47 protein-coding genes (2 of these 47 only partly in view) are annotated in these 57,671 nt (G+C 48.2%); 15 read left to right on the top strand and 32 right to left on the bottom strand.

Annotation, left to right across the window (positions count from 1 at the left end; genetic code table 11):
• Together HNQ56_RS21880 and HNQ56_RS21875 are read left to right on the top strand one after the other, a co-directional pair.
• On the top strand, nt 1-889 hold the 3' portion of the coding sequence (locus HNQ56_RS21880) for a helix-turn-helix domain-containing protein (protein WP_429150428.1). 362 nt of this gene lie to the left of the window's left edge; 889 of the gene's 1,251 nt are visible here — the last part of the coding sequence; its start codon lies off the left edge, out of view; it ends in the stop codon at nt 887-889.
• A 54-nt stretch (nt 890-943) separates the two neighbouring features.
• Complete coding sequence (locus HNQ56_RS21875; RefSeq protein ID WP_429150427.1) at nt 944-2,818, top strand: GNAT family N-acetyltransferase; 1,875 nt, start codon at nt 944-946, stop codon at nt 2,816-2,818.
• A gap of 285 nt (nt 2,819-3,103) precedes the next feature.
• Here the strand turns inward: HNQ56_RS21875 and HNQ56_RS21870 are convergent, their stop codons facing one another.
• From HNQ56_RS21870 to HNQ56_RS21815, 12 genes are all read right to left on the bottom strand, one after another.
• Nucleotides 3,104-3,784, bottom strand: coding sequence for a hypothetical protein (locus tag HNQ56_RS21870; protein WP_429150425.1), 681 nt, complete (start codon nt 3,782-3,784; stop codon nt 3,104-3,106).
• 85 nt (nt 3,785-3,869) lie between these two features.
• A complete protein-coding gene (locus HNQ56_RS21865; RefSeq protein WP_429150423.1) occupies nt 3,870-5,192 on the bottom strand; it encodes a glycoside hydrolase family 140 protein in 1,323 nt (440 codons plus the stop codon).
• Nucleotides 5,193-5,207: 15 nt separating this feature from the next.
• Nucleotides 5,208-7,325: a beta-galactosidase gene (locus HNQ56_RS21860; RefSeq protein WP_429150421.1), complete on the bottom strand. Its 2,118-nt coding sequence runs from the start codon at nt 7,323-7,325 to the stop codon at nt 5,208-5,210.
• A gap of 59 nt (nt 7,326-7,384) precedes the next feature.
• On the bottom strand, nt 7,385-9,973 hold the full coding sequence (locus HNQ56_RS21855; protein ID WP_429150419.1) for a hypothetical protein: 2,589 nt from the start codon (nt 9,971-9,973) through the stop codon (nt 7,385-7,387).
• 208 nt (nt 9,974-10,181) lie between these two features.
• Entirely contained in the window at nt 10,182-11,225 is a 1,044-nt protein-coding gene (locus tag HNQ56_RS21850) for a glycoside hydrolase family protein (protein WP_429150418.1), read from the bottom strand.
• 25 nt (nt 11,226-11,250) lie between these two features.
• Complete coding sequence (locus HNQ56_RS21845) at nt 11,251-14,673, bottom strand: glycoside hydrolase family 2 protein (RefSeq protein ID WP_429150416.1); 3,423 nt, start codon at nt 14,671-14,673, stop codon at nt 11,251-11,253.
• Nucleotides 14,674-14,698: 25 nt separating this feature from the next.
• Nucleotides 14,699-17,452 (bottom strand): glycoside hydrolase family 2 TIM barrel-domain containing protein, encoded by a 2,754-nt coding sequence (locus HNQ56_RS21840; RefSeq protein ID WP_429150414.1) that lies wholly within the window; start codon nt 17,450-17,452, stop codon nt 14,699-14,701.
• Between the two features lie 123 nt (nt 17,453-17,575).
• Nucleotides 17,576-20,845: a type 1 glutamine amidotransferase family protein gene (locus HNQ56_RS21835; protein WP_429150412.1), complete on the bottom strand. Its 3,270-nt coding sequence runs from the start codon at nt 20,843-20,845 to the stop codon at nt 17,576-17,578.
• A 355-nt stretch (nt 20,846-21,200) separates the two neighbouring features.
• Nucleotides 21,201-23,849 carry a family 78 glycoside hydrolase catalytic domain gene (locus tag HNQ56_RS21830; protein ID WP_429150411.1) on the bottom strand — a complete coding sequence of 883 codons (2,649 nt, stop codon included), beginning with the start codon at nt 23,847-23,849 and terminating at the stop codon, nt 21,201-21,203.
• 337 nt (nt 23,850-24,186) lie between these two features.
• Entirely contained in the window at nt 24,187-25,986 is a 1,800-nt protein-coding gene (locus HNQ56_RS21825) for a type 2 periplasmic-binding domain-containing protein (RefSeq protein WP_429150409.1), read from the bottom strand.
• 139 nt (nt 25,987-26,125) lie between these two features.
• On the bottom strand, nt 26,126-27,040 hold the full coding sequence (locus HNQ56_RS21820; RefSeq protein ID WP_429150407.1) for a carbohydrate ABC transporter permease: 915 nt from the start codon (nt 27,038-27,040) through the stop codon (nt 26,126-26,128).
• 13 nt (nt 27,041-27,053) lie between these two features.
• Nucleotides 27,054-28,010 (bottom strand): ABC transporter permease, encoded by a 957-nt coding sequence (locus HNQ56_RS21815; protein WP_429150405.1) that lies wholly within the window; start codon nt 28,008-28,010, stop codon nt 27,054-27,056.
• A gap of 238 nt (nt 28,011-28,248) precedes the next feature.
• On the opposite strand from HNQ56_RS21815, the gene HNQ56_RS21810 reads away from it, so the two are divergent.
• The 9 genes from HNQ56_RS21810 to HNQ56_RS21770 all read left to right on the top strand — a co-directional run bounded on the left by HNQ56_RS21810 (nt 28,249) and on the right by HNQ56_RS21770 (nt 37,826).
• Nucleotides 28,249-30,063 carry a sensor histidine kinase gene (locus tag HNQ56_RS21810; RefSeq protein WP_429150404.1) on the top strand — a complete coding sequence of 605 codons (1,815 nt, stop codon included), beginning with the start codon at nt 28,249-28,251 and terminating at the stop codon, nt 30,061-30,063.
• A 25-nt stretch (nt 30,064-30,088) separates the two neighbouring features.
• Nucleotides 30,089-30,895, top strand: a complete 807-nt coding sequence (locus tag HNQ56_RS21805) for a response regulator transcription factor (RefSeq protein ID WP_429150402.1) — start codon at nt 30,089-30,091, stop codon at nt 30,893-30,895.
• Nucleotides 30,896-30,936: 41 nt separating this feature from the next.
• A complete protein-coding gene (locus HNQ56_RS21800) occupies nt 30,937-32,583 on the top strand; it encodes a type 2 periplasmic-binding domain-containing protein (RefSeq protein WP_429150401.1) in 1,647 nt (548 codons plus the stop codon).
• 101 nt (nt 32,584-32,684) lie between these two features.
• Nucleotides 32,685-33,383 carry a VanR-ABDEGLN family response regulator transcription factor gene (gene vanR, locus HNQ56_RS21795; protein ID WP_429150400.1) on the top strand — a complete coding sequence of 233 codons (699 nt, stop codon included), beginning with the start codon at nt 32,685-32,687 and terminating at the stop codon, nt 33,381-33,383.
• Nucleotides 33,373-34,485: a sensor histidine kinase gene (locus HNQ56_RS21790; RefSeq protein ID WP_429150399.1), complete on the top strand. Its 1,113-nt coding sequence runs from the start codon at nt 33,373-33,375 to the stop codon at nt 34,483-34,485. Before vanR ends, HNQ56_RS21790 begins: the two co-directional genes overlap by 11 nt.
• A 161-nt stretch (nt 34,486-34,646) precedes the next feature.
• Complete coding sequence (gene vanG, locus HNQ56_RS21785) at nt 34,647-35,696, top strand: D-alanine--D-serine ligase VanG (protein WP_429150398.1); 1,050 nt, start codon at nt 34,647-34,649, stop codon at nt 35,694-35,696.
• On the top strand, nt 35,693-36,457 hold the full coding sequence (locus HNQ56_RS21780; protein ID WP_429150396.1) for a D-alanyl-D-alanine carboxypeptidase family protein: 765 nt from the start codon (nt 35,693-35,695) through the stop codon (nt 36,455-36,457). The genes vanG and HNQ56_RS21780 overlap by 4 nt, the downstream gene beginning before the upstream one ends.
• Nucleotides 36,454-37,641: a serine racemase VanT catalytic subunit gene (gene vanT / locus HNQ56_RS21775; protein WP_429150394.1), complete on the top strand. Its 1,188-nt coding sequence runs from the start codon at nt 36,454-36,456 to the stop codon at nt 37,639-37,641. The genes HNQ56_RS21780 and vanT overlap by 4 nt, the downstream gene beginning before the upstream one ends.
• Before the next feature lie 17 nt (nt 37,642-37,658).
• Nucleotides 37,659-37,826, top strand: coding sequence for a hypothetical protein (locus HNQ56_RS21770; RefSeq protein WP_429150393.1), 168 nt, complete (start codon nt 37,659-37,661; stop codon nt 37,824-37,826).
• A gap of 115 nt (nt 37,827-37,941) precedes the next feature.
• On the opposite strand, the gene HNQ56_RS21765 is transcribed toward HNQ56_RS21770, so the two are convergent.
• Together HNQ56_RS21765 and HNQ56_RS21760 are read right to left on the bottom strand one after the other, a co-directional pair.
• Nucleotides 37,942-39,402: an alpha-L-fucosidase gene (locus HNQ56_RS21765; RefSeq protein ID WP_429150480.1), complete on the bottom strand. Its 1,461-nt coding sequence runs from the start codon at nt 39,400-39,402 to the stop codon at nt 37,942-37,944.
• A gap of 49 nt (nt 39,403-39,451) precedes the next feature.
• Nucleotides 39,452-40,882, bottom strand: coding sequence for a sialate O-acetylesterase (locus HNQ56_RS21760; protein WP_429150392.1), 1,431 nt, complete (start codon nt 40,880-40,882; stop codon nt 39,452-39,454).
• Nucleotides 40,883-41,236: 354 nt separating this feature from the next.
• Here HNQ56_RS21760 and HNQ56_RS21755 point away from each other — a divergent pair, with 354 nt between their 5' ends.
• The gene (locus HNQ56_RS21755) at nt 41,237-42,106 is read left to right on the top strand and encodes a DegV family protein (protein WP_429150391.1); all 870 of its coding nucleotides are present in this window, start codon (nt 41,237-41,239) and stop codon (nt 42,104-42,106) included.
• 120 nt (nt 42,107-42,226) lie between these two features.
• On the opposite strand, the gene HNQ56_RS21750 is transcribed toward HNQ56_RS21755, so the two are convergent.
• The 3 genes from HNQ56_RS21750 to HNQ56_RS21740 all read right to left on the bottom strand — a co-directional run bounded on the left by HNQ56_RS21750 (nt 42,227) and on the right by HNQ56_RS21740 (nt 44,078).
• Nucleotides 42,227-43,141 (bottom strand): N-acetylmuramoyl-L-alanine amidase, encoded by a 915-nt coding sequence (locus tag HNQ56_RS21750; RefSeq protein WP_429150390.1) that lies wholly within the window; start codon nt 43,139-43,141, stop codon nt 42,227-42,229.
• Nucleotides 43,142-43,558 carry a phage holin family protein gene (locus HNQ56_RS21745; protein ID WP_429150388.1) on the bottom strand — a complete coding sequence of 139 codons (417 nt, stop codon included), beginning with the start codon at nt 43,556-43,558 and terminating at the stop codon, nt 43,142-43,144.
• 130 nt (nt 43,559-43,688) lie between these two features.
• Nucleotides 43,689-44,078 carry a hypothetical protein gene (locus HNQ56_RS21740; protein ID WP_429150386.1) on the bottom strand — a complete coding sequence of 130 codons (390 nt, stop codon included), beginning with the start codon at nt 44,076-44,078 and terminating at the stop codon, nt 43,689-43,691.
• Between the two features lie 173 nt (nt 44,079-44,251).
• Here HNQ56_RS21740 and HNQ56_RS21735 point away from each other — a divergent pair, with 173 nt between their 5' ends.
• Nucleotides 44,252-44,425: a hypothetical protein gene (locus HNQ56_RS21735; RefSeq protein ID WP_429150385.1), complete on the top strand. Its 174-nt coding sequence runs from the start codon at nt 44,252-44,254 to the stop codon at nt 44,423-44,425.
• A gap of 4 nt (nt 44,426-44,429) precedes the next feature.
• Here the strand turns inward: HNQ56_RS21735 and HNQ56_RS21730 are convergent, their stop codons facing one another.
• From HNQ56_RS21730 to HNQ56_RS21660, 15 genes are all read right to left on the bottom strand, one after another.
• Entirely contained in the window at nt 44,430-47,135 is a 2,706-nt protein-coding gene (locus HNQ56_RS21730; protein ID WP_429150383.1) for a pyocin knob domain-containing protein, read from the bottom strand.
• Complete coding sequence (locus HNQ56_RS21725) at nt 47,135-47,671, bottom strand: putative phage tail protein (RefSeq protein ID WP_429150382.1); 537 nt, start codon at nt 47,669-47,671, stop codon at nt 47,135-47,137. The genes HNQ56_RS21730 and HNQ56_RS21725 overlap by 1 nt, the downstream gene beginning before the upstream one ends.
• A 1-nt stretch (nt 47,672) precedes the next feature.
• Nucleotides 47,673-48,689 carry a baseplate J/gp47 family protein gene (locus HNQ56_RS21720; protein ID WP_429150380.1) on the bottom strand — a complete coding sequence of 339 codons (1,017 nt, stop codon included), beginning with the start codon at nt 48,687-48,689 and terminating at the stop codon, nt 47,673-47,675.
• A complete protein-coding gene (locus HNQ56_RS21715) occupies nt 48,682-49,071 on the bottom strand; it encodes a DUF2634 domain-containing protein (RefSeq protein ID WP_429150379.1) in 390 nt (129 codons plus the stop codon). Before HNQ56_RS21715 ends, HNQ56_RS21720 begins: the two co-directional genes overlap by 8 nt.
• A complete protein-coding gene (locus HNQ56_RS21710) occupies nt 49,055-49,300 on the bottom strand; it encodes a DNA helicase (RefSeq protein ID WP_429150377.1) in 246 nt (81 codons plus the stop codon). The genes HNQ56_RS21715 and HNQ56_RS21710 overlap by 17 nt, the downstream gene beginning before the upstream one ends.
• Nucleotides 49,297-50,238, bottom strand: a complete 942-nt coding sequence (locus HNQ56_RS21705) for an XkdQ/YqbQ family protein (protein WP_429150376.1) — start codon at nt 50,236-50,238, stop codon at nt 49,297-49,299. The genes HNQ56_RS21710 and HNQ56_RS21705 overlap by 4 nt, the downstream gene beginning before the upstream one ends.
• Nucleotides 50,235-51,116: a LysM peptidoglycan-binding domain-containing protein gene (locus HNQ56_RS21700; RefSeq protein ID WP_429150374.1), complete on the bottom strand. Its 882-nt coding sequence runs from the start codon at nt 51,114-51,116 to the stop codon at nt 50,235-50,237. The genes HNQ56_RS21705 and HNQ56_RS21700 overlap by 4 nt, the downstream gene beginning before the upstream one ends.
• Nucleotides 51,116-52,996, bottom strand: a complete 1,881-nt coding sequence (locus tag HNQ56_RS21695; protein ID WP_429150373.1) for a tape measure protein — start codon at nt 52,994-52,996, stop codon at nt 51,116-51,118. The genes HNQ56_RS21700 and HNQ56_RS21695 overlap by 1 nt, the downstream gene beginning before the upstream one ends.
• Nucleotides 52,996-53,160: a hypothetical protein gene (locus HNQ56_RS21690; RefSeq protein ID WP_429150372.1), complete on the bottom strand. Its 165-nt coding sequence runs from the start codon at nt 53,158-53,160 to the stop codon at nt 52,996-52,998. The genes HNQ56_RS21695 and HNQ56_RS21690 overlap by 1 nt, the downstream gene beginning before the upstream one ends.
• Nucleotides 53,161-53,201: 41 nt before the next feature.
• Entirely contained in the window at nt 53,202-53,603 is a 402-nt protein-coding gene (locus tag HNQ56_RS21685) for a phage tail assembly chaperone (protein ID WP_429150370.1), read from the bottom strand.
• A 57-nt stretch (nt 53,604-53,660) separates the two neighbouring features.
• Complete coding sequence (locus HNQ56_RS21680; protein WP_429150368.1) at nt 53,661-54,131, bottom strand: phage tail tube protein; 471 nt, start codon at nt 54,129-54,131, stop codon at nt 53,661-53,663.
• Between the two features lie 18 nt (nt 54,132-54,149).
• Nucleotides 54,150-55,202: a phage tail sheath C-terminal domain-containing protein gene (locus tag HNQ56_RS21675; RefSeq protein ID WP_429150366.1), complete on the bottom strand. Its 1,053-nt coding sequence runs from the start codon at nt 55,200-55,202 to the stop codon at nt 54,150-54,152.
• A gap of 15 nt (nt 55,203-55,217) precedes the next feature.
• Nucleotides 55,218-55,745, bottom strand: a complete 528-nt coding sequence (locus HNQ56_RS21670) for a phage tail terminator family protein (protein WP_429150364.1) — start codon at nt 55,743-55,745, stop codon at nt 55,218-55,220.
• 40 nt (nt 55,746-55,785) lie between these two features.
• Entirely contained in the window at nt 55,786-56,199 is a 414-nt protein-coding gene (locus tag HNQ56_RS21665) for a DUF1492 domain-containing protein (protein WP_429150363.1), read from the bottom strand.
• Nucleotides 56,200-56,283: 84 nt separating this feature from the next.
• Nucleotides 56,284-56,490, bottom strand: a complete 207-nt coding sequence (locus HNQ56_RS21660; RefSeq protein WP_429150361.1) for a DNA-binding protein — start codon at nt 56,488-56,490, stop codon at nt 56,284-56,286.
• Nucleotides 56,491-56,725: 235 nt separating this feature from the next.
• Between HNQ56_RS21660 and HNQ56_RS21655 the strand changes: the two genes are divergently transcribed.
• Together HNQ56_RS21655 and HNQ56_RS21650 are read left to right on the top strand one after the other, a co-directional pair.
• A complete protein-coding gene (locus HNQ56_RS21655; protein WP_429150359.1) occupies nt 56,726-57,025 on the top strand; it encodes a helix-turn-helix domain-containing protein in 300 nt (99 codons plus the stop codon).
• A gap of 16 nt (nt 57,026-57,041) precedes the next feature.
• A protein-coding gene (locus tag HNQ56_RS21650) for an ImmA/IrrE family metallo-endopeptidase (RefSeq protein WP_429150357.1) crosses the window boundary here: on the top strand, nt 57,042-57,671 show its 5' portion. The gene runs 66 nt beyond the window's last position; 630 of the gene's 696 nt are visible here — the first part of the coding sequence; the start codon lies at nt 57,042-57,044; the stop codon falls past the right edge of the window.

The following is a 57,671-nucleotide window of genomic DNA, read 5'->3' as shown; positions in this document are numbered from 1 at the left end:
CTATTTCTATTTTTATCCCTTTGCTGTCAATAAAATCAGCCTTACAGTTAAGGTCGGCACAGAAACCATACCCAGATGTAAAATCATACAATTTTACGATCCCTGCCTGATGGGTATTGAGGATAAAGCGATTGCCGCATTGGGTGAAACCGCTGGCCGGGTTTTCGGCCGGAATGGGCAGCAGACCGGAGGTCAGTTCTGCTATGAAGTAATGACCGAAACTGTTGGCACAGGCGAAACAGATTTATACGCCGCCTGTGTGGTAAATTATAACGAGCCGGAGATCAGCGACGGCTGGAACTATCTCTACAACATCTGGCTTTCTGCCAGTATGTTTGAAGAAGCGGATAAAGGGTATTTTGAAGAGTATCTCTTTGAAAACGGAATACCGCGCAAATTGAAGTTATACCTCCCCGTTAAGAAGCGGAAAACAGAAAAGCATATTGCCATTCTATCTGTTTCCGAAACAGCATTTATTATTTCACGGGAGAAAGGATATAACGCAGAGCGGAAAGCCGCGGAAAAAGTTATGGCTTTTTTACAGGAGCGGCACCTGACACTGCTTCGAACTGCGCAAAGATTTTATGTTTGTATTTATGACGATATTGGTGTGTGCGGCGTAGAATGCGGAGAGGACTTCGATCTCCCTGATGACAGCGGCTTGGAACTCCTGCGCATTCCTGGGGGACGATATGCTGTGCTGCCGGATGATTGTTTGGGTGATATTCGTATAGGCGGGGCAAAAATAGAATTGTGGCTGCAAAATAACAGTATTGCTCACGAAAAGGAGCCTGTTTTCGCAGTTTATGAAACTCTGAACGGCAAATATGACAACGAAAATATCCGCATGGAATTGTTCAAACGGCTGAGAAATGACAAAAACGGATAACGCAGCGTGTTGTTTATGAGGTAGAATAAAGCCGTCTGGAAGGAGGACGAAAACATGAGCAAGCCATTAAAAAAAATTGAAGTAGAAAAACTTCCTCAAGATTATTCACCTTCTACGCTCCCCGAAATATTAAAGCTGGTGAAAAAGATAAAAGGCGATTCCGCTTTTGTTTATGAACACTTGAACAAACCGTTCTTCATGGAAACCGATAGGCTTATTATCCGCCATTTCACGCCTGATGACGCTGAAGCGGTGCTGGCATTGTCGCTTGACAGAATGGGGTCATCCATGAAAAACTTTGATCATCAATGGCCCACTGATATGGAAGGCTGTATGGGGGCAGCTGCTTATTTTGCCAGTAAGGATATTTATTATGCTGTTTGTCTGAAACCGTCTATGAAGCTAATAGGGTTTATTGCATATAACAATGTAAATGAAGACGGCATTATGGATTTGGGTCATGTCTGGCACACTGCACATCAGGACAACGATCTGGACACCGAAGCCCTGTCACTAATGACGCAGTATGCTTTTGAGAAACTGGGAGCAAACGGCTTAACTTCCGGTAATCCGCTGGAATGCGAGGAACAGATCGCCCCGCTGAAAACCATCGGCATGAGTATTGTGGAAACGATAAACAATGTTTCGTTTGTGAAGGATGAAAACGGAAAGCCCATTGAGTTTACAGGCTGTAAAATGTTGATTACGAAAGAACAATGGGACACAAGCCATCCCGAAAGTTATTTTCCAAAGGATAAACCGGAGATTTTAAGCATGATGGGAGAGCATGCGGACAGAAGCTTTCCCGAGAGCTATATGCTGGAAAGAATCATGCAGAACGGCGAAGAATACCCTGGATCCAGATGTCCTGAAATGCAGCCATTCACCACTTCAATTCGTGCCTTTTTAGATTATACGGGACAAAATTATGGGTATATCGGCTATGATTTCGGACGGCTTGATGTGGGGTTTATGTTGGTTTGCAATTTGAGCGGAGAAGCATACGTTGATGACCTTCATATGTGCGACGGAAACGCAACTGCTGCCGATTATGAGAGTTATAAAAATATGTTCCGGTATTTAGGGTATGAGAACTACGAATTGGTTTATACAAAGGATAGTTCAGAAAAAGAAATGAAAGCCCGGATAATGAAATGTCTTGTCAATGAAAAGACACCGGTTATTGTCGATAACCTTGCTGAGTGTCCCATTGGCTGTGCAGTGGTCGGCTATGAAAAAAACGGTGATATCCTCATCGGTTGGAATTATCATGTCTTTGATTTCAGCCCCAATCCGCAGCCCCAGTTATTTAGAAAAGAGAACTGGTATGAAGAAGCCGCTTATGTTGCTTTTATCGGAAAGCGGACAAATACTCCTGAGCTGAAGGAATTATACCGTCAGGGAATCCTTTCGGCATACAATACTTTGACCGATGGATTGTCCATGAAAAACGCAAGATATTTTAATGACTGGAAGCGGTACTTTACCCAAACGGAAGAGGAATGTATCGAGGAAGCAAAGCGCACCCATTACATTATAGGATATGGAACGCCGCCCGAAAGTATTTTTGCCGATGATGAGACAATACGGCAGGAGCTGGTTCGCACCATTGATCCTGCATGGAGTGCATATTCCGAGCGGCGATATTATGCCAAGTTCTTTATGCGGCAGGCACAGAAGTACTTCCCAGGGCAAGCGCAGACGCTTGAAGAAATAGCTTGCTGCTTCGAGAGAATAAGCCATGTTCATATGGAAGCTTTTATTAGAAAAGCAGGTCACGATCCCGTAGATAGGGACAAACTGCGCGATCCTGTTATAAGGCTCGAAATGGCTGAAATGATAGATCAATGCAGGGCCGAGGAAGAAAAAGCTATCCTTTTATTAAATCAGATTATTAAAGCAATGAAAGCGGAGAAGCTATTCAAATGAAAACCATGATGAAAACCCTGCCAATGTGTAAAAAGGGAATTCCCGGGGATATATTGCCTTTGTTTGAAAACATTGTTCAGACTTGTAAAGGAGTGGAACAGCTGTTTTGAATGACGATAATAGTTGATTGCTAATAATACCATAAAGATTGAGGGTGTCGCAAATCACTAAATATAGAGTGATGGGGCGATACCCTCAATGTTTGCTCCGCAGGATGCATATGCCGCGCGTAAGGGGAATATTGCCTGAAGGCAATTGTGCGTCAGCGTAAGCGAGCTCTTTATTTTAAAGAAGCTGGATACGGAAGGCCGTAGTCTGAGGAGGAATACTCGCCGTCTGGAAGTTGGCATGCTCTATTCTTACCATCTGGCCCGGGCGGATTGCTTCCAGCCTGATGGGACGGCCATTCCGGTCAAGGATGGAGGTGGCATTGGTGACAACAAACCGTATCTGGTCAGTTGTATCGTAGGGATTACCGGTAAGCAGGAATCTGTTTCTGGCATTCACATCAACGACCCGATCGGTTGTCACACTGACAGAAGCGCTGTCTCCGCGCACGACGATCCGGTATGCCGCGGACTGCGGAGGAATACTTCTGGTCATAGCAGAGGAAAACTCCGCGTCAATCCACATTCCGGTTCTGATTTCACACAAGCATAATTCCTGGTCAAATTGATTGGTAATTACGGTGGCCTGGTCTACATTCAGCCGAAGCGTCTCAATTCTAGCCAAACCATTCTGGCCGTCTATTCTATAGGATATTAAAATATTGCCGGTTCTTCTGTTATTTGTAAATACCTCTTCCACCAAAGCATTTTCGATCCGTAAATTACGGCCGTGCTGTGTTATCGTTCCTCTGGAATCCGCAGCCTTATTCGCCATATGAACCTCTATCCTGCCATCAGCTGGGGCAAGATCAATCGCTCCCGTTCTGCCGGGCACTTCAATGCTCTTTTGCTTGCCCACCGCTGAAGATCATTTTAATTCCATTATATGCCGGTTCCCTGGAATGTTCCGCAAAAAAAGGCCGTTTCAAAATGAATCTATCCTGTTACCGTATTACCAGGACAACATCCTTACTGTCTTCCCTCTCCGGCGGCTGGAAGGTCACCTGTTCCTTCCCTGTTACATTGCAGATGTAGCTCTGCAGCCCTGTCACCGGATCCATCCAGTAAGCATCCAGCGTTACTCCTTCATAGTCCCTCAGGGAAAGACTGATTTCCCTTCCTGTATAGGTATAAGCCAACAGATACTTGGCTCCGGCAAATACGCTGATGTAATCGTACTGCTCTCCCTGACTGCTGAGAAGATATTCCTGAGCAGATCTTCCATTGATATAATCTACGGATTCCATTAACCTCACCAGATGAATCATCTGGCTCCCGCCGGGATGATGAAGGGAATCCGACCACAGATATTTTGCCCCGAAGGCTCCCTTCACTGAGGTATCCCGATAAAACTGCATAATGGAATTATGTCCGTAGGTATGCCCTGCGGCACCTGCAAACACGCTCCAATACGCATAGCGGCGTACATCCGCCGCCTTCCAGTAAGGCTGGGTATCATCATGCAGTCCCTGGACTACCCATTCATAGGAGGGCTCGCCATCCAGAACCGGCTTGGGAGGAGTCCTCCCGTAATCACGTTCCACATATCTCCAGCTGTCTTCTCCATAGCATCCTTCCGCCTGACTGTTATCATCCCATGCATCCAGCCGCGTCTGGTCATATCTTCGGTGTCCCGACTGGAACATATTGAAGTCCAGCCATTCCTCACCGTGAAACCAAAGGCCGGAGCTGGTTCTGCCAAAAGGATGATATCCTACCAGCCGGTCCGGCCTGTCCTGCTTCATCCTGCGTCCCATTTTTGAGAAAAGCTCCGGATTCACATCTCCCCGGACATCACCGCCTACAATCCAGACCAGATTGGGCAGATGATGATAACGGCTAAGAATGAAATCCATATATCCATCCATATTTTCTTCCGTCAGATCACCGCCATTTACCACACTGCTGCCCCATACAGGAAGAATTCCCATATAAAGCCCCAGCTCTTTTGCCATCTCAAGCACCTTATCCACATGGTTCCAGAAACCGCCGTCCTTATTGATCTTGGAGAAATCTCCGTCTATCAGAGCGGTTTCTCCTTCCAGATTGCGCTGCTTCGCAGTATGAATAAAATCAGCCAGAATAATATTGTATCCCAGCTCCTTGCGATTCCTGAGATAGCAGTAGCTTTCTTCCGGGGTCAGCTGATGAAACAACAGCCAGGCGGTATCCCCCATCCAAAAGAAAGCCTCCTCTCCGATGCTGAAATACCTGCCGTTATCTGTGACCCTTAATTCTCCCTGCTCCCAGGGCTTGCTATATCTCATCCTGTCTTCCTCCTTCTATTTACGAAGCACTGCTACGCTGTAGGCGCCCAGCTCAAGAGAGCCCTCCACTGCATTACCGGTTATGAGATCCGCTCCGTTCAAGCCCTCCAATGTTACCGCTTCTGTCCGGCAGTTCAGATAGAACTCATAACTTCCTTCCTCACCTGTTCTGCTATGGTATTCAATGCCCTGAGGAAGCTTCTTTATCTCAATTCCCGCATCCTCCAGCATTTTGGCAAATAGAACGCTCATTTGCCGGGGGCAGCTTCTGGCAGCAACATAGTATGCCCTGCCCTGTTTTACCGGCATGTCCGATCCTGCCGGCTCACTTCTCTCATAAGTTTTACAGGTTACAGCTGCCGTTCCTTTATAGAAATCCTCTTTATAGCAGGCCAGTACCCTGGCATCCTTGACCCTCAGGATCTCCGCATAGTCCTTCACTTCCCAGTTCCACTGTTCTTCCGCAGCAGAAGCTGTTCCTGCTTCGGCACTTACCTCCTTCACCCAATCCTCTGTAAAATGAATCTGATTCCGATCCGAGGGATAAAGGGTATCAATCTCCTCACTGACGATGCCAAAAAGCTCCGAAAGTCCATCTCCAGGAAAGCCTCCCAGATGGCACAGCAGATTCTGATCCACATATCCGGTGAAATAGGTAGCCAGCAGCTGCCCTCCCTGCTCCGTAAAGCTCTTCAGCCTTGCAGCAGTCCGGGGCTGCAGAACATACAGCATGGGTGCGACAATTACGCTATATTCTGAAAAATCTCCGTCAGAAGGGATAACATCCATTTCTACGCCCAGCTTCAGAAATTCCTTCCAGATTCCAATGCAGGTTTCTTCGTAACGCTTTGTCTCATCACTTAATGCTTTCACATCCTGAATCGCCCATCGGTTATCCCAGTCGAATAACAGAGCCGCTTTGGATTTTACAAGGGTTCCCGCTGCCGCAGATATCCGGCTCAGCAGCTCTCCCACCTCCGCCACCTCGAGGAAGACTCTGGTGTCATCCGTACCCAGATGATCCACCACTGCGCCATGGTACTGTTCAAAGGACCCCCGGCCCTTACGCCACTGGAAATACTGCACCGTATCGGAGCCGCAGGCAATTGCCTGAAGACAGGCCAGCCTGTGCACACCGGGACGTTTCAATTTGTTATAGGGATGCCAGTTCACAAGGCCCGGCGCACTTTCCATCAGCATGAAGGGCTTCTCCTTCTTCATGGAGCGCATCACCGCATGGTGAAAGGCATACTCCGCCATGGTATCATATAAGGATTCCCGGTCGTTATGGAACCTGGGATAGCTGTCCCAGGAGATGACATCCACTTCCTCCGCCATTTTGCGGTAGTCCAGTCCGTTGTACAGCATCATGAAGTTGGTGGTTACCGGGATGTCCGGTGTTACCTCCCTCAGAGCAGCAATCTCAAATTTCATAAAATCAGTCATATTCCAGGTGGTGAAACGCTTCCATTCCAGGTTCAGCCCCATAATACTGCCCTCCCCATTGGCAAAGGGCGGCTCGATCTGCTGAAAATTATTATACCGGTGGCTCCAGAAGGCCGTCCACCATGCCTGGTTCAGCTTTTCAATATCGTGGTCGAATTTCTCCGCCAGGTAGCTTTGGAAACGCTCCACACACAGAGGGCAGTAGCAATCTCCCCCCAGCTCATTGGAAATATGATACATCAGCAGACCGGGATGGGAGCCGAATTCTTCCGCCAGCCTGCGGTCAAGGATTGCCACCTTCTCCCTGTAACGCAGGGAACTCATGCAATGGTTGTGCCTGACACCGTGATGGTTGCGCACATCCTGTTTGCTGACCCGCATCGCCTCGGGATATGCCGCGTCCAGCCAGGCGGGACGTGCTCCGGAGGGGGTGCCCAGGATTGTGTAAATTCCGTTCTCATACAAGCGATCGATTATCTCTCTCAGCCATCCAAACTGAAATTCCCCTTCCACCGGCTCCAAAAAGGACCAGGAGAACATGCCCAATGTGACACTGTTCACTCCCGCCTTCTTCATCATCCGGATATCCTCCGCTAAGATATCCGGACGGTCCAGCCATTGCTCCGGATTATAATCACATCCGTGAACAAAACCACCTGTTTGGGGAAATAAAATTGATTTTTCCATGTTAATTACCATGTCCTTTCTCATTGTCTTCAAATGACCCGCAGGAAGCAGATCTCCTCTTATCGATACCACTCCAGCACGGGCTCTTTGGTAATTCCGGTTGCCGGGATCTGCAAATGGGTGGAGGCCCCGTCCTTTCTCTTCCATACCAGGGTCGTGGTCACCTCCAATATCAACCGGTTTTCACCGTCACAAAGTTCTTCCGTTATATCAACTCTGCCAGGGAATCCGGCGAGATAGCCCCGATCCGTACCATTTATCCAAACTCTCACACAGTCCGATGCCTCCGGAAGCATTAGCATATAACGCTGCCCCGCGGCTTTTTCCTGTACAAAGGCTCCTTCATACCGGTAGGTTCCGGTAAAGGCGGGCCAATAACCGGGCCCGTTAAGATTAGGAAGCTCTTCTCCTGCTTTCAGCAGAAGCTCTTCTGCAAATTCCTCTCCCAACTCCCCGCGCCTGGACACTCTCCAGTCCAGACACAGAGTCTTCTCGCCGGACCGCCCGGGAAAGCTTCCCTCCGCCGTTTTTTTCTCCAGGCATAGAAAAACAGCTTCTCCCGGCTCGAGGCAGAGCGGAATTCTGTGTTCCTCTATCCCATACTCATCTGCCCTGTGATTCCATGGATCATATACGGTCACACACCCATATTCTTTATTCCGGACCAGAAGCTGTGCCTGCACCTTCCGGGATACGCTCTCGTTGAAATACATGGCGGTCAGGCCATCCGGCCGGCGAATCACCATGCTGCGAAGCTCCGGTATCCCGCCGGTTACCGTAAGCTCCCTGCTTCCCAATCCTGTCTCCAGCTTCGCCACTTCCTCCGCGATACTTTCCAGGCCTACCACCCTCACCTTCCGGTCCCAGCCTGCAGGAAGCGCCTCTCCCCTGGTATCTCCTTCCGGCAGGGCATCAATCACAAACACCCTCAGCCCCTGAGGCGCTGCGGCGGCGACAAACCGAACCACTTCCGCATCCAGGTACTGGGCATAGGGCAGTATCAAGCAGGGATAGTTCTCTCTCCGGATCACCAGCTGCCCTTTCTCCACCGCCGCCGATCTCAGCGCATCCGCCGGAATAACATCATAATCCAGCTGATGCTCCATCAGCCGGCGGCCCGGCTTCTGAAAATACATCGTCCTGCCTCCGCTCCATTCAGCCTCCGCATGGTACAAAATAGCCGCATCCGCCAGATGGATGCCTCCGCTTAACAGATGGGCGCCGCGGTTCATATATTTCATCAGCTGGGTAAAGCAGCCGAAGCCCGGATTATTGCCCCTGGCATAAAAATGAGGCGGGCAGTCCCGATCCGGATAGCTCATGGAAAACGCATGGGGTGTAAACTCATTGATACCCCTGACCAGCATATGGTTCGTCAGCCATTTCATAAAGGAATTCCCCTCGGCCCATCCATAGTTGCCGAAGATCTCACAGAGTGCCCGATCCTTTTTATTTTCCTGGATATGCGCCGCGGAGCTTCCCAGCTTGGCCAGCCCGTAATGGAAGAACTCGCCGTCCCGGTCCCCGGCAATCCATTGATGCACCGGCTCGGTGAATCCGGGCACAATCTGATGATGCACCACATCAATCCCGGCCATATGCTGCCCTTCCATCTCCCGGAAATAATGTCCGATGCTGCAGGCCATCCTGGCATGGGCATTGTCATCCTCAATAATATGTCCGATGTACTCTACCCCGCGCTCTTCACACCAGCTTCCCAGCTGGCCGGAAAAACAGATTTTCACCAGCCTCGTCATCTCATCCATATATTCGGAGCGGACCGATACCGTCTTTTCTCCTGCTTCATACCAAAGCGCCGGGAGTAAGCTCAGAAAATCCTCTCCCCATCTGCCCCGCAGCGCTTCTTCCAGCTGCCTGCTCCAGGGAAGCCGCTTATCCTTCTGTCCCAGAACATCATCAAAAGGGTAGCCCTGTACATTGCCCAGCTCCGGCTCATCAGAGAAAAATCCTGCAATGGTACTCCCGAAATACTCTTCATAACGCTCATAATGCTTCTCATATACTTCATCAATCAGTACTCTGACGGAATCAGAATCAATTAAGTTCATGTAGTCTTCCCGTCCGCCGCCCTTCTGGGTGGTGAACAGAACAAACAGCCGGTAGGCTCCCTCCGGCAGATCAAAATAGACGAAACCGTTCTCATATTGGTGGGTCAGATCAATTCCGCCTTCCCGGCTGACAGCCAGGGTCTCCCCGTCCGGCTTGGGGAGAGCCAGTATTCCCAGCAGCTTTCCGTCCAGCTGCATAAAATTCTCTACCAGCACCGCACCGCTGCGGCAAGGCCCCATAATATCCATATGGCGCTCCGCCAGATAGACTTTCTTTTTTTCAGGATGCTTAATAAAGCCCCCGTTGGCATGTCCGGTAGGAAACTTATCATCATCCAGAATCCATACCTTCATTCCTCTTTTTCTGGCCTCCGGCATAATGAAGTCCAGATTCTCCCACCAGCCCTTGCCGCAGAAATCCGGATGGGGCCTGGACTCCAGGCAGATCTCCCGGATACCGCATTCTTCAATTTTATCCAGCTCTTCCCGAATGATGGCATTGTCTTCCCCTTTCATCCAAAGGAAGGGCAGAATGTGGCTGGTAACATTCCCTTGTAATAATGTTTGTAATCGTTCCATGGCTTACCTCATCTTTCCATCGTATCCCATATTGTTTCCGCGGCATGTTCTGTCGAATAAAACCATTGTTATCCTTCCGCAATGTTTTTTCATTGAGATTGTGCACTGCTTTTTCATTGAGATTGCGCACTGCTTTCTTCATTAAGGAATACGCTCCCCTCCCTCTATGCGGGAAAGGAACGTATTCCTTTTGTCCTCAGCCGGACCGTTATTTTATCTCCCACACCGGCTTACTGGCCGCGACACAGATGGTCCGGTATTCCCCGTAAGCCTGCGTCGGATCGCCCTCTTTTCCGGGGCGTGTGGCACAGTAGAAATGATACAGCACATCCTTATAATACACGATGGATGCTTTATGAATGTGGCCGCTGTCAATGCTGCCGGGCTCTCCGTAAGCAAGGATTGGCTCTCTTACCTTCTCCCAGCGGATCAGGTCGGAGGAGAGGGCAAGCCCTTCCTGGGCGTGGGTATGCCCGTCCTCATAGACCTTTCCGTATCCAAAATAATAGTTCACCCAGATGTTGCCGTCTCTTACAATATAGGGATCTGATACAAATCTTTCATCCCAGGATTCCCGGTTCACCCGCAACAGGGGATTGGCCTCACAGCGGGTCCAGTTCTTCAGATCGGCCGAATATGCCATGCCTGTCTGCTCTATCCAGCGCTCTGCTTTGTCCTTGGCATTGTAGAACATATACCAGGTTCCTTCCTTTTCAATAATGCAGGCCTTATAAAGCCCTCCGGCTTCCCAGTCCGCACCCTCTCTCCAGGAGAAAACCGGCCGCTCCGGGAAATTCCAATCCAGCAGCTCTTCGTCCTCCGTCCAGGCAAGGCCGATTTCTGCCGGGCCATTCTCATATCCGGTGTTGGGATAGGAATGATATACCATCCAGTACTTCCCGTCCACCTTTCTTAGGCGGGGAAGCTCCCACAAATCATCACTTTCCTTGATCATCCAGGTTGCGGCTCCGCCGATTCGGTCCCATCGGTCACTGTCCGGGTTCTTCTTCAGAATTACCCCCTTATGGGTCCAGTGAAGCAGATCCTCACTGACTGCCAGAGCAGACTGGTAGCCCTTTCCGTCAAATCCGGTGTACAGCATATAAAACTGCCCGTTATGCCAGAATACAAAGGGAATATCCACCGCCATCCGGTCAAAGGCTCCTTCCTCTCCCGATCCATGGAGAACCGGTTCGGGACAGCGGTACGGTGTCAGGTACTTCTGAATTCGTTTATCTGATAATTCAATCATTGCTTTTCTCCCTCCTTCGAAGCCCTTAGACGCTTGCGGACCGGCGAATTGCCGCATCAATTCGGTCTCTTACAGATCCCTCCCGCAGGTTTACTAATTTCATAGTTACCGTTCCTGCGGTTCCGTCCTTTATTAAAATAGGCGGCTTCACATAGTTGCCCCAGGACAGGTGCGGGAAGGAATATTCCTGGTTCATAATCAGCTTCACCGGCTCCGTCCGTTCTCCGTTCAGAACCCGCAGGTAATCGATGACGATATAATAATCCGAAGCATCCTCGGCCTTCTCACCGCATACCTCGATGCGGATGGTATGCACTCCGTAAGGAAGGTCTGTAACGGAGAAAATGGGAATGTGGTATTTCTTATCATACCCTACGGAGGAACAGGAGAAGTCCACTCCCGGAACACGCTGACTGAGCTTTTCTGCTGCCAGCTTTCCGTCAATATACACATTTGCCATGCCATAGGTGGTATCCTGGGGACCATACCAGACAATTCCGGTTCCCTCAAAGGTACACTCGGCATAAGAGCCCTTATCCCGGCTCCACATCTCCGTGCCGTGGTCGCTTTCCTTCTTATCCTCCACCGGATACCAGGTACCGGTATAGCGGATCCGTTCATCCCGATCCGTAATCTTTAACTCTTCCGGCTCCACGGTCTCCACACGGATATGGGTGCCGGTACCGGTCACGCCGATTGCCGCCCTGTCCTGTCCGCTGTAGAGATAAGCTTCCTCTGCATTTTCCTTAGTGCTCCTGAAATCATTGGTTCCCTTATATTCTACATCATAGTATCCGTTAAGGATATCATTTTTCATATCCATGCCCCAGGAAACATTGGGCTGCTCTCCCCAGATGCTTTCCTGGGAATAGCGGTCAGCCGTTCCTGTATTTCTGGAGATATGATCCTCCGGGTACCAGGTATAGCTTCCCTCCTGATCCGCATTCACACTTCTTCTCCAGGAAAGGGTATCCATGGAAGGATCGGCAAGATAGGCTACTCCCAACTCATCCAGTCCGCCGCAATCCACACCCACACGGAGCTTCAGCTGCTTCGGGAGCCCCTTCTCCAGCCGGTCGATGTGATACTGGGTGGTGAATTCGCCGCTTGGCATAACGGTTATCTTCCAGGTCATCTCTATAGAGCCGCGGTAACCGCCGCGAATGATCACCTCGGCTCCCTGGGAAGTTTCTTTGCAGTCCATGGAGATCAGATACCATTCTCCCAGCTTCAGGTAGGGTACATTCAGAATTGGCCCGCCCATGAGAAGACGCTTCTCCCCGATCCACAGGCCCTTCAAAAGACCCTCCGCATTGCTGAAGGACATGGTAAAGTCTTTCCCTGTCAATACGGTCTCCTGCTCCAGACGCTGTACGGTGATTCTTTCGGTGCAGCCATCCTTCTGTCCGTGCTCCTTCTCTTCCACTAACAGTTTCTCTTCCTTGTTTCCTTCTGTAACTATCATTTCATCTACCGAATCCTTGCAGGCATCCAAAAAGGTAAGCTTTACCGGTCTGCCCTCGGAGAGAATTCCCGGCTTCAGGCTGATGACCGCCTTGACCGTCCGGCCCGGCCCGGCTGCGGGAAGACTGCAGCTTCCTTCATGCTCCCCGCTCTTCCACACCACCTGTACCTCGGATAAATCGGTGTGGGAGAAGCGGTTTTCAACAATAAGAAGCAGTTTGTCTTCCTCCGGCTTCCCCTGATAATGCAGCACCTTGATGGGGGAATAGGCCTTCCTGGTCATGTAGAATTCCGGCTTTTTTCTGCGCCAGACATCAATAATTCCCCATTCCAGCTGGGTATTGCCGCCGTCGTAGATATCCGTTTCATCAATTCCGGCCCAGATGGCTCCGCCGAGAGCGCCTTCCGTATTCCAGATGTTATCCCAGAAGATTCGGATTCCCTCTCCCCAGAAGCTGCGCACGGAAGGATCTCTCCTAAGCTCTTCCCGGTTGTAGCAGGCTACGTGGACATATTCGTCGTGAAGCACCGGCATATCCTTTCCCGGCGCATAGCCCACGCTTACATTATCCCTCTTTTTCGCCAGATCCGTGTCATATTCGGAATAATGGATGCTCCAGATATCCGGCATCTCATGCTCCTCCCGCATGGTCATGGGATAGCTGAACTTCGTCATTCTGGTGGGGTCAAGCCGGTGTACATATTGGTTCAGCAGATCAAAATTGTGGCCGCCGAAGGACTCGTTGCAGAGTGACCAGATGATCACGCTGGGGTGGTTATAATCCCTTGCCATGCATTCCGTAAAATGGCTGAGATACCGTTCGGTCTCCTCCGGATCTCTCTGGGTATAGGGCAGTGTTCTTGCGATAAATGCCAATGCCAGCTCGTCCTCCACATAGATTCCCTTTTCGTCGCACTGATCCAGAAAATATTCGCTGGGCGGATAATGGGAGGTTCTGATATAGTTACAATTGGCTTCCTTGAACAGGTCAACATCCTGCTCAATTAGCTCTCTGGTAAGGGCTCTGCCGCATCTGGGTGAGATTTCGTGACGGCATACCCCCCTTAGCTTCACTTCATGCTTATTCACAAAGAGACGGTTTCCCTTTCTCTCCAGCCTACGAAGCCCTGTTCTCCGCTTCACTGTCTCCAGCCTCTCTCCGTTCCTGTACAGGTCTATCTCCAGCGTATACAGTACGGGATGCTCTGCATCCCACAGCTTCGGTTCGGGCACAGGCAGATTCATGCTATAATAACCGTCCTCCCGGACATCCAGGCTCACTCTCTTTCCGGTTACCGCCTCACCCTCCGGTCCATAGAGCTGCAGAACCGCTTCATACCGATCTTCTTGTTTTTCATCTGCTTCTGTTTCTGCCGTCTTACCGCTGATATCCAGATCCGCCCGCAATGTGCAGGTATCCATATCTTCATCGAACAGCGGGGTCAGATAGACCGCGTTCACATAGGCCTCCGGCAGCACGTAGAGATACACGCTGCGCAGAATTCCTCCGTGGCTGTAGGCGCTTACCTTGTCTGATTCCTCATCCATTACCACCTTCAGAGTCACTTTCTTCTTTCCCTTTGTCTGCTTCGTAATCTCAACGTTCCAGGTGAGAAAACCATTCTGGTGGGATGCCACAGCTTCGCCGTCCACATAGACCCGGGCAAAGCCGTTGACTCCTTCAAATTTCAGTATGATCCGGTTCCCCTCCGCCTCACCAGGCAGTATGATTTCCCTGCGGTATTCATAATGCCTGGAAAATCCCTTCTTCCGGAGAACTACCATGTCAAAGGGCACCTTTATCTTGCGAATGCCGCCGTCCTTATAGTCCTGTACCTCCCATTCTCCGTCCAGACATGTCACCGGTTCTGTAATCCCCCGGCACCAACAGGGTTCCGGCACCAGACGGGGAAGAACAGCCTCCCCTAATTCAAATCTATCCTTGGCTATCATCATTACCTCCATGATGCCGCTATGCGGCATGATCAATCCTCTATGTTGACGCAACTTATGCAAAAGGTTTTATTAACCTGATTCCAAAATGTTCTCTCACACCCGGTATCAATTCCGCCTTGGGTCTCTTATAGCAGCCCCGTACCAGGCGGGTGTAATTATAGTCCTGGTTCACATTCATCCGGACCCCCTCCGGATACCTGCTGCCTTCAATCACTGCGTAATCAATGGCCGTATAAGTGCTCTGGGCTCCGGCAGGGGCCTTTCCCAGCACCTTAACCACCAGCTCATGCTCCTTTTCCGGCAGATCCCGAACCTCAAACAAAAGCTGTCCGTACCGTTTTTCATATCCCCGGCTCAGTCCCGGAAAATCCACCTTGCCCAGGTATTGACTTAAATTTTGTGCTGCCGCCTCCCCATCCAGATAGATATCACACATTCCGTAATTAATATCATAGGGCCCGTACAGCCGGACTCCGGTTCCCGTGAAGGTAAGGCTCATGCTGTCTCCGGCTTCCTTGCTGAGGGTCTCCGTTCCTGCATAATTACCGCAGTAATCATCCATCCGGTGCCAGCTTCCGGTAAAATGCATCCTGATATCCCTGTCATCCACCACTGCTTCCGGTGTCAGCTGCGGCACTCTCTCCAGTCTCACACTGTCTGACCCGTCGGAAAGAACCTCCACACCATAGCCATTTGTATCCGTCACAGCCGCTCTGCGGATATGATGCCTCGAGGACCACAAATCCTTGTCCTGTGCAGCCTCAGCCTCTTCCTTCGGACATCCGCAGCAGGAGGCTCTGTGCCAGGCTTCCGCTTCTCCCTGCAGATCCGCAAATGTCCAGGAATAGCTTTTTATCCCTTCCTCCAGCAGATAGGCTGCGCCTTTTTCATTCAGACCGCCGGGTGCAATTCCTATATTCGCCTTGACCGTGTGGGGCATATGGCGGTACAGCTTCAGCACCTCGTAGGAAGTGTCCAGGCCTCCGTCCGGAGCAATTAACAGCCGGAACCGGATATCCAGCACCTTCTCGTAGCTGCCCGTAATGGTTACCTGTACCCTGTCTCCCGACTCCTTTACCGTCAGATCCGTCCCGATCCAATTGCCCAGCAGCAGGCCGGTGGAGTTCAGGAAGGGACCTCCGGCAAGAATCTTCCTTCCTCCGGCAGATGCCTCCTCCAGCAGACAGGTCTTCTTCGAGAAGCGGTACTCATAGGTATGATTACTGATGATCAGCCGGTCTGCATCCTCCCCCTCTGTGCCATGACAGAGCACCAGCGGATCCAATGATTTCTTCTCCGTTAAAGGTCCCGGTTCTGCTGCCTGCCTTACCGGAACTGTACAAGTATAATCCCTTCCCCCGGTCTTTGATGCGAAGGTGATGCCCAGCTCTTTCCCATCCTCCATTGCCTTGCCGAAGACTGTCCCCTTTTTCTTCTGTGACAGAAGCGCATCTCTGCGGATACGGTACCGGGTCACGCTGCCCGGCTCCCCGCGCAGACTGATGCCTTCCCATTCCCTGCCGTCAATCATCAGCCGGTATTCCGACAAATCCGTAAAGAGAAAGCGATTCTCTGTTTCCAGGAGCAGTTCCTCTTCCTCCAGCCCGCTGATGCGGATAAGAATTGGCGCATATGCGCTTTTTAACTGTTCATATTCCGGCTTGGGGTTATGCTGCCTGTCCAGAATTCCCCATTCATATTGGTCCATCCCTTCAAAGCTTCCATCCTCATCCACACCGGCCAGAACGGCACCTCCCAGGCAGCCCTCCGTCCGGTAGGATTTCTCGGCAAACCGGTGGATGCTCTCTCCCCAGAACCGGCGGATTGCCGGATCCTGCTGGATCTCATCCCGGTTGTGGCAGGCAACCGGCGACCATACCTCATGGAGCACCGGCACCTCATACTCCGCCTGTCCCGTCATATAGCCGACTTCATTATCCGCACCCGGTGTATGGAAGATCACCATCTGGTCAAAGCACACATCAAAGGGCTGTTTCCAGTCAATATAATGTACCGGCCAGATGTCCATCTGTTCCTCTTCCTCAGGAATGGACATAGGAAGATGGAAGGTCAGGGGTCTGATCCTGTCGATACTGCGAATATAGTCCGCCGCCTCCCGGAAATTAGCTCCCCAGGCGCAGTCATGTCCAAGGGACCAGATCAGAATACTCACATGGCATCCGTTTCCCATCATCTCCCGTACCGGTGTCAGGCACCCGTCTCTGCAGTGGGGAAGATCCTGGATGGCTGCCTTTGTCTGCCCGATTTCATAAAAAGGCGCCGTATTCTCAACCAGGAAGCCCATTTCATCACATAAGTTTAAGAGTTCATTGCTGAAGGGACCGTAAATACTGCGCAGGAAATTCACATTTGCCCGGGCAAACTGTTCCAGATCCTTCTTTGTTCCTTCCATATCTCCGATTCTTTCACGGTAGCAGATCCCTTTCAGTTTCAAGGGCTTATGATTCCAGAGGAGCTTCTTCCCTTTTTTCTCTATGGTGCGGAAGCCGATATCTGTCTCATGGCTTGCAACCAGGGCCTCTCCGCTGTTCATTGTCACAATGGCATGATAGAGATCCGGATGCTCCGGATCCCACAGCTTCACGCCCGGACATTGAAATACCGCTTCCTGCACACCTTCGGTTAAGGCCGCCTTCTGCTCCAACCGGTATCCGTCCGGTCCTGTCAGTATCAGACAGATATCTCCTCCGGTTCCGGCCCAGTGCAGCGGTCTCACCGTAAGCTCCATATGATTCTCCGTCCTTTCTCCTGTCTCCAGCCAGAGAAAGACTTTTTCTTCCTGCATAATCCTGCCTCCTTATTCTATATCCCTGTTCTATGTTCCTGTTCTATGTTCCTGTTCTATATTCCTGTCCGGCATTGCTTGTTCCATCTTGCCGGTCAATGTTCCTGATCAAATCTTACGTTACTATCCTTCCAGTATCTCCACTCGTGACAGAATTCCGAAGGGTCTTAAGCACCATGCTTCACTCCACTCGCTTCCCCTGGTTCTATAGGAATCCGGTCCATACCATTTATATTCCTCATTGCAGTTATGCAGTGTTCCGAAGGAATTAAAGCGGTTGCCGAAGGCACGCAGCTCCAGGGTATGGCTTCCTGCAGACAGGCGGCCCGCCTGTACGGTATGGGGAGCCAGCGCAATAAGCCCGATGCTCTCTCCATCCACCAATGCCTCAAGCACAGGCGAGGAAAAATGAGGAACCCGGATAGTAACCTCCTGATCCCTCTCCAGCTCAAAATGCATGGAATAGATTACATCTCCTCCGTAGAACGGCAGCTTCTGCCTGGTAATATCACCGAACATCAGCCTTTTGGCTCCGGCTGTTACCACAGCCTTCGTTCCCCGCACTTCTACTCCAAAATCTCCGAGGAGAAATACATTTTCCAGATTCGTCTTGCGTCCGTAGGGAATTTCCAGAAGCAGCTCATTGCTGCCTGCTTTTAATCCGGTTACCGGAACGGTACGAATAAAGGAATCTACATAATAGCCGTGGGAAGCTTCCTTCCCTGTACCGCACAGGGTCTTATTCCACCAGACTTTCGCCTTCTCCGGCCGCTCCATGGCCAGCATGAGACCTTCCGTCTCAATCTCGGAGATTATTTCATACCGCAGGGTCACCGTATCCTTCTCCGGCGCCTCTTTGATTCTCCACGGCTGCGTATAGGCATCCTGACGATGGGGATATCCCAGAATGGTGCGGATCTCATTATCCAGACGGAGGATTTCCTCCTTGGGATGATATTCCCCGCCGTTCAGCTTCCACCAGGCGCTGTCCAGCAATAACACATTGGGCTCCGCCAGTTTAAAGCCATCCGGCTCGCAGATCGTGCTCAGTATCTTTTCCGGTTTTCTGCCGGAACCTGACGGCCCTGCTACCAAACCGTAGAACTTCGTCAGCTCACCGGTTTTAACAGGATATGGTTCCCTTGCCTCGTCATTTGCACCTGCTTCGCTATTGAAAGTCGCTGTCTTCTCCAAGTCTATTGTGCCAGCGGATATCTTCTCCTCCAGCCTCCACAGGAAGCTGTCCTGGGAATACAGATCCAGACTTACACAGGTCCAGCCATCCCGGTATTCGGCTTCCACCGGTCCGGTCTGCCCATCCATGGCATTGTAACAGGTTATCTGATATTCTCCGCGGATGCGTACCCTCATCTTCTCTGCCTGATCCAGACGGTTCCTCTTCCGGTTTACATGGCAGACAAACAGCCACTTGCTGTCTCCGTCCCTGCGCATCTGATAAAACAGATTGTCACTGTAATCCCCGTCCTCCTTACGGATTTCCAGGGTACGGTCTTTCTCCAATGCCCGAAGCAGCTCATATTTCTGATAAGGTATCACCTGGGTACGGGCGGCCAGCTTCCAAGCGCGGTCGCTGGGAAGGGCATCCACAAGCTCCGGAATATTTCCCAGGAAAATCACCCTGCCCCCTTCATCAGCCAAAGCCTCCAGGCGCTCCAGGGTAGTGCTGCGGATGGTTCTAAGGCCGGGTACCAGCACGGTTTTATAGCTCATGCGTCCTACCTTAAGCAGACCCGCATCCTCTGATTTCTCCGGATGCTCTCCTGCTTGTGCACATTGCTCCGGCAGCATTCCTTCCGACAGGAAATCAAAATCCACCAGCCCGAACAGCATCCAATCTATGATATTGCGGAAATTCTCATCCATCTGTTCCCGTAGTACCTTCGTCTGAGCCACAGGGCCATAGCTCATCCAGTAGGATTCAATGGGGTGCACCACGGCCACCTCCACCTGGGCGCATCCCCTGGTCAGCGCCGTATTGACCCTTGCAAAATAATTCTCCATATAGGAATATTTCTCCCACCAGGGGGATTGATAGTTGATGGAGGCCGGCCAGTCACGCTTGGCCTCCCCTTCCATGGATAGAAAGGCCAGGTGATGGCACCGTATGGTAACCCCCAGCGCCGCCTGCCAGTCCCCCTGCAGCTTATGCCCCTTGAAATCAAAATCCCAGTGGGTTACTCCGTATAATTCACTGAGAACACCTTCCCTGCCATTCTGGCGCGCCACACTGACCGCCTGCTTAATGGTGGAATACTCCGGATCCCCGCAGAGAATATCCACTCCCGGAAGCTGCTGCCTGCGATAGCAGCGCATGGCCTCTCCCAGCCGGAGAGTTTGGGAATACAGGGTGGGCTCCGACATGTAGTGCCCGGTCATGGCGATGCCGTGCTCTTCGCACCACTCTGCAATGGTATCGGAAAATGCAGAAACAAACCGCTCTGTCAAGTGATCATGGTAATGGTAACGGTGTACCGATGCCTTTCCCTGGGGAAGCTCCCACATCAGCTCCGGCAATACCTCCAGCAGATTTGCTCCATAGGCTTTCTCAAAGGTCTCAGACAGATCGTCCGTAAAGGAAAGCGTCACATCATACTCGCTTTCCCCATCAGGCAATGCCATGCTGCCCTTGATCTGAGGCTCATCGGTAAAAATGGCCGGAATGGATTTGCCGAAATCCTCTCCCAGTACAGCATAATAACGCTCATGGGTGATCTCCAGGAATCTGAGGATTGCTTCCCTGTTCATCACGTCCACATAGGTCTGGTCATTGAACCAGGGGCTCTCCCGCATCAGTTCCACATAGGCAAACCACAGCCTTCCCTGGTTCCGGGTCTCTTCTTCGCTGTCATATTCCGGCTGAGGGCCCTCCACTCTGCGGTAAGACTTCAGATATCCGCCCTCGGTCTTAATCCGGTAGGCTGTCAGGTAATAGCCCGCAGGCTTCTCCCCCTTTCGGATACTCTCCAGAAACTCATCCCTGGAGGAACACATCCCCCCCTTCTTCTGCCGGGTAAGAAGCAGGTGCCTGGCACGGTAATCCCAGTTCTCCGTTACAAGTCCGCCTGCGGCGCCGGAGGGATACCGGTCCTCATCATACAGCCAGCAGAGCATCCCCTTTTCCTTTGCCTTCTCATTGGCATATTGAACCAGCTCCATGAATTCATCGCCCATATATTCTGTTTCCAGGCCGGTACGGGGATGAAGGTGAGCTCCTCCAAATCCCATTCTATGAAACACTTCCATCTGATCGCTGATCAGCTTCCGGCTCACCTTGCAGTTCCAGGACCAGAACGGGGTTCCCCGGTATTCACTGGAGGGATTTTTGAATAATTCCTGATTTAATTCCGCTTCTTTGTTGTGATGATACAGCATACCTCTTCTCCCTTTCTTAAAAGTACGGACATTCTGCAGCAAGATCTTTTCTGTTGAAATAAAACCGTCATTTTTGCTATAAAAGATAAAATTCTAATAAATCCATTGGTGCATGATGTACTAAGTCCAGTTTATAGAACTTCCCACTCTATTGGAATCGTAAAATATTATGATAGAGTGGGAATTTCTGAACCTTAGATCTATTCTTATCGTTTATATTACAGGAACATAATACGTATTCCTGTAATCAGGGTGTACCATACAGGTGCAGTTGCTCTCATAATCTATATTACAGGAACATAATACGTGTTCCTGTAATCAGGGTATATGATACAGATATTACTATTCTTATCGTTTATATTACAAACCGGTAGGTATGGCTGCCGCTGCCCACAGTCTGCTTCACGCTGCCGTTGGGAGCTTCCAGGTGGGCTGTCACATTGGGCGGCACCTCCACCTTCACTTCGGCCTCCGTACCGTCCCGCTTCCATTCCACGGCAATCCTTCCATAGGGATGCATTACCCAGGCCTTTACCCAATCCACACCTTTTTCCGGGCGGGGCAGGATACGAATCTCCCCAATGGGCAGGCCGTCCCTTATGAGTTCCATGCCGCCCAGCGCACCGTAGAACCATTCCTCAATGCTGCCCAGCATCAGATGATTCTGGGAGCCGTGGGGTCTCTGGGGATCGGGTCCGTCCCATTCCTCCGTCAGAGTGGTGGCTCCCTTCACCACCTGGTAGCCGTATCCCGGCGTCTCCGTAATATTAGTCATCTCGTTGATCAGATCCGACATTCCGTATTTCATCAGAGCCGCAATCAGGAAGGGATGGCCTATATCACCTGCGGTAATTGCATATTTTCTCTTGATTACATCATCTCTTAACTGCTTTACCGCTTTTTCTTCCATTTCCCCGGGCACCAGACCCGCCATCAGGCTCATGGCCTGGGCTGCCTGGCTGCCGGTGGCGTATCTTCCCGTCTGGTCATCCAGAAATTGCAGATTGTATTCCCGGAATACTCTCTCCATCCGCTGTCCGTACTCCTTTGCATCTTCCGTCTTGCCCAGGAGCTCGGCCGCCTGCTTCATGATTCCAAGGTCGTAATAATAGATACAGGTTGCCACAACCGGAACCGGCGTATTCTGGGAATGGGGTGTGCATGGCCCGATATCCAGCCAGTCTCCCAGTCCATGGTGCAGCACCTCATGATGGGTCCGGCTTCCCAGGTAATCCAGATAGCGCTTCATCACATCATAATACCGGCTTATAAGGGAGAGATCCCCGTATCTTTTATATACATACCAGGGATTGATAATGCAGGCGCTTCCCCATTCCGGGGAATCCACAAAGCCCTGGTGCCATTTTTCAAAGCCTGTTACATATTCGGGACAGATATCCGGCACCAGGCCGTTCTCCCACTGGGCATCCGCCATGTCTCCCTCCACCTTGCCGTACAGGCTCTGAACCTCCAGATTATACATAATGGAAGGGCCGATCAGATGGCTCTCCTCCAGCCATCCCAGCTTCTCCCTGTGGGGGCAGTCGGTAAAATAGCTCTTAGTATTGCTGAGAATCGCCTGGCGTACGATTTTATGGATATCATTGAACAGCTGATTGGAGCACTGGAAATCCCCTGCCTGTGCCACGCCGGGATAGAGGAACTCTCCGGTCATCTCCGTTAATACGGGGAAGTCTCCGTCATCCGATCCTTCCGTCCCTATGGTTTTCATGGACACGGAGCCTTTCTTCCGGTCCGGGCCCTCTTCCGGTGCCGCATTTCCTCCCGGCAGGGCACCTGTCATTTCCACATAGCGAAATCCCGTATAGGTAAAGTCCGGCGCAAACTCCTGCTCTTCCTTCTCATTCAGAATATAAGTCCAGGCATAACCCCTTCCGGTTCCCTTTTGGTTCACCGTACCGTCCTGATTGAGAAGCTCTCCTGTCTTTAAGACAATCTTCCGGCCTGCCATAGTTCCGTCCGTTTTGACTTTTATCCTGGCCCAGCCGGAGAAGTTGGTTCCAAAATCATACAGCCAGGTTCCCGGGCGGATCTGCTTTATACTGACCGGTGTATAGCGCTGCATTACCTTGAGGGGTTCCATGGGCATGGCAGTCAGCTTTCCTTTGGGCGGCTCCACACAGAGAACCGGCTTCCAGATATCCTCCTCCACATAATCCCCGCTGAGATATTCTTCCTTCCACAGCCTTCCGTCATAATCCTCACCGCCATAGATACAGCAGAACTGTATGGGACTTGGAGCCATTCTCCAGGAATCGTCGGTTACCACCAGCTCCTTCGTCCCGTCCTCATATTGAAGCTCCAGCTGTATCAGAAGCTTGCATTTCCCATAGCTTCTTTCATAGTATACATATCTGCCTCCGGGTACGTTATACATGCCGTCTCCCAGCTTTACCAGCAGACCATTTTGGCCTTCTCTCATCCGTGCGGTCACATCATAGGCGGTATAAAAGCAGGTCTTGTCATAATCGGTCCAGCCCGGCTCCAGCACGTGGTCGGATACCCTGCCGCCATTCACCCAGCATTCAAAGTGTCCCAGACCGCAGATATACAGCTTTGCTTTTCTCAGCCTCTTTCCGCAGGGAAATGCCTTGCGGAACAAATGGTATACATGATCCCGGGTTTCTCCGATAAAGCTTCCCTTCCAGTCCTCCCGGTTCAAATACCCCGTTTCAAAATAAGTGTTTTGGCTGACCGTCTCCCTCCTGCCTCCGGCACAGCTTAAAACGCTCTCCACTTCCCATTTATAATGTTCACCGGATACCAGTGCACTTCCTTCATAAGCAACGCCTGACATACGGGAGGATTTCACACATCCGCTGTCCCATACCGGCTCCCCGCTTTCCTTCCATACCCGAATCCGATAGCTCTCCTGGCGGATCTCCTTTTCCTTGCCCTCCGCTTTCCAGCTAAAGACCGGGTTCTGACGGTCAATATTATTATGATTCACACGATGATTTGTTTTCAATTCATATAACTTCATAAAGTCCACCTTCCATTACGTCATTTCTTCGCTTTATACCGACATTATAAGGAAATGGGACTGGCTTTAGAATGGAAAAATCCCATATCTGTTATGCATATTTCACACATCAGGGCATGGTCCACACCAGGTCTGTGCGTTTATCAGAAATATTAGGAAGGCTCATCCCATATGATAATACGCTTCACAGGATTCCCATGCTGCACGCAAGGTAAACGTTACCCGAAGGCAGCACAAGCAGACTCTTTATTTAATAACCGAGGGCCGGGGGATCATCGTGATCCCCCGGCCCTCTCATTCCAACGTTATTCTGCTTACAATATTTCTAATACCTTAATTATTTCACAGTCTTGCTGTTCAGCATCTCAAGAATTCCGTCAAAATCTTCATCTGTCTGGCTCTTAACATCCTTTATATATGCTTCCCATGCTGCATCATCGTTAACGTCCTTGTCACCGGTAATAAACGCCAGTGCCAGCTCCTTCACTCTGTTCTCACAGGTTCCGCTGTAGCTCAGCTGCGCCTTAGCGGTCTGCTCTTCTGCGGTTAAATAGGTTACCGGAGGTCTGTCATAAGGAGCTACGGAATCCGGACCGCCGTTTACACTGGACTCAATCCAGTATTTTCCTTGATAGTAACCCTTCTCTGTGTTCCACCAGGGCTCAGGGAGAGAGGATACTGCCAGCATAGCGTTGAAATCAAGAGGAATAAAAGGAATACCGGTTCTGCATACGGAGGAAGCCATTAAGCCATACTCTGCGGACTTCACTGCAGGCTTCTCATTGTTCATGATCTCATCCACATAGGCATTCTGACCATCTTTCACCGTATAGGTCTCACCTTCAATACCCCAGTTCATCAGCTGAACCATCTGATCGGAGTACTGGTAGTCAATCATTGCTACCGCATATTCCGGATACTCTGTTGCTGCGCTGATATAGATACCAGCGGTTGCACCCAGGGATTTTGCAGGCTTTCTGGAGCCCCACTTCCAAGGGGTGCCATAGGTGTCGTTCTTAGGCAGGAACGCAAGTCCCCATTCCATCTTATCATCTGTCTTGGCGGCGTTCCAGCTCGCAACGGAACCGGACCACAGGGTAGGACATACAGCACCCACATTGGTGGTTGCCTTCGTCTGTCCCTGATTGAAGTCTGCTGTTGCAAACTCGGGATCGATGTATCCGGCCTTATATAAGCTGTTGATATATTTCAGCATTTCACGGAAATTATCCTCGAGGGGTCCGAATACCCATTCGCTGCCATTGTAGTATAAGCAATCCCAGGTATGGAAGATTCCTACAAAGCCGCGGTAAATAGAGTAATCCTTGGTATTGTTGATGATGACATAATCCAGATCAAGAGAACCGTCATCAATCTTTGCTTTCATATCGGCACACAGCTTGGTGAATTCATCCAGAGTTGTGGGAGGATTCCAGCTGTTGTCCCTCAGCAGGTCAAAACGGTATGCAAACGCGGTGAAGGACTGCGCTCCCTGGATATCGTCGGGATTGTAGAAACCATCCATGAAATAGTACATGGAGCCGTCTTCATTTCTTGCAAAGTATTCTCCGCCTGTGGTTTCCTTCATATAATCCGGATAGTATACCATATAATCTTCATAGTTTGAGAGATTAAGCAGAGTTCCGTCCTCACCGTATTCATTAACGGCTACACCCTTGGTAACAGTTGCTATATCAGGCACAAGACCGGACTGTAACACTACCAGTTCACTGTCTGCATAGCTGGCATTTCTGTTCCAGGTAATATCCAGCTTACAGCCAAGATATGCTTCCATTCTCTTCTGCCATTCTTCCTGAATCATGGTTCCTTCGGAAGACTGCTGGTAATCGGGAATGCTTACCTCCAGCTTCAATACTCCTCCCGGAATCTCCGGAAGCTTTATGCCATTGCTGGCTGCCGTAGCGGCGGGATCAAACCTGTCCACCTGGGCTGCATCCGTCGGCTCCTGTTCGTTGCCTTTGTCTTCTCCCTCCTGCCCGGCGCTCTGTGTCGGCGCATTGGTCACCTTGTTGTTATCCTTTTCCTTCGCCTTGCTGCCGCAGCCGGCCAGAAGGCTTGTGGTCATGATAGCAACCAGAAGCAGTGCAATCACTTTCGTAAAGCTTTTTTTCTTCATATTTTCCTCCATTTCTGCCGTAATCCGGCACTTTGTTCTATATGCAGAGAAGCTGGGCGCCTGCCGTATTTACAACCTCACGGCAGCATTTCCCACACTCCATATAGCCAACCTCATTTCACACCGCGATGTATCGCGGTCAGCCCTTTACTGCCCCAACCTGCATTCCCTGTGCAAAGTATTTCTGGACAAAGGGGTATACCAGCAGGATCGGCCCTATAGTGGCAATAATACAGGCATACTGTACATTCAGCTGGTTCAGCAGACCGTCACCGATCATCTGCTGCGTATCGCTCATGTTGGCAATACCCGATTTCAGCACTACCTTTCTCAGCACCATCTGGATGGGCTGCTTGGCAGGATCCTTGATATACAGCAATGCATCATAATAGCTGTTCCATACTCCTACGACGGAGAACAAGCCGAAGGTTGCATAGAGGGCTTTGGACAGTGGCACATAGATATGTGTCAGTATTCTGAATTCACCGGCTCCGTCAATTCTGGCGGCTTCTCTGATCTCCAGAGAAATACCCTTGTAGAAGGAGCGGTAAACAAATACATTAAAGGCGGATACTGCATTGGGCAGGATCAGGGACCACCAGCTGTCATACAGTCCGATATTCTGAATTAACAGATAGGTAGGAACCGTACCGCCGCTGAAGAACATGGTAATCAGCAGGAACACCGATAAGGGTTTGCGGAGCACAAAATCCGGCACCATCATGGTATAGGCCAGCAGGGAAGTCAGTGACAGGTTGATCAGCATACTCCCGATTGCAATGATAATGGTATTCCTGTATGCACCGAAGATATCCTGCTCCCGGAACAGAAGCTTATATCCCTCCACCATGAGCTCCTTCGGATAGAAGGTGACCTGTCCCGTGGTAATCATACGGTTGCTGGAAAGCGACGTAGCCAGCACATTAAGAAAGGGGTACAGGAAGATAACGGTCAGAGCCAGCATGAAAATACCTAAAAGGACATCAAAGGTCCGGCTTCCGATATTGATTTTATTCTTGGGGTTTGTCCGTACTGCTGCTTTATTGTATGCCATTGTTTCTCCTCCTTTACCACAGACTGTTTTCCGGATTAATCTTACGGGTTATGGTGTTGGCTCCGAATACCAGCGCGAAGCAGATAATGGAGATAAACAAATTCACGGCCGTGGCGTAAGAGAATTTTCCTTCCATAATACCCTTTTGATATACAAAGGTTCCGATTACCTCCAGCTGGCTGCGGTTGGTATCGTTCTGCATCAGCAGGATCTTGGTATAATCACTGTTCAGCACATTGCCCACATTCATAATCAGCAATACCGTGGTCGTAGGCAGTATGGTGGGCCAGGCGATATTCTTGACCTTCTGCCAGCGGTTTGCACCGTCAATATTTGCAACATCGTAGAGGGTTGTATCCACATTGGAGAGAGCCGACAGATACATGATGGCTCCCGAACCCACGCCCTGCCAGATAGCCGAGCCGATATACAGCAGCAGGAAATACTGGCTTCCATTGTTCATATCCACCCTTGCCATACCAAACAGCTCTCTGATATCATTAAACAGGCCCCGGGTAGAACCAAATCCGTTCAGCATGGAACACACTACCACAACGGAAATAAAGTGAGGGATGTAGGAAACACTCTGTACCACCCGCTTATAAGCCGCCCCCTTCATCTCATTCAGCAAAAGGGCAAAAATAATCGGTGCGGGAAAGGTACATACTAAGGCCAGCGCACCAACCCGGAAGGTATTCCATATAATCTGCATACTATTTACATTTTTAAAGAAGGTAATGAAGTTCTTAAGCAAGGGATTTAACCAATCGCTGCCCCATACACCCTTTGAAGCCTTAAAATTTTTAAATGCGATCAGTATGCCGTACATCGGAACATATCTGAAGATGATTACCATGATGACGGGTACCAGCGCCATCAGCACCAGCGTCTTCTGTTTCCACAGCTGCTTCCAGAAGGTCCTTTTCATCGCGGCCGGTGCTGCCGCAGCGGTTTTAGATCTATTTGCCATGCTTACTCTCCTTTTTAGCTTCGTTCATCAGATTATTTTGTCTCAATGAATTTATTATATTGTTGTGAGGAAAAATTTTGAATGGACGAAACATAAAATATTTATGCATATTTTTTATGACGGAAAGGCGACTATGTAATTTTCTTATATTTTTCAAAGATTTTTATATAGCCAATACCGCATCACCTATTGTAAAATATACATTAGGAAGTATAACACCCTATTATAAGGAAAATTCATGAGAAGAAAGAAAACCATTTTATTATCCCTGACCCGCCAGTTTACCATGGTATTAATTCTATTTACCATCTGTACCGCAGGCATTATTTCATATAATACCTACGGCTATGCCGGACTCCAGACCTCTATTCTGAACAAGAGTCTGGAATCCTACTCTGCCCAGCTGGCCAAATCCACCAGGGAATCCTATAAGAGCTATGAGAATATCTGTTACAGCGTCGCCTACAACCCGGCTGTCCAGAGCTATCTCATGAGCCGCGGCAACCGGGCCGCCTATGAATCCTATCAGCAGCTGGAAAACCTGCTCAGCAGTACGGCCCTGCTGAATCCTTACATTATTGATATTGCGGTTTATGGGCAAAGTGATATTTTTGCAGCCCTGTGCGGTTCCTCCCAAAATTATGAGGAGTTTGCTAAAACCCTGACAGACTCCAGGTTTCCCTACCGCTCCGTGGGAGTTACCACCATTAACAGAACCTTCTGCCATATCCTGGCAATGCCTATTTATTCCCTTGGTACCGGAGAAAGCCGTTACCTTGGGATTCTGTTTCTGGCCATTGATATTAACAATCTGCTGAGCAACAGTCTGAGCAGTCTGGATAATGATTACAATCCGAGAATTGTCTTCACCGATGAGAATAACCGGCTGATGTACGGGGCTCCCGAGCTTTATGAAGCTCTGTTGCAGAACAGGGATGACAGCGGGCTCTTCCGGATAAAGGTACTCGCAGATTCTTCCACTGAATATGCGGTAACCGCCTATTCCATTCCCGATATCAATCACACTCTGTATGTTCTGATTGATCGGAAGCAGGTTACGAGCCGGGTATCGCAGATTTCCAGAAGACTTCTTCTGAGTATGAGCACCCTGGTTGCTTTCGCCATCCTGCTCCTGCTGCTGCTTTACCGCCCCCTGATCCGCTCCTTGAAGCAGCTGACCAACTTTATGAAAACCGTCTCTGCCGGTGACCGGAAGGTTCTGAAGGAAGGGGCCAGAATCCACCAGGGCCGCATCGGCTCCAGTGAGATCGATGAGATTTCTTCCGCCTTTAATGATATGCTGGTGCAGACAGAACATCTGAATTACACCATCTTCAATACCTATACCAGGATGTATGAGCTGGAGGCCAGCAACCGGAAAGCGGAGATTGCACTGCTCCGCAGTCAGATCAATCCGCATTTTCTCTATAACACCTTAACCATGATCTGCGGTATGGCCGCGGAGGGAATGAATGATAAGATTATCTCTGTCACCGGCGCCCTGTCCCAGATCTTCCGCTACAGCATCAAAGGCAGCGATATGGTGACCCTGCGGGAGGAGATGGAGATCGTCCGTTCCTATCTGATGATCCAGGAGGAACGGTTTAACGGACGCTTTACCATACGGTACGAGTTCATGGAGAATTCCTACGACTGCCTGATTCCAAAGATGATTATCCAGCCCTTGGTAGAGAATGCTATTTTACACGGTCTGGAGAAAAGCCTGGAGCCGGGAGAGCTGTGGATCGGTGCCGGACGCAATCCCGATTATGGCTATCTGGCAATCTGGATCTTTGATACCGGGGTCGGTATGCCGGCGGACAAGCTGGAGGAACTGCGCAATGCCATCACACAGCATACGCTGCAATATTCCGCCAATGCAGATCCGGATACCCTGGAAAATCCGGATATTCCAAAGAGCGACAGCATCGGTATTCTGAATGTCAACAACCGGATGGTTCTATATTATGGAACAGATTACACCCTCCTGATCGATTCGGAAGAAGGAGTTGGCACGAATATTCAGATCCGGGTTCCCTATCGGATCGAATAGGTCAATGACACAGAAAGGAGCGCTTATGTATCAGGTAATTGTTATTGATGATGAGAAATGGGTGGTAAAAAGCCTCATTGCCACCATTCGGGATCAGGAATATTTTGAAATTAAGGCGGAGCTTTATGACGGGCTGTCCGGCCTGGAGTACATTCGGGAGCATCAGCCCGATCTTGCCTTCGTGGACGTGCGCCTGCCGGGCATGGGCGGGCTGGATATCCTTCAGACGGCCCATGCGGAAGGCCTTCGCACCTTATTTATCATGATCAGCGGTCACGCCGAATTTGCCTATGCCCAGAAGGCCATGTTCCACAATGCCATCGGATATTGCTTAAAGCCTTTCTCCCACAGCGAATTGATGGATGCCATGCTGAAGGCCTACCATATTCTAAATGAGCAGCAGGCAGAAGCAGAGGGCGGCAGCCGCTCCGCTCCTCCCGCAAAGGTTGTAGAGTCCTTTACTCCAAAGCATCTGGTCTCTTCCCATAAATCCGTTCAAATGATGATCGATTACACCGAACTTCATTACCAGGAGGATATCTCCATACAGAATCTGGCCGATCATTGCTCCATCAATGCCAACTATGCCAGCCAGATTTTCAAACAGGAAATGGGAATTACCTTCATCAGCTATCTCACCAGCCTGCGCATTGACCACGCGGTCTGGCTGCTGACCCATACGGATCAGACGGTATTTCTGATTGCCACCCAGGTGGGCTACAGCGACTACTTCTATTTTGCCAAGGTATTTAAACGAGTGATGGGCTGTACCCCCTCGGCATACCGCAAAAAAATGGAGCATGCGGAAGCGGCTGATTCTCTGCCAGGATAACCGGAGCCGCAATCTCCAGACCCAATTTAAGGAGGCAATTTATGAGAAATATAAAACGCTATGCCCTATTCGCTCTTCTCGCCTGTTTCTTCTTTACTCTCCCGGCCTGTGCGTCCCCGGCGGAGCTGACCGGACCGGACCGCTCCGTACTGCCGGATTCTCTTCAAGGGCTTTCCTTTGACGAGCACCTGGATATCAGCGTAGGCTATTGGAATATTGATGCCATGGTGAAGGCAGCCCAGCCTGATGATGTAACCCAGTATATGGAAGAGTTGTTTAATATCACCCTTCACCCGGTTTCCGTTACATGGTCTAACTATAAGGAACGCTATCAGATCCTCAGCGCGACGGGAAGCCTGCCGGATGTGTTTGCCACCGTCACCATCTCTTCCAGCAATACCGATGACTCCGCCTCCTATACGGATATGATCGAAAGCGGCTCCATCCGGGCACTTCCGGAGGATCTCTCTTCCTACCCCCTACTGAACGGACTGCTGAAGGCGGTTCCCTATACCCGGTATTCCGACGGCGCATTCTATGCCATCCCCAGAGTTTCCTTCACCACCCCGATTCTGACTTCCACCGATGCCGCCCTGCTGGTACGCAGAGACTGGATGAATCAGCTGGGCCTGGAGGACCCGGAGAATTTCGAAGAGTTTCTGGCTCTGACTGCCGCCTTTGCCAAGGAGGACCCGGACGGCAACGGCATTGATGATACCATCGGCTATAATGTTAATACCAGAGCCGCCCTGGGAAAATGGGTCATCCTGGGGATTGCGCCAAAATGTAATATCTTCTCCTGGGTAGAGGAGAACGGGCGCTTCGTTCCAACCTGGACGACAGAGGACTTTAAGACGGTCATCGCCTCTTACCGGCGCCTGTATGACGCCGGAGGCCTGGATCCGGAGTTCTATACCAAATCTCCCGTTACTGTTATGGAGGACTTTGCTGCCGGCCGGCTTGGCGCGCTGGAATACAAATCCTCTCCTTCCGCCTTCCGGGAGGTAAAGGAGCAATGGGATGTGCTTAATGACAAGCCTTTTGAAGAGTGTGTCGATGTGCTTCCCGTCTTTCCCGCTCCCGACGGGATACGCTACAGTAATTCCAGCGGTGTCTTCTGGTCGGAATCCTATATTTCTTCCGCCGCGGATGATGCCAAGCTGGAACGCATCCTTGCCCTCTTTGAATTTCTGCTTTCAGAGCAGGGAAGGCGGCTATGCCTCTACGGCATCGAGGGCGTGGACTATACCAGAACAGAAGACGGGAATTATAAGTACCTGTTGAATATCGATGAGAAAGCCTCGGATTTTCTGGAACGAAAATATCCTTCCCTCACCCTTTTTGCAAACATTGCCACCTGGGGGGGCGGCTGGGAGGACTTTGAAGATACAGAAATGAATTATCAGCGCTATGGGGAAGCCTGTGTAAAGCTGGCACGGAAATCCGTTCTCTGGTACCAGGAAAACACAACGCAGATTATCAGACCCCACGCCTTTCTCCTCTACCCAAAGGAACCCTCCGATTATTTTAACTCCTCCCAGGTTCTTGGAGCCTTCATCGAATGCATTATTGGTAACGGCGATCCCATCCGTATGTGGGAGAGTACCTTGAATACCATGTACGAACAGGGGCTGGAAGAATATATTGACCGGCAGAACGAGAATTATCAGAACAGGAACAAGCCTTAAGATAATCTTAAGGTTTTGTTAAGGTAAAACCCATAGAATCATTTCTAATGATTTGATATGATTTTATGGGTTTTTACGTAATACAAGGAGCGGAGCAGACGATGGCGATAAATATTTTAGTGGTAGATGACGAGAAAGCGATAGCGGATTTGATTGCCGTATATTTGAAAAATGAAAACTATAATGTACTGAAATTCTATAACGGGCAGGATGCTTTGCAATGTATCGAGCATGAGACGATAGATCTGGCTATCCTGGATGTCATGCTTCCTGATATCAGCGGTTTTTCCATCTGCCAGCAGCTCAGGGAAAAGCATAACTTTCCGGTGATTATGCTGACGGCGAAGGATGAGGAAATCGATAAGATCACCGGGCTCACCCTGGGTGCGGATGATTACATTACAAAGCCCTTCCGGCCTCTTGAAATGGTTGCACGGGTAAAGGCACAGTTACGGAGATTCACAAGATACAATACTGCCGAACCGGCTCAGGAAGAAAATATTATTATATTTTCCGGCCTGATCCTGGATAAGGACAAGCACGAATGTACCTTGAACGAGAGACTGCTGCCTCTGACTCCGACGGAATTCTCCATCCTATGGGTGCTGGCCTCGAATCGGGGGCGTGTGGTCAGTTCGGAAGAATTATTCCATGAGGTCTGGGGAGAAAAGTATTTTACCAACAGCAACAACACCGTCATGGTTCATATCCGTCATTTAAGGGAAAAGATGAACGACAGTACGGAACACCCGAAATATATAAAAACGGTATGGGGGGTTGGCTACCGAATTGAAGAATAATCAGTTTCATTCCAAATTTATCCGAAAAACAATCCTCCGATGTATCATGACGATTATCCTCGTGACCGTATTGTATGTGATTGGTGTTGTTCTGGTCTATTACCTTGCTTCCCGTATTGTCTGGCAGCCGACACCTCTGTATTACTTTTTAAAGACCATAGAGCGTCATTTCACCTTTTTACTGCTCCTGGTCTGGTTCCTGACTGTGGCAATCATAGTCTATATTGATTGGAGTAAAACCGTCGGTTACATTGTGGAAATTGCGGATGCCAGTGCGGCCCTGGTACAGCCGGAGGAGAAGGATATCCAGCTGTCGGAGGAGCTTCGAGAAATTGAATACCGAATGAATCAGATCAAACGAATCGCCCTGCAAAATGAACGGGATGCCAGAGAGGCCGAACAGCGCAAAAACGACCTCGTTGTGAATCTTGCCCATGATATCCGAACTCCCCTTGCTTCCGTAATCGGATATCTGAGCCTTTTGGACGAGGCTCCGGATATGCCCGCGGAGCAGCGGATCAAGTATACCGGCATCACGCTGGAAAAGGCCTTCCGTTTGGAACAGCTTATCGAGGAATTCTTTGAAATAACCCGTTTCAATTTAAGTTCTATTTTGGTAAATAAGGGAAAGATTAATCTCTCCTTCATGCTCCGGCAAATAGCGGATGAATTCTACCCCATGCTGTCACCCCAAAGCAAGCAGACAGCCGTTCATGTGCCGGAGGGTCTGATTCTATGGGGGGATGCGGATAAGCTCTCCCGGGTGTTTAATAATATTTTGAAAAATGCTGTTGCATACAGCTACGAGGGAAGCGTCATCGATATCACGGCCTTTGAAGATGCAGAAAATACAGTGATTCAATTCGCAAATACCGGCGATCCGATTCCGCCGCAAAAGCTGGAAACCATTTTTGAACGCTTTTTTCGCCTGGACTCGGCCCGTTCCTCGCAAACCGGAGGCGCGGGACTCGGCCTTGCCATAGCAAAGGAGATTGTGACCGCCCACGGCGGAACCATCGCGGCGCAATGCGAGGAGGACAGAACAACCTTTACCGTCACTCTTCCCAAAGCTGCAAAAACGGTGTCCAAAAACGGTGCCTGACACCCAAACTAAGAGTTCCCTAAGGCTTTCTTAAGATTTTAATAAGCGCAAATTCCAATATGGCCTGTTCGCTTCTGGTAATATTACATATACCGGAACCGGACAGGTTTTTTGATGCCTGCTCTTATGTTCAATAAAATCAGAATGAAAGGATTGATATTATGAAACAAACAACAATAGCCGTTCTGTTCGGCGGTCAGTCTACGGAATATGAGGTGTCCCTGCAGTCAGCCTGTTCCGTGATCGAAAATCTTAACCCGGAGAAATATCATGTTATTCTCCTTGGCATCACCCGCCAGGGTGAATGGCTGAAATACAGCGGCAGCACCAGCCAGATACAGGAGGATAGCTGGAGCAGACATCCCTCCTGCCTTCCGGCGGTTATTTCACCGGACCGCAAGGCCCATGGAATTCTTGTAACAGAAGACGGCAAGGTAACGGCAATTCCCATTGACGCAGCCTTTCCCGTATTACACGGCAGAAACGGGGAGGATGGAACGGTACAGGGCCTGCTGGAGATGGCGGGCATTCCCTGCATTGGATGCGGAACCCTCAGCTCAGCCCTGTGCATGGATAAGGACATCGCGCACAAGCTGATACGCTTGTCAGGGATCAAAACTCCTGAGTCGGTTGTACTGGATGCTCCCGTCTCTCCCAATGAACTGTATAAAATGACTGCGGACCTGCAATATCCTCTCTTCGTGAAACCGGTCAACTCCGGCTCTTCCTTTGGCATTACCAAAGTCAATGCACAAAGTGAGCTGTGGGATGCAATTCTTACCGCTTCCCGGCATGACCGGAAGGTGATTATCGAAGAGGCGGTTGCGGGCTTTGAAGTCGGCTGCGCGGTCCTTGGCAATGAAACGCTTACCATCGGCCAGGTTGATGAAATTGAGCTGGAGCAGGGCTTTTTTGACTACACGGAGAAATACACCTTAAAAACCTCGAAAATACACATGCCTGCCCGCATTGACGAGGACACGGCCAATCGGGTAAAGCAAACGGCGGCTTCCATTTACCGGACTCTTGGCTGCCGGGGCCTGGCAAGGGTGGACATGTTCCTGACCCCCGGAAAGGAAATCGTCTTTAATGAAGTAAATACGATCCCCGGCTTCACCTCCCACAGCCGTTACCCCAATATGCTCAAAGGAATCGGGATGACCTTTCCGCAAATTATAGAAGAGCTCATAAGGCTGGCGATGCTGTCATGAAAACGCTTCAATTTACCCATGCCGATATTTCAAAGGGGCATCTGATTCTCGTCAACCCTTCCCACCCTTTGACAGCTCCTGTTCCGGAGAATTGCCTTATGCCTGTGCGTCCTGATTTTGCGCGGATTTTCCTGGAAAGGCAGGCTGCTAAAATGCTGTCGGAAATTACGGCCCGCTTAAAATGCAGGCATGAGGTCGTTCCGGTCAGCGGTTACCGTACGATGCAGGAACAGCAGGCGATCTATGCGGATTCCCTGCGCAAACACGGGAGAGTTTTTACACAAAAATATGTTGCCGTCCCGGGTTGCAGCGAACACCAAACCGGCCTTGCCATCGATCTTGCAAAGAACGGGAATAACATTGATTTTATTCGCCCTGACTTCCCCTACAACGGTATCTGCGGAATTTTCCGTGAGCTTTCCGTACCCTATGGTTTTATTGAGCGCTATCCCGCAGGCCGTGAGGAAATCACACATATCGCCCATGAACCATGGCATTTCCGCTATGTAGGATATCCTCATTCGGAGCTGATGAGGGAGCGGAATTTCACATTGGAGGAATACACCGGCTACCTTAAACAGTTTCCCTACCGGGGCGATCACCTGCATTTCAAGCGTAACCAGCGAAGCTTTGAGATCTTCCATGTTTCTGTTACAGATGACCGGAAGGCCCTGGCAGAAATCCCCGATCACATTCCATATCAAGTATCGGGCAATAACGAAGACGGAGTTGTGGTGACATTATGGAGGGACGGATTATGATAAGATCTAAAAAAGTCAATGTAAAACTCGGCCCCATGCTTCCTTCCGGGATGCATTCTATGGAGAGCAAAGACCGGGCCTGGGCTGAAATCAATATGGTAAACCTGCGGCACAACGTAAAGGTTTTACAAGAAACGCTCCCTGCCGGCTGTGAGATCATGGCGGTTGTGAAAGCAAATGCCTATGGTCACGGCGCTGTTTCAATATCGTCCTTCCTGAACCGCATCGGTATTCACACCTTTGCTGTTGCTACCATTCACGAAGGAATTCATCTGCGCAGGAAAGGAATGAAAGGCGAAATCCTGATTCTCGGCTATACACCGCCAACAAAGGCCCCCTTGCTTTTTCGGTATGGTTTATCGCAAACGGTGGCCGATGCCGAACATGCAAGGGACTTAAATTGCTTTGGCAAGCCGATACCGGTTCATATTAAAGTGGATACAGGGATGCATCGGCTTGGAGAAAGCTATCGGCATTTATCTGAAATTGCATCTATATTTGATTGTAAGAATCTTAAGATTATGGGCATTTTTACACATCTTTGCGCGGCAGACAGCCTGGAAGAGACTGATATTTCTTTTACGAAACAGCAGATTCAAAACTTCTATGAGCTTTTAGACGGGTTAAAGACAAAGCAGATCCCGCTTCCTCCGACACACATTCAAAGCAGCTACGGGGTCTTGAATTATCCCGAGCTCCAATGCAGCTATGCCCGGATTGGAATTGCTCTTTACGGTGTTTTAAGCACCTCTGATGCAAATACCAAATGCTCCCTGGATCTGCGTCCTGTTCTGGCCTTGAAATCCAGAGTTGCCCTTATCAGGACAATTGCCCCCGGAGAGAGCGTGGGCTATGGAAGGAGCTTCACCGCACAGGAAGAAAAGAAAATTGCCGTTATTTCCATTGGATATGCGGACGGATTTCCCCGTAGCCTTTCCGCAAAAGGCCATGTTTTAATCAGAGGATGTAAGGTGCCGATTATCGGCCGGATTTGTATGGATCAGCTGACGGTCGATGTTACCGGAGTTTCTGATGTTAAAAGGGGGGATGCTGTTACTTTGATCGGCAGCGACGGTGCGGAAGTAATCACCGCAGAGCAGACAGCAGTTGGTGCGGGAACCATCACAAATGAGCTGCTCAGCAGATTAAGCGATTCCCGTTTGAGAAGAAGACTAATTTTTTAATCTTGGGCATAACCGTTATGCTTGTCACTCCCGATGCCCGCGTTGCCGCCATATGCGACCGGGTGCTGTATATCATTGACGGCCAAATCAGCGGAGATTATAAGCAGGGTAAGTACGAGGGCGAGCACCAGCTCCGTAACCGGGAGCGAAAGCTCAATAACTGGTTATTGGATATGAGATGGTAAATATCCGGATTACCCGAATGAAATAAAAAAACAAGCATGTCACCCATTAAGAACGATATGCTTATTTTTTTATTTTGCCGTGTCCATGAGCAGTCCGCAAGCAGACCTTTATTCATTATCCGTTAATTTTCAATACATAGGCACAATCACAGGGCTTTCCTTTCGGAGCAGTCACATGCAGTCCCTGGGCATCCCGGTAATAGGAAAGCGTTTCATCACATCCGACCATGGATACCTGCTGTATCTCCCTGGCATAAGGGCCGTTCTCCCTGAGTGTGCGGATATGAAACTCTCCTTCCTCAGGCCATCCCATGGCAATTGCATACAGAGCCTCTCCCCGGGCGGTGAAGCGGTAATCCTGTCCGGTCAGCAGGGTATTGCCGACCTCCACTGCATCCCCCTTCTCCAGCTGCTCCTGAATCATTTCCACATTATAATTGGTATCATCCACAGTAGACGGACCTTCCGCCGCAATGACAAAGGGTCTCGTCTCATAGATTGCTTCTCCGTTGATCTCCAGCCAGTCGCCGATCTCCTCCAAAATCTTAACCGCAACCGGGTGGAAGGAGCCGTCTGCGTAGGGGCCTACATTTAACAGAAGGTTCCCGTTCTTAGAAACGATGTCACAGAGCTGGTGGATGATGCGCTCCGCCGATTTATACTTCGGTTCCTGAACCATGCACCAGGTAATATTGTCCTCCAGACGGTCATCGGACTGCCAGGGGAAGGGCTTGGGGGAAGCAAAACGTCCGCATTCAATGTCATAGACGCCGATTCCCTCCGGGAAATCCTCCTGCTTGTAAGTAATGATACCATCCTTCTTCCCCTTGGTGTCATAATAATAATCAGCGATATCAAACCGATAGTCCTCTGCAATGAGATAGGTACGGCTGTCAAAATAGATCACATCCGGATCGTATTGATCGATTACTTCCCATACTTTATCACGCCAGGTCTTGCAGAAAGCTTCATCCGGATAGCGGTAGGGCATATAGCGGTTCGTCTCCAGCGGCAATGCCGGACCATAGAACTTCTCATTCGCCGGATCATATACATCCGCTTCGTTATCAGTGGACATAAACCAGCCCCAGAGCCACTGATGGTGGAAGGTGGCAAGGGTGCGGATTCCTTCCTTGCGAAAGGCTTCCATACATTCTCCCACAACATCCCTCTTAGGACCATAATTCACACTATTGACCGGGTTCACCTTGCTGTTCCAGAGTGAGAAATTATCTGCATGCTCACTGACCGGTCCCGCGTACCGGGCACCGGAACGCTTCACCAGCCTGGCCCATTCCGCGGCATCGAATTTCTCTCCCTTCATCATGGGATAGAAATCCTTATATCCGAAATCATGCAGCTTTCCATAGGTCTCCTCGTGATGCTTGTTGTGGGGCAGCCCCTTGGCATACATATTGCGGGAATACCATTCATCTTTATAGGCAGGTACACTGTAAGGCCCCCAGTGGAAGAACAGGCCAAACTTCGCATCCCGGAACCACTCCGGCGCCTCTTTTCTTACTTTGCTCCAATTTATTTCTTTCATATGCGTCTCCTTTTTAGCTGTTTGCTGTATTTTTTACCTGATTAAGATGTCAAAGGCAGCTTCGGCGCTTTACGATGCTTTAATCAATGATTTTCAAATTATAGAAAGATAACGGAGGCATGTAGGTAACTTCATCCACCACAGGCAGCCGGACCGGATCTGCCTCCCAGGCGAAGGAAAGATATGCTTCTCCTTCCGGTACCCTGTCCAGCTCCAGATAAATCCGATTCCTGTCCTCCCGGTTGGCCCGTATCGTTCTGACTGTGATATCCCCGCGGTTATCCCTCAGGGTAAATCCGCTGTCCTTCCCCAGGCTGGAATAGATCATGAAACAGGTTTTCACATGGGCAAAGGTAAGCTTCATCCAACTGCCCTCCAGCTTCAGCTCCTTTCCTTCCTCTGCCGTCACCATTGCCGCACCGGTCAAAACAGGAGCCTCGAATTCCTCTCCGCCGCTCAGCACATGGGCGCATTGTCTGGCAAGCTTTTCACCAAGGGCGACATTTGCCTGGGCACTGTTATGAATGCCGTCAGACATGCTGAGATTGGTTGTGGAAAGAATGTAGACGCCCGGAAGCTCTGCTGCCGCCCTTCTCTGGGCATCCCGGACCATTCCCCAGGCCGTATCGTGCAGACCGTTCACCTGCCGGTTCAGCTGCGTTGTGAAGAAGGGAATCTCATATCCCAGCTCCCTGCGCACGGCTTGTACATATTCCTTAAAATTCTCATAATACCGGGCGGCAGCCTCCGGCTCCGTATCGGAACATCCCTGATACCAGAGAACTCCCGCATAGTGCCCCTTCGTCTGATGAATTCTGTCCATCATATTCTGATAGAGGTCTCCGACCTCCGGCTTCCACCGCTTCATAGGGGAACCGCCAAGGGCAGTCTGAATCAGACCCACCGGCATCCCGGTCATCCGGTAATAATTCTTGGCAAAGGAGAGATAGGGTGATACTCCCGGAACTCCCATTTCCTCATTGGCAGGGGAGTCTGCTGCCGTGCTTTCATTCATAGGATGACTGGCCAGATCCCAGGTTCTTCTGTTTCGGAACAAATGGACACACAAATGAGGAGGGTCCGTACAGAAATCCCTGCTGAAGCCTGCAGCATTGGATTGCCCTGCAATAATAAACAAATTGCCCACACCTACGTGAAGGATGCAATCCCCCCGGTACATCCAGGTCAGATTGGGCAGGGTGCTTCTGGTCTCCAGACTGGTTTCGATCCGGTACAGTCCCCCCGCCGGGAGCTCCAGCTCTGTCTCAAACTCCCCTGTGAAATTCTCTCCGCAGATGATATGCCGGGCAGCCGTCCAGGGAACAACTGTCATATTATCCTCTTCCCGCATCACCCTTACCACCGGAGTCGTACCTGCTACACCTACTTCAACCGCCGCAGGATGTACCTTATATTTTCCGGCTATCACAACCCTGGCAAAACCGTTTTCCTGCTGTATAATCTCCCAGTCCATAGGACCGGAGGTCAAGGTAATTCCATGCATATTCATACCAATCCCTTTCTTGTGATCCGGCTCTTCCTTTGCACGCCTTGCTTCTTTAACACGGTCAGCATATACTGCCCGTCCTTACTAACATTATATTTTTTCAAGGAAATAATAGTATGGAGAAAATATAGAGGAGCTATGTAGATTTTACAGGTTGCCCGAGCCAGGCCCGCGCTTTAAGAGAGAATCTTCAGATATCAGTTCTCCTCCATCTGTTTTTAGAGATAAAATGCGGTGTATTTTAATTATAAATTTTTTATAAATAAAAAATAAACTATTTCTAATACATTAGTATTGCGAAAAAAGTTTATATTTAGTAAAATGGACTTATAATTTAGAAGCCAGGAGGGCCTAGATATGAAGAATTTCGTTATTACTGCTGACTCAAATTCCGATTTACTGGATGAATATATCAGAGAGAAACAAATCGGCATCATACCCCATTATTATGATCTTGAGGGGATTACCTACGGGGACGAAGTCAATCTGACTCCAAAAGAATTCTATGACAAGATGCGTAAGGGGCACATGCCCACTACAATGGCCAGCAATCCCGAGGTGATACGCCGTACCTTTCAGGGTTATGCAGACCAGGGACTGGATGTACTACATATCAGTTTTTCCTCCGCACTGAGCGGCGGCTGCAGCAATGTGGTGACTGGCGCCAACGAGATCTGCGAAGAGAATCCCGGAACCAGAATTATTGTGGTGGATACCTTGAATGCTTCCATGGGCGAGGGAATGTTTGTCATGAAGGCCGTGCAATTGAAGGAGGAAGGTAAGTCCCTCGATGAAGTGGCTTCCTGGCTTGAGGAGCATAAGCAGGAATTCTGCGTGCGGTTCACCGTTGATGACCTGAACCATCTCCATCGGGGCGGCCGGATTTCCAAAACAACCGCCGTGATCGGTTCCATGATTAATATTAAACCTATTCTCTATGTCAACGCAGAGGGACAGCTGGTACCGCTGTCCAATGCCAGAGGAAGAAAGAAATCCCTTGTAACCATCTGCAATAGTATGCTGGAATCCATGGGGAAATATAGGGACAGCGACGAGGTGATCTGCATCGCTCACGGCGACGCTTTGGAGGATGCCAATTATCTGGCTGATTTGATACGCGAGAAGCTGCCGAACCCCAGAATTATAATCAACTATGTCAGTCCCAGTATCGGCTCCCATTCCGGTCCCGGTGCCATTGGGCTGTGCTTTATGGGTGAGACAAGATAACTGTGATTTTAGAATTTAGAATGTATCTATATTTTATGTATGCGTTATCTGCAAGGTATATGTGATGTATTGAATACCCCGGCCAGAATTCCAATCTGGCCGGGGTATATCTGGTTTCAGCTATTTCATCCGTCCCGCAGCTAACGCGTTCCTTGTTGCACTTCCGATTTTGGTTCCGTCATCCTGCATGTGCTTTCCCCATCCCAGCTGGTCCCAGTAGACCAGTACCGCAATGCGTGTCTTTGGCCCGAAGGAGCCATCCGCTGCCAGCTTCGGCAGCCAGGCAGGGATAACCGCGTTCAGGTGTTCCTGAGCCCATTTAATATCCTGTTTGGGCGATTCCGGTGTGATTGTCTTTGCCGGCATAGTGTCTTGCGGCAACTCCGTTGCCTGCACATATTTTACGCCCGTGTACTCACAGATTCCCCTGGCAATTTCCTGGGCGCATTCCAGCCAGAAGTCTTTGTTGGCCATCATGGTTGTGGCCTCCTTTTCATTTGTCATGAAGGCCAGCTCACACAGGATGGCTGCCTTGACATCCATGGCATTGCAGTTGCACATTGCCAGGGACTGCTTCGTCACGCCCCGGTTGGTCTGCTTTGTGCCTCCCGCCAGGTGTTTCAGCACCGTCTGGGCCAGTTTGTCGGATTGGCCTGCATATTTGTCATGGATATAGACTCCCACGCCCTGGGCACTGTTAAAGCTTGCACCGTCACCATAAGCATTGAAATGGACGGATATGCTGTAATCACAATTTGCTTTTGCAATTGCCCTCTGACGCTCTGCCAGAGCTGTGTCAGGGTCATCCGCGGCTTTGTCATCATTAAAGCCTGTTTGCATTACTTCAAAGCCGCTGCGCTGCAGCTCTTTTACCAGCAGGGAAGCAACGCCTACATTGGCGTAATGCTCCCGGTACTGTTCCCCTTTTTTGACATCATTGACGCCGTCTTTATCGATATCGACCGCCACCGGAAACGGAGGGGTCCGTTTCCCGGCTGTATTAGCTCCATGGCCTGCGTCTACATTAATCTTCATTTACTGATCCTCCGATTTCTTTTTTAATAAGTCGATTGCATTTCGAATTACCGCCGGAATGGGTAACCCCATCAGCCCGGCATTTTCGAGAATGGATATCGCCTCATTAACAATATATGCAATAATCACCGCATTTCTAATGATGCTTGTACCGGTGATCCCCTCCAGCTGGGCTGCAACCAGGATGATCAGCAGGGTCATGCCCTTGCGGCATAATCCCTTCCACCCGGCTCTGCTTTCCAGGGCCCCATGATCTGTTTTTGGTGATTTTTTAAATACTCCCGCCACGATGAGCCCGGATATGTAGTCTGCCGCCATGAAAAGTATTAATACCCGCAATGCCGTGTCCCACCCTCCGAGTAAATTTGCAATAAAGCTTCCGGCGATACCGATCGCCGCTAATACTGTCTGTTTCATAAAACCTCCTTTGGGCATAAATTTAGCACCCTCTTCGGATGCATTATACTGTCTTATCAATTGTCACTTCCTTTTCCTCGATATAATCATCGATTTTGCTTTTAAAATCAGGCGGGCAATAACCACCTCATTATAGGTCAATTTGCCAAGGGTGATTTAATATTAAGTCATTAAGTGCGTCCTGCATCAAGCTGATTTGCTCTCGGAGGGTTGCTATCTCGCCTAATTGAATTTCCGTTTTTGATGGTTTTTGGAAGACAAAGGCAACTTCTTTTCCATCCTCCAACTCCGTTACTCTAGTTGTCTCCACATACTGCGTGTATCCCTCATAAGGAATGTATGTATCTTCTGATACATAATGTCTCAGTTCCTGCATAGCCTCCGGTGTAAACTCTGCTCTGGCCGAATCGTAACTCTCAATTCCTGCCAGGGCAATGGTGATCTGATTTTCAGCGTTATTAAACACCGATGTTGCAAAAAACTCTTTACCTGAATTTAATACGATTTTCATATTATCCATAGTTTGTTATCCTTTCTTTTGATTTAATAAATGATAATTTGGGCAGTATAAAGCAAAAATCCTCTATCATATCTGGTAACGGGGGAGCAAAAACGCTAACACATAGTAGTGACAACTTTACATGGTTGGTTGCAATACAGGGGCAGTTAGGCACGTTATATGCAATTTATATCATGAGCGGATATGGTTTTGGTACAAGTGCAAGGGATCATTATGCTACTTTATTATCGGGCGGCGATATAAAAGTTTCAATTGTTAATAATGCGTTTGTTTTAACAAATAATGTAATGTTGGACGCAAATATTAGCATAATTGCACTGTTAGGTAATCTTCCTGTCGTCACATAAATAGCTATTTAACCATGGCGATTTGTTGCCACTCTTGCCAATTCCCGCCTGCACAGGCCCTGAAATAGATTTTGCCACTAAAATACCCGGTTATTTTTTGCCATTGATAGGTATCGGAAGCCTTAAATCCCTCCAATAGCCAGGAGCCACCTGAATTCATTGGCGCTGGTATTACGACGTATAAGCTTAGTACTCTTCTGTACAGCGTTCCATTTGGCATGTCCTGCATAACATAGTTTAATAAATTGTTAAATTCTTCTTGACTATTAATTTTTAGGGTGGCACTTGTAGGAAATGTTAATGTAAGCAAATTATCATTTAACGATTCCCAGACAGTCCATACGCCATTATTTTTTGCTCTCCTATACTCAATTATTCCACCACTGCCATATCTCCTTGCTATCTGCCATTGATAATTATCATCAGATTTGTGTCCCTCAACTAACCATGTACCTCTTTCTGGTAGGCTTAAACCCGAAACCCTAATATCTATGAAAAACCGATACCAAGTATTCATTCTAAACCTTGTTGCATTAATGATATTATCCAGATCGGTTTGAGTATATATCCCGGAATACGGGACGCACCGCTGTATAATTTCTGATTCGTTTACAGCTAGAGTGTTCCATCGATTTGCTTCCGATGTGCCTGCACCCACTTGAAGTAAATCAACATTGCTAACTTCATTAAATCTACCAAATACTGCTTGGTCATACGACTGAGGGTGAGAGCGTAAACCTTGACCGTGTACAAATGAATGAGGTCCTTCGGCAATACTATTATATCCCCCAGCATGGGAATTAGGTCCACTTGCCACATTTCCCCTTCCTTCTACATTTGCATTAACACCCGTTTCAGAACAATCTTTACTGTTCTTTAACTTACCATTTATCATCTTGTGTAAAGCTGTAAATTCAGCACTGTTCGCCATTGCAACAGCTTTATCACTAAGATTATAGGTAATATCAACAATAACATTGCTACATTGTTTATCAGATACTGTACTTTCCTGGTATACGGTCCCGTCCTCAAATACCTCCAGATTCCCTTCTGTTTTAAATCCAGCCTCATTATTACCGCTAGAGTATACCAGCGGCACTGCTAACTCATATACAATTTTAGTTCCCACAAACGCCGCCTGTACTGCTGCAAAATTTGCATAGGAGCCTTTGGGAAACATAAAAATCATCCGTTTGTCCACAGTAAAACTCTCACCGTATCCATGCTTCCAGTACATACTTACATCGTTAATGAAATCTATATCAGCTGGGGCTGTCTTATCTGTGAGTATCTTATTACTCGCATTACGGATTGCAGCCGAGGCAGTACCTCTGGACATGACGTTGGACGGTAACTCCACAATTACATAATCAAGATTACTGTATTCGGTATAAAGAGTTAAAATATCAGAAGCTAATAGTGTATACGCGGAAGTTCTTCTAATCATAATATCTTTACCGTTTACTTCTTTAATGCCATCACATACACCATTCGGCAATCTGTGCATCTGAACCCCTGGCAAACTTACAATATATTCAGATGATTGATAAGGTTCGTAATCTGTGGCTGTGTTTTCCTCTATTTGAAGTTTGTACTCTCCAATATCTCCAACAGATATATTTCCATCCGTTACCTTTCTTAATACCGGGAATGCCCAGCAGTTAATAGGAGGAGTAAATGTCTTCACTCCAAAACTTACTGCTCCTATTAAGATACCGCCGCTTTTTGCATCGGACAGCCCAATGGAATGCGAAAAAATGCTATCACTATTGGTGTTTATATAATAGGTCTTTCCTTTTTGTACAAAGATCGGATTATTGGTTGAAAGTCTGGTAAGGGTACTTGGGTTATTCCAGTCCCCTTGCCTCCACTGTTCTGAAAACAAATTTTTACCAACACTAATAATATTGTGACTTCCTACACCCTGTAATCCATCAATGTAATGATCAAATATGTAATCACATTGCTCTTTAGTGGGCTCATTTCCTGCGACAAATAACTCTGTGAGATCAACACACATTACCTTTTTTACTTCCATCACTTTACCATTTGCAGTAGTTGCATCCGCATAAATATGAAATAAAGCAAAAACACTTGATGTATCTAATGCGTTTATGATTACCCCTAATGAGTACCATATGTTCGCAGAAGGAGCGTTCATTATTGTCTGGGCCTCTGGTATTCCGGGAACTCTAATATCTAATCTTGTGCAATTATTATTAGTCACTCTAACCAGATAGCTTATATAATATTTATGCCCTACTATGCCTTTGTGTGGTGAGATGACTTGTGTATACGGATAATTAGCACTCCCATTACCGGTGTGAATTAATGTACCATTAGAAGCGGCAATTGTTCCACCTCCACCGCTCCAACCAGTTACGCCGTTGCTGAAATCACCGTTCTTAATCAAGTTCTGTGATGTAAATCCTTTAATCTTTAATTTTGACTGTCCACCTTTGATAATGTCTCGGATATCATACTCAGTTCCTTCATTATTGCTTCCAGTGCCAGCGGAAAAGATGGATTTGTGCTGGGACAGAGTACTCGTCGACACAGTCTCAGTATTTTCCCGTATTTCATCCAGATCCGTTTCTTGCTTTTTTAGCTCCGTATCTATGATATCCATATTCGTATTCTGGACATTGATATCATAATATTCGTTCTCGGCCGGCTTTATTAAACCGTAATTTCCTGTTTGTTCTGCCATTATTTTAACACCTCATTTCTAATTTGATAATATGTACGGGATGACAGCTGTGCGTGAGTTAATCGCGCCAGCTGGGAGTGTGGATTATACACATATTCATAGGTAAAGCTTAAGTGTGCCGGTTTTATCTCCTCCATGGTCACGGTTAAATCCTCCATGTTCTCCGGGATTCCAAGGGTGCCGATGAACTTCACAACAAAGCTGTTACTCTCCGGATGTTCTATGATTTTGACCTCTCCTCCTGAATATGCCCTGGCTGTCTGCTCCATCATGGTCTTAGTAGCTGTCCCTATTCCTCTGATCTTTGCTAAAATTCTCTCCCGTCTGAAGGCATCCGATTTGTTAATATCCGTCTTGATCCCAAAGATTTTTTCATACCGGCTCAATTGCTTTGAGGCTGTGCCGACACAACTCTCATTAACCACATCATTTATTCCATCGGTCAAAGCATTGACACCATCTGAAAGGAGCTTCTGCAGTTCCTGCATTGTAGCATTTCCTTCATAGACCGGGGGTAATAACTCCATTAAATTCATATCACACCTCCGTCAGCGTTATCGCGCCGCAGATCGGCACTTTATTATCATCTATCACAATATTTTCGTTACTTCCGTTGACCTGCAGAGCATCATAATCCTTAACCCCCGCAGTTGACAGCAACAAGCTTCCTATCCTTGCATAACTTATACTGTAAACCTCAAATACCGTATCCTTCAGATAGGCTGTTAAGCTTTCTTCAAAAGCTGTTTTAACTGCTTCCAAGGTTTTTGTACCATCAAGGATCACATTTGCGGATATCCCGACTGCAAAGCCTGCCGGATTCTCTACCGTAACAGTAGCGCCTGCCGGTCGGACTGTCTCAATAAAATTGAAAACTTTATCCGGGAGATTTTCATCAATACTCATGTTTTCATCTACCACCAGTACTTTTACCGTTCCGGGACCATCCCATAAAGGATATACCCTGGCATCACCGCAGCCAGGCACCTTCAGAGCCCAATTCCGGTAATCGTATTTATTGCCGCTGCTGCCTGCAGATTGTACTTTATTATAAAACCTCACTCTTAATGCCTCATCCGTTTCTTCATTTTCCCCGGAAGACAGGATGTCCGTCAACTCGGCGGTTATTCCAGATACATTATCAATACTCTCAAGCACACCTGAGTAAGTATTACCAATCTCTCCAATCTGCTCACAGGCTGCACTGTAGACATTTTCAGAGAGCAGCTCCGTAATAGTATATATTACATCATTGACAGCCCACCGTGTTCCGATATTAATCGGATCGGTTGTTTCAACTTTACGGATGGCATAGGTAGCTTCTTTTCTGGTAAGTCCCTGATCCGCCGCTACCCTGTCTAAATATACGCCAACCGCAGTATCACCCGATACCAGATCCATAAAGGTATCCAGATAGAAATACATCTCTGCCAGATGATAAGCCGCAGGGGCCAGGGCATCATAAATCACGCTCCCCTCCCGCTTATCAACATCACTTACTACACGGCTGAGCATATCCTCTAAAATCACCTCATAAGTAAAAGCTTCAAACATTGGTTCTCACCTCCTTGGTTATATTCATACTTCCAAAAACGCTGGTTACATTAAAACTGCATAGCAGCTGGTCTCCTCTTGAGGAAAATATAAAATTTTCTACTTCTGTAATTCTTTCATCATAAAGCAAACACTCACAAATCCGTCGTTTCAGTTCAATCTTGACATATGCAGGATCCTTCCCGATTAAATCCTCCAGCTCAATTCCATAAGAAAAGCCGTATATCGGATACTCATACTTTTCCGTATTCAGCACCTTATATACAGCTTGCTGTAAGGCCTCCAATCCATCCGTATGGCCTTGGATTTTGCCGGCAGACAGTTTATATGTCCTAGATGTTTCTATCTCTTCGGACAACTCAAGATCAGTTGTCAGGCTCATCATTCATCACCTCCAGAATGTAAAACACTTTCCCTCCATGATCCCGAAGCAGCCGGACCTTCTGACCGGCTGCAATGGAATGTTTCAGATTACCGGTTATGAGCTCCAAGGGAAGAATGAGTTTATCACTTATTTGGATGCCATCTCTTGTCACCGTACCGGTAATCAAGCAGCAAAGCTTAGCATTGTTTATATAGTTCTGTATAATCGTTTTAATCTCGTTTATCATATCCTCACCTCAATCGACATTTTGTAAACCGGCAAAAAATCATGAGTCACTGACTGCACGATCAGCCATCCATTCAGCCCAATATCGCCTATCATCCCCCTTATGCTGCAGCCTGCCCGGATATTCGTATCACCCAGGCAGTCCATAGATAAGGTTTCATATTCCCGGCTATAAAGCTTCAGGAGCATATCCGCTTTCGACTTCATCTTTGCCGTACTAATGTTTTTATCCAGCACCTCAAAGTATTGCAGCACCCCGTACTTAACAATGGCGCGGTTATCTTCCGCAATATACACCTCTCTCCTTCCGGTGCTCTCATTATCGCTCACCAGCTTAATGGCATTGTATGTCGTATCGTCAATAGACTTCTCATAGCTGTAATCATAGCAAAGACTTTCGTCGCCAAGAATCAGATTCAAACGGTAGTTTTCTAAATCCCGCACACATACCTTGCCGTATTCATCCCGAAGCATGTACCACTTTCCCTTATTCTGCAAGGTCTCCAGAATATCTTCATATATGATATCCAGCCATGTCTTATCATCTTTCGGCTCTGTGGCCAACATGTATTGAGTGTCTGCAAGTTCACCAACGGTCAGTCCGAGACGCCGGCACATCTTTTTCGCATGACTGGAAATGGTTTCACCCTTGGATATGATTGTGTCCTTGGCCTTGGCATACCGGAGCTGATCATAAGCCGTGACCGACACCTCTCCCTTGGTATTCCAGCCAAGCTTAAATACAACTCCGTAAAACTTGAGATTGTCATAGATAAATCGGACAATGGTGCCATTGGTGAGTGCCGGACTGTTATTAACACAGGTGAATTCCAGCTTGCTGCAACCGTCATTCAGCTTATCTGTGAAGGATATCCGGCTGACCAACTCTGTTATATCAAAAACTCCGGCTTCGGTTTCAATAGCCATTTCAATTTTCACCAGAAGATTCCACCTCCAAATGCGTGCAAACGTTTACTAGCATAATTGCCGCTCTGATACCCTTGAATATTTAATCCGGCCTGTTGGAATGCGGTTTGGGTTGTGTTTGTTTTGACTCTTTCCGCTTTAGTCTCTTTTTTCTCCGTCGGTAACGGAGCTGAATATTTAGAGAACTCACTTTCTGCAGGAATTTTTAATTTCCAGCCAACATTAATCAAACTGGGATTCTTTATTTTGTCTTTATTGGCATTGTAAATAATATTGCATTTGCTCCCATCCCCATACTGTTTCTTAGCAATGGACCAAAGACTGTCTCCTGCCTTCACTACATAATATCCGGTACTCTTGGGAGTAACCGCCTCGGTTATCACCTTCTTACTTTTCTTTGCCTTCGATGTACCTGATACAGCAGACCGGGTATAGATGATTTCATCAGCCGGTTTTTTGCTATAATTCTTGTATTCCAGGAGCTTGAATTTAACGTATTTATCACCTTCTTCCCCTGCCTTTTCAACAATAGAAAGCTCCTCAATCAGCACCATGGTATTGATGCTTTCTATTAGGCCGGGGCCGTCTTCTAATCTGGCGGCAATAAACTGGACTGCCTCCAGCTTATTGCGCCATTTTTCAAATCGGGAAAGATAAAACTCAGCGTCTTTAAATTCATTCGATGTTGTAACATAATGATAAGCAGTACAGGGAAGCTCCGTTTCAAAGGAGTATTCCGCCAGTTCCATATTTACCGGAACCGCGATCTGTCCCTGCCTCAGCACCTCATACTTTTCCACTGCCAAGGCAGAGGATATCTCAATTTCCTCCGGATTGACCGGAAGCTTATAAATTGTTCTGTTACGCTTAAACCATACCGCATAACTCATTAAAACACCCCCTCTGCTGCAACTGCAATCTCTTCACGCATCATCTGTTCCAGGGTTCCCTTTAGTTTTGCCATGTCAGCTGTTTCATGTACATCACCAAAGGAGATCTGTACATTGGGTGCCAGGGTTGCTGTGCTGAATTTATTGATATATTCACGCTCAGCTATGTCTCTGAGATATTTTAAATCCTCTGTCGCCATATTCACATCTACTTTGCCGCCACTGCCAAAACCTTTAACCACCGTGGGATTAGATGCGGTTCCTTTATCATCCTTCTGTGTAAATTGGTCCGTAAGACCCTTGATTTTCTCAGAAAGATCGGAATAAACACTTTTTCCTACCGATTCCCCCTTATTCCACGATTCTTTGTAATCCATCCTCTTTATCCCGAAGGATTCCGCCGTCCAATTTTTATTATCAATTAGTTTCTGATAGTTTTCATCCGGTGCACGTTTGGCCACATATTTATCAGCCATATTTTTAAGGTCCGTTCTCCATCCTGATACCGTCTCCCCAAGATTACTCCCAAATACGGCATCAATGGTGTTGGCTATCGCTTCAATTATACCTAATACGGTGTCTGCCATACCCTGGAATAAGTATACGATGGAAGACACCGGGTTGCTGAATACGTTACCGATAAAATTTGCCAAATTGATAAATGGATTAACTATAAAATTAAGTATGCCTAAAAGAAATTCAAACAGTCCGACAAATAGATTCCATATGCCTGCTACCGCTACACCGACTACGCCGCCAATAAATCCAAAGATGTCCTCAAATGTCACTCCCATGGACATAAGGGCATTAATAATAAGGAGAATCGTGCCTATTACGGCAAGAATCGGGGTATTCATAGACCACCATAGCGCTACATGGGCGATCAAAACAGTAATAGCTGCCATCAGATATCCAATCAGCTGAAATATGAGAAACATTCCAATAGCCAGCAAAATTGATCTTATAATCGGCCAATTTCCAACCAGAAAATCAATTAATCCGCCAACTGCAAGTGACAGAATATTCAGGCCTGTAATAACAATATTAATCACATCCATAAATGCCGGTGAATTAATAAACGTGCTTATTTTTTCGATTATAGGACCGAATGCCTTTAAGGCAGCATTTTTAATTTTATTCCACACTTCACCAAAGGTCATGTCCATCGCTTCAAACTGACCATTGATCTCATTACTCATGCCAAACATAGCATTTTTTATTATATCCGCGGTGATAACTCCATCCGAGGCCAATTTTTTCACTTCACTTCCAGACTTACCCATGTATTTGGAAACCGCTTCAAAAACCAAAGGTACCTTTTCTGCTATTGAACTAAACTGATCCCCTGTTAATGTTCCTTTTCCCATTGTCTGAGACAACTGCATCATTGCCCCACCCTGTTCCGCCTCGCTGACACCGCCGATTTTCATTGATTTTTGAACCAGCTCAACAAACGCTATCGCTTCATCATTAGTGGGGAAAGCATCTTCTGCAGTCATGCCAAGCTGTTTTACTGAAGCAGCCATACTGGCATAGGATCCATTCGCCCTATCTGCCGCCGCGAATACCTTATCCTGCAGTTCCGCCTGTGTTTGCGATCCATCGTTGATGGATTCCAGTCCGGCCGCGGTATTCATATATGCATCGGCTATTTTCATATATTGTTTCGCTATGCCCATACCCGCCTTAAGAACTTTTTTTAGGCCCGCACTGGCTGAAGCCGCTTTGTCGCCCGTTTTACCAAGATTTATGTTCAGGTTATCAACAGCCATACTGGTCTGTGATATTTCATAGGTTGCAATATTAGTACTTTGTATCACTTGATTTATCGTTTCTGAATATCCATCATATAATCTAAGTGCTGCATCTAATGTGGCCATTATCTTCTTCCTCCTTTCGGCTTAATCTTTGCTGCCTGCTTCTTTTCATCCTCCACACGAAGCATGATGCTTGCATAAATAAAAGCCCTTTCCTTATCATCAATCGGATCCATGATTGTACCGTTCCCTGTCAGTACCTTGGGCCGTATGTGCAGCTTCTGCAAGGCAAAGTGAGCCAGATTTGACTCAGCATCACCTTGCAGTATCAGTTTTTTGCTTCGTCAATATCCTCATTGATATCTTTATCGAGTCCGCTCAGCACCTGCACCGCCTGGGCCAATTCCGCATATTCCCCTACATACAGCATTTTCTGAAGCAGGGATGACTCTCCGATCACTCCATATGCCTTTTGCAGCTCTGCGTTCGCCAAATCAGGATACACTACTGCCGCTGCGGTTAAAGCAGAAATATATTCCGCACGGTCAAAGGTATCTGCGCCCTTCTTATCTTTTTTGCTATACTTTTTAATCAGGAATTTGTTTTCTTCCTGGGTAACCGGCCTGATAACAAAGGGGATCGGCTTACCGTCCTCAATAAAACGATTTGATATAATAACTTCCTGGTTCTCGACCTGTACCGGATGTAAAAATGCATTTAATGTACTCATAATTTCCTCCTTTAAAAAGGGAGCCGCAAGGGCTCCCTTATATGAATGATCTAAAGATTATCTAAAATTTTCAGGTAATGCAAATGAACTCAAAGACTCAATGCCGTCAAAGGTAAAATCTGTATCAAATGTGAGCGGATCATCCGAACTGTCATCGAGGGCAGCTATCGGCACCGTATTCAGGATACAGTTATACAATACCACTTCCTGCGCTCCCACCGTGGACTGTACATCTTCATTTTTCACCTTAAGAGTAATTCCTGTATACCCTTTTCCCCCCAGATATGCCAGAGCCTGATGAAGCAACTGGCTGTTAGCAAAGTACATGGTCAGACTGCCGCTTCCTTCCACACCGACAACCTTATGCTGTGTCATGCGGCTGCCAAGCATACGCTTTGCTGTTACCGTGTATTCCAGCTGCGCCTTAAGGCTGGACAGCTCAAACAGAGGCCGGACCGTTCCGTCAATGGTAATATAGGCCGTGCCCTCAGCCGCGTTTAATGTATCAGATAATTTTGTAAATGCCATAATGTGTCATCCTCCTTCCTAAGACAAATTTACGGTAATGTAAATCTTTTCGACGCTGTCAACCGGCTGGATATAGCAGTTAATGGCAACCGAGTCACTGCCGGTTCCGGCATTCACCATAACATCATCCGCCGTAAAATTCTGTATAGCCGACATCCCCTGCAGAGCATTAAAATACTCAATCAGGCTGCTTCTCAGCAAGGAGCGTCCGTCAGCATTATTGTTTACCTTACCGACATAATTACTTTCAAAAATAGTCGTAATGTCATTGTTGATCCCGTCAATGGTTCTTATTACGCGGTTTTTCCGGAAGGCTTCATTCTTATCCACCGAAAAGGTTGTCAATGAATTAATATCATATACAACTGTTACATTCTGGGCACTGTCAACCTTAAAGATAAACTCGCCGGAGGATATGGCTGTCTCCATCTCGGATTTGGTCATCCTGGGAACAACGTCCACCGCTCCTGTGTAGCTCTTGCCGGTATTGCTCTGGCTTATGCCTGCCCCTGCCGCAGCTCCTGCGACCCACGCTGATGTCTGCTCTGCTGTCAGCGTTGTCCCATTCGCTAATTTCACGCCGCACGTCACATTAATGCATGCTTCATTATCGCCTTCAAAATTTGAAGTAACATACTGCATCTTGACCCCTTCATCGCCGCGCATGGCGTTAATCCAGGTCATAATGAGCTCCTGCTCGTCATAATGCTCCACCGTCCCATAAGGATAGCAAAGTACGTTAAACTGTACTGTTTTAAGAGCTGCCAGCGCCCTTTCCACTGTTTCGCTGCTATGCGGCGCTGCTTGTCCAAGATTGTATAAAATAACTGTTTTTGCATTCTTCAATGCTTCTCCGGCCAGCAGTCTGTCTGCCGCTGTTATTCCGGAGGGATACTGACTTGTGTCCGTAGCTGTGACTGCATACATCTCGCCCTCAGTGCCCGCACTCATCTCCTGCAAGAGGACAACGATGCCCCGCTCGCCCGGTGTAATGGACAATGGTGCATTTGTCAGAAAATTAATGTATGCACCGGGAAGTATTTTGTTTTGACTGGTCCATGTTCCTGCCATGTTTCACCCTTCTTTCTATAAATTTGTGTTTGTTTCCTTCTTCCGCATCAAGATCTCGTCCGGAAGATCAATTTCAGAGTAACGAACTGTAAATTTCAGATGCAGCACGCCATCTATTACCTGTGCACTCTTTCCGGTTGCCCGGAAGGTTCTGAGGAGATTGAAACTCTGAAGGAGGTTCTCTTGCACAGCCCGGCAATCCCCTTTGATATCCTGGGGTCCCTTGTCGCTGTAATAGGCGACATCGAAGGCTGCCGTGCTGTCATTGCCGCAAATGCGCTTCCTGTAATCCTGAGCAGTCAGGATGATTAAAAAGGAAGGGACAACAAAGTCCTGCAAAATATCATCGGTATAGATCTTATACCCGGGATATAAATCTGCCAGCTTATCAGCAATGGCCTGTACAATATCACTTATCATATTCTTAATCATCCTTTCCATTTCTTTGGCCAACGCGCCTATCCGGCCGGTCTTCAGCGGGTTAGCCAGCCGCCGGTCTATCATACCCGGCAGTCTCCGGGAGGTCATCTGCTCTGCTTCCAACCTTCCTGTTTACACAATAACATATATGCTATGTGCCATTCTATGCCATCCTGAAATTGCTTAAGGCCTTGCCGTGCAGTCTATGTGTCTGTCTCCAGCTGTAACCGATCTCCTCACATATCTGTTCCCAGGTCTTGAATTCTATGTACCGCTTATGAAGAAGGCTGCCCTCAATCCCGTCTCCCATATCGGAAATCCGGTTTTCAATTTCAAGCTTTCTCTTCATACATTGCCCTCGTTCCCTGACTACCTTTGTGAATATTACTTCCATCCGTACCATAGCATCGGACAAATCCGTCTGCCTGCCTCCCTTAGGCATATCGGACAGCCGCTGCGCCTTAGCCGACTGCTCTGTTTCCCGGAGAGAACATAACTGTTCCTCCAGGGACTGGAGCTTTCTGCACAAGCTCTTATAACTGCAAAGATATTCCTTCTTTTCTTCGTTCTCCATCATCCGTCACCCTCCTATTTCATTTTAACAATTGACACCCATTTACAAATGTGATATGATCTTTTTAGAACATTTGTTCTGTTTGTGTTATGATTTTCTGGCAAACAGAAATCCTATATCATACTCCGGAAAATATACATTTTTTATTAATAATGCTTCATCAATCGAAAACCCTGCTTCAATATCACCCTTTGCCTTGTCAGAGACTGTTCTAAGCTGACATTTTAACAATTTCGCAATCTGGCTGTAAGTAATGTGCTTTCTATGCATGGCACTCATTAAATTTTCATACATTTTACACGCTCCTTTTCGTTGAAAGCATTTACGGTATCCCGCAATTCTTGATCTTAATATACTCGGTATTCCGTGAATTGTCAAGCATCAATTTTCGTAATTCCGCAAATTTGAATTGAATTAGTTTTCCTAATATGCGTATTTACGCAAATTATTCTTTACCTTTTTCGTAATCTCGTATATAATTACTTTATAGAACATAAGCGAGGTGTAGAAATTGGAAAAGGCGAAGATTTTGGAACAGTTAATTAAAGAAAGCGGCATGAGCGTCAGGGCTTTTGCAGAAAAATGCGGACTTCCGGAAAGCACCGTATATACCATTCTGAAAAAAGGTGCTGGAAAAGCCAATGTAAATAACGTAATAGCAATGTGCAAGGCTTTAGGCATTACCGTCGAGCAGCTGGACGAGATGTCACAGGGTATCTCCCCGGAAGAACCTACCTATGAGGATCTGCAGTATCTGATAGCCAGAAATGGAAAGAACCTCTCAACGGAGGAGAAGATGAAGCTTATCAAGATGTTATCCGAACTATAAAGGGGCTTTGCTTTATATGGACCACGAATACATAAAATTTACTACACTGAAGGTATTTGAGGAATGTGCCGTTCATTCCTTCCCCATTAACTGCCTTGCTGTCCTTAAGCATTATCAGATCAGCGTATACCCCTATTCGTCCCTGGAGGATGCTCTGCGTGAATATTGCATCAGCTATAGCGACGACGCCTTGAACTATAAGGGGAAGCTTTGTTATAACGATCGGATGCCCGAAGGCAGAAGACGATTTACCCTGATGCATGAGCTTGGGCATATCGTCTTGAACCATGGCGAAGCCCCCTCTTTCGAGCAGGAAAAGGAGGCAGATTTTTTTGCAAGTCATTTTCTGGCTCCCAGGATGGCTATACATTATGCGGGATGCAAGAACCAGAACGATGTTGCGAAGACATTCCATATCTCCCAGGAGGCTGCCCAATATGCCTTTGATGATTACCGCCGCTGGTACCGCAGAACAGTTTCTCATAAAATGACTGTATTTGATAAGGCTCTGTATACTCATTTCTATAATGAGGATGCAAAATGTTTTGTACACAATGTCCATCCGTGTGCTTACTGCGATGCCCCGATATACAACTCGGATTATTATGTATGTGATAAATGTAACGCCCCCAATTTATCTTATATG

It is taken from the genome of Anaerotaenia torta (assembly GCF_050433395.1).
GTDB lineage: Bacteria > Bacillota > Clostridia > Lachnospirales > Lachnospiraceae > Mobilitalea > Mobilitalea torta.
This window is presented reverse-complemented; position numbering and strand designations above follow the sequence as displayed.

Bases quoted from the DNA above. Each gene is read 5' to 3' on its own strand.
- HNQ56_RS21875 (WP_429150427.1), top strand. From the start codon at position 944: ATGAGCAAGCCATTAAAAAAAATTGAAGTAGAAAAACTTCCTCAAGAT.
- HNQ56_RS21865 (WP_429150423.1), bottom strand. From the start codon at position 5,192: ATGAGATATAGCAAGCCCTGGGAGCAGGGAGAATTAAGGGTCACAGAT.
- HNQ56_RS21860 (WP_429150421.1), bottom strand. From the start codon at position 7,325: ATGGAAAAATCAATTTTATTTCCCCAAACAGGTGGTTTTGTTCACGGA.
- HNQ56_RS21855 (WP_429150419.1), bottom strand. From the start codon at position 9,973: ATGGAACGATTACAAACATTATTACAAGGGAATGTTACCAGCCACATT.
- HNQ56_RS21850 (WP_429150418.1), bottom strand. From the start codon at position 11,225: ATGATTGAATTATCAGATAAACGAATTCAGAAGTACCTGACACCGTAC.
- HNQ56_RS21845 (WP_429150416.1), bottom strand. From the start codon at position 14,673: ATGCCGCATAGCGGCATCATGGAGGTAATGATGATAGCCAAGGATAGA.
- HNQ56_RS21840 (WP_429150414.1), bottom strand. From the start codon at position 17,452: ATGCAGGAAGAAAAAGTCTTTCTCTGGCTGGAGACAGGAGAAAGGACG.
- HNQ56_RS21835 (WP_429150412.1), bottom strand. From the start codon at position 20,845: ATGCTGTATCATCACAACAAAGAAGCGGAATTAAATCAGGAATTATTC.
- HNQ56_RS21830 (WP_429150411.1), bottom strand. From the start codon at position 23,849: ATGAAGTTATATGAATTGAAAACAAATCATCGTGTGAATCATAATAAT.
- HNQ56_RS21825 (WP_429150409.1), bottom strand. From the start codon at position 25,986: ATGAAGAAAAAAAGCTTTACGAAAGTGATTGCACTGCTTCTGGTTGCT.
- HNQ56_RS21820 (WP_429150407.1), bottom strand. From the start codon at position 27,040: ATGGCATACAATAAAGCAGCAGTACGGACAAACCCCAAGAATAAAATC.
- HNQ56_RS21815 (WP_429150405.1), bottom strand. From the start codon at position 28,010: ATGGCAAATAGATCTAAAACCGCTGCGGCAGCACCGGCCGCGATGAAA.
- HNQ56_RS21810 (WP_429150404.1), top strand. From the start codon at position 28,249: ATGAGAAGAAAGAAAACCATTTTATTATCCCTGACCCGCCAGTTTACC.
- HNQ56_RS21805 (WP_429150402.1), top strand. From the start codon at position 30,089: ATGTATCAGGTAATTGTTATTGATGATGAGAAATGGGTGGTAAAAAGC.
- HNQ56_RS21800 (WP_429150401.1), top strand. From the start codon at position 30,937: ATGAGAAATATAAAACGCTATGCCCTATTCGCTCTTCTCGCCTGTTTC.
- vanR (WP_429150400.1), top strand. From the start codon at position 32,685: ATGGCGATAAATATTTTAGTGGTAGATGACGAGAAAGCGATAGCGGAT.
- vanG (WP_429150398.1), top strand. From the start codon at position 34,647: ATGAAACAAACAACAATAGCCGTTCTGTTCGGCGGTCAGTCTACGGAA.
- HNQ56_RS21780 (WP_429150396.1), top strand. From the start codon at position 35,693: ATGAAAACGCTTCAATTTACCCATGCCGATATTTCAAAGGGGCATCTG.
- vanT (WP_429150394.1), top strand. From the start codon at position 36,454: ATGATAAGATCTAAAAAAGTCAATGTAAAACTCGGCCCCATGCTTCCT.
- HNQ56_RS21770 (WP_429150393.1), top strand. From the start codon at position 37,659: ATGCTTGTCACTCCCGATGCCCGCGTTGCCGCCATATGCGACCGGGTG.
- HNQ56_RS21760 (WP_429150392.1), bottom strand. From the start codon at position 40,882: ATGAATATGCATGGAATTACCTTGACCTCCGGTCCTATGGACTGGGAG.
- HNQ56_RS21755 (WP_429150391.1), top strand. From the start codon at position 41,237: ATGAAGAATTTCGTTATTACTGCTGACTCAAATTCCGATTTACTGGAT.
- HNQ56_RS21750 (WP_429150390.1), bottom strand. From the start codon at position 43,141: ATGAAGATTAATGTAGACGCAGGCCATGGAGCTAATACAGCCGGGAAA.
- HNQ56_RS21745 (WP_429150388.1), bottom strand. From the start codon at position 43,558: ATGAAACAGACAGTATTAGCGGCGATCGGTATCGCCGGAAGCTTTATT.
- HNQ56_RS21740 (WP_429150386.1), bottom strand. From the start codon at position 44,078: ATGGATAATATGAAAATCGTATTAAATTCAGGTAAAGAGTTTTTTGCA.
- HNQ56_RS21735 (WP_429150385.1), top strand. From the start codon at position 44,252: ATGAGCGGATATGGTTTTGGTACAAGTGCAAGGGATCATTATGCTACT.
- HNQ56_RS21730 (WP_429150383.1), bottom strand. From the start codon at position 47,135: ATGGCAGAACAAACAGGAAATTACGGTTTAATAAAGCCGGCCGAGAAC.
- HNQ56_RS21725 (WP_429150382.1), bottom strand. From the start codon at position 47,671: ATGAATTTAATGGAGTTATTACCCCCGGTCTATGAAGGAAATGCTACA.
- HNQ56_RS21720 (WP_429150380.1), bottom strand. From the start codon at position 48,689: ATGTTTGAAGCTTTTACTTATGAGGTGATTTTAGAGGATATGCTCAGC.
- HNQ56_RS21715 (WP_429150379.1), bottom strand. From the start codon at position 49,071: ATGAGCCTGACAACTGATCTTGAGTTGTCCGAAGAGATAGAAACATCT.
- HNQ56_RS21710 (WP_429150377.1), bottom strand. From the start codon at position 49,300: ATGATAAACGAGATTAAAACGATTATACAGAACTATATAAACAATGCT.
- HNQ56_RS21700 (WP_429150374.1), bottom strand. From the start codon at position 51,116: ATGAGTTATGCGGTATGGTTTAAGCGTAACAGAACAATTTATAAGCTT.
- HNQ56_RS21695 (WP_429150373.1), bottom strand. From the start codon at position 52,996: ATGGCCACATTAGATGCAGCACTTAGATTATATGATGGATATTCAGAA.
- HNQ56_RS21685 (WP_429150370.1), bottom strand. From the start codon at position 53,603: ATGAGTACATTAAATGCATTTTTACATCCGGTACAGGTCGAGAACCAG.
- HNQ56_RS21680 (WP_429150368.1), bottom strand. From the start codon at position 54,131: ATGGCATTTACAAAATTATCTGATACATTAAACGCGGCTGAGGGCACG.
- HNQ56_RS21675 (WP_429150366.1), bottom strand. From the start codon at position 55,202: ATGGCAGGAACATGGACCAGTCAAAACAAAATACTTCCCGGTGCATAC.
- HNQ56_RS21665 (WP_429150363.1), bottom strand. From the start codon at position 56,199: ATGATGGAGAACGAAGAAAAGAAGGAATATCTTTGCAGTTATAAGAGC.
- HNQ56_RS21660 (WP_429150361.1), bottom strand. From the start codon at position 56,490: ATGTATGAAAATTTAATGAGTGCCATGCATAGAAAGCACATTACTTAC.